Annotated in this window: 40 protein-coding genes (1 of these 40 running past the window's edge); 13 read left to right on the top strand and 27 right to left on the bottom strand. The window is 67.3% G+C overall.

Features of this window, described 5'->3' with window-relative positions:
* Positions 1–344: DUF4148 domain-containing protein (locus GRX31_RS12020; protein WP_237426664.1), on the top strand; the 344-nt coding region annotated here is incomplete at its 5' end.
* Positions 345–414: 70 nt separating this feature from the next.
* On the opposite strand, the gene GRX31_RS12015 is transcribed toward GRX31_RS12020, so the two are convergent.
* Positions 415–882 (bottom strand): nuclear transport factor 2 family protein, encoded by a 468-nt coding sequence (locus tag GRX31_RS12015; protein WP_160852868.1) that lies wholly within the window; start codon positions 880–882, stop codon positions 415–417.
* An 84-nt stretch (positions 883–966) separates the two neighbouring features.
* On the opposite strand from GRX31_RS12015, the gene GRX31_RS12010 reads away from it, so the two are divergent.
* On the top strand, positions 967–1,545 hold the full coding sequence (locus tag GRX31_RS12010; protein WP_160852866.1) for a TetR/AcrR family transcriptional regulator: 579 nt from the start codon (positions 967–969) through the stop codon (positions 1,543–1,545).
* 101 nt (positions 1,546–1,646) lie between these two features.
* Here the strand turns inward: GRX31_RS12010 and arsC are convergent, their stop codons facing one another.
* From arsC to GRX31_RS11970, 8 genes are all read right to left on the bottom strand, one after another.
* Positions 1,647–2,078 carry an arsenate reductase (glutaredoxin) gene (arsC, locus tag GRX31_RS12005; protein WP_016450895.1) on the bottom strand — a complete coding sequence of 144 codons (432 nt, stop codon included), beginning with the start codon at positions 2,076–2,078 and terminating at the stop codon, positions 1,647–1,649.
* A gap of 24 nt (positions 2,079–2,102) precedes the next feature.
* Complete coding sequence (locus GRX31_RS12000) at positions 2,103–3,392, bottom strand: arsenic transporter (protein WP_016445463.1); 1,290 nt, start codon at positions 3,390–3,392, stop codon at positions 2,103–2,105.
* A 54-nt stretch (positions 3,393–3,446) separates the two neighbouring features.
* Positions 3,447–3,953, bottom strand: a complete 507-nt coding sequence (locus tag GRX31_RS11995) for an arsenate reductase ArsC (protein WP_016445462.1) — start codon at positions 3,951–3,953, stop codon at positions 3,447–3,449.
* Positions 3,954–3,959: 6 nt separating this feature from the next.
* Positions 3,960–4,460, bottom strand: a complete 501-nt coding sequence (locus GRX31_RS11990) for an ArsI/CadI family heavy metal resistance metalloenzyme (protein ID WP_160852864.1) — start codon at positions 4,458–4,460, stop codon at positions 3,960–3,962.
* 12 nt (positions 4,461–4,472) lie between these two features.
* On the bottom strand, positions 4,473–4,796 hold the full coding sequence (locus tag GRX31_RS11985) for an ArsR/SmtB family transcription factor (RefSeq protein WP_016445460.1): 324 nt from the start codon (positions 4,794–4,796) through the stop codon (positions 4,473–4,475).
* Positions 4,797–5,477: 681 nt separating this feature from the next.
* The gene (locus GRX31_RS11980; RefSeq protein ID WP_237426663.1) at positions 5,478–7,913 is read right to left on the bottom strand and encodes a TonB-dependent siderophore receptor; all 2,436 of its coding nucleotides are present in this window, start codon (positions 7,911–7,913) and stop codon (positions 5,478–5,480) included.
* 181 nt (positions 7,914–8,094) lie between these two features.
* Entirely contained in the window at positions 8,095–9,096 is a 1,002-nt protein-coding gene (locus tag GRX31_RS11975) for a FecR domain-containing protein (RefSeq protein ID WP_046985400.1), read from the bottom strand.
* Positions 9,093–9,614 (bottom strand): sigma-70 family RNA polymerase sigma factor, encoded by a 522-nt coding sequence (locus GRX31_RS11970; RefSeq protein ID WP_016445457.1) that lies wholly within the window; start codon positions 9,612–9,614, stop codon positions 9,093–9,095. The genes GRX31_RS11975 and GRX31_RS11970 overlap by 4 nt, the downstream gene beginning before the upstream one ends.
* A 1,081-nt stretch (positions 9,615–10,695) precedes the next feature.
* Here GRX31_RS11970 and groES point away from each other — a divergent pair.
* Together groES and groL are read left to right on the top strand one after the other, a co-directional pair.
* The gene (gene groES, locus GRX31_RS11965; protein ID WP_016445456.1) at positions 10,696–10,986 is read left to right on the top strand and encodes a co-chaperone GroES; all 291 of its coding nucleotides are present in this window, start codon (positions 10,696–10,698) and stop codon (positions 10,984–10,986) included.
* Between the two features lie 48 nt (positions 10,987–11,034).
* Complete coding sequence (groL, locus tag GRX31_RS11960; RefSeq protein ID WP_016445455.1) at positions 11,035–12,678, top strand: chaperonin GroEL; 1,644 nt, start codon at positions 11,035–11,037, stop codon at positions 12,676–12,678.
* Between the two features lie 108 nt (positions 12,679–12,786).
* Here the strand turns inward: groL and GRX31_RS11955 are convergent, their stop codons facing one another.
* Positions 12,787–14,064 (bottom strand): aminotransferase-like domain-containing protein, encoded by a 1,278-nt coding sequence (locus GRX31_RS11955; protein ID WP_034364479.1) that lies wholly within the window; start codon positions 14,062–14,064, stop codon positions 12,787–12,789.
* A 123-nt stretch (positions 14,065–14,187) separates the two neighbouring features.
* Complete coding sequence (gene hglS, locus GRX31_RS11950; RefSeq protein WP_160852860.1) at positions 14,188–15,603, bottom strand: 2-oxoadipate dioxygenase/decarboxylase HglS; 1,416 nt, start codon at positions 15,601–15,603, stop codon at positions 14,188–14,190.
* A gap of 165 nt (positions 15,604–15,768) precedes the next feature.
* Here hglS and GRX31_RS11945 point away from each other — a divergent pair, with 165 nt between their 5' ends.
* Positions 15,769–16,689, top strand: coding sequence for a LysR family transcriptional regulator (locus GRX31_RS11945; RefSeq protein ID WP_012207461.1), 921 nt, complete (start codon positions 15,769–15,771; stop codon positions 16,687–16,689).
* Here the strand turns inward: GRX31_RS11945 and GRX31_RS11940 are convergent.
* From GRX31_RS11940 to GRX31_RS11910, 7 genes are read right to left on the bottom strand one after another with little or no spacing between them, the layout of a single operon-like run.
* Entirely contained in the window at positions 16,664–17,626 is a 963-nt protein-coding gene (locus GRX31_RS11940; protein ID WP_016450887.1) for a CobW family GTP-binding protein, read from the bottom strand. The genes GRX31_RS11945 and GRX31_RS11940 overlap by 26 nt on opposite strands.
* Position 17,627: 1 nt before the next feature.
* On the bottom strand, positions 17,628–19,292 hold the full coding sequence (locus GRX31_RS11935) for an amidohydrolase (RefSeq protein ID WP_160852858.1): 1,665 nt from the start codon (positions 19,290–19,292) through the stop codon (positions 17,628–17,630).
* A 19-nt stretch (positions 19,293–19,311) separates the two neighbouring features.
* On the bottom strand, positions 19,312–20,334 hold the full coding sequence (locus GRX31_RS11930) for an ABC transporter ATP-binding protein (protein WP_016450885.1): 1,023 nt from the start codon (positions 20,332–20,334) through the stop codon (positions 19,312–19,314).
* Positions 20,331–21,359 carry an ABC transporter ATP-binding protein gene (locus GRX31_RS11925; RefSeq protein ID WP_047471800.1) on the bottom strand — a complete coding sequence of 343 codons (1,029 nt, stop codon included), beginning with the start codon at positions 21,357–21,359 and terminating at the stop codon, positions 20,331–20,333. Before GRX31_RS11925 ends, GRX31_RS11930 begins: the two co-directional genes overlap by 4 nt.
* Positions 21,359–22,267 carry an ABC transporter permease gene (locus GRX31_RS11920; protein ID WP_047218859.1) on the bottom strand — a complete coding sequence of 303 codons (909 nt, stop codon included), beginning with the start codon at positions 22,265–22,267 and terminating at the stop codon, positions 21,359–21,361. Before GRX31_RS11920 ends, GRX31_RS11925 begins: the two co-directional genes overlap by 1 nt.
* A 4-nt stretch (positions 22,268–22,271) precedes the next feature.
* The gene (locus GRX31_RS11915) at positions 22,272–23,249 is read right to left on the bottom strand and encodes an ABC transporter permease (RefSeq protein ID WP_012207467.1); all 978 of its coding nucleotides are present in this window, start codon (positions 23,247–23,249) and stop codon (positions 22,272–22,274) included.
* 17 nt (positions 23,250–23,266) lie between these two features.
* The gene (locus GRX31_RS11910; protein ID WP_160852856.1) at positions 23,267–24,862 is read right to left on the bottom strand and encodes an ABC transporter substrate-binding protein; all 1,596 of its coding nucleotides are present in this window, start codon (positions 24,860–24,862) and stop codon (positions 23,267–23,269) included.
* A 242-nt stretch (positions 24,863–25,104) separates the two neighbouring features.
* On the opposite strand from GRX31_RS11910, the gene pdxR reads away from it, so the two are divergent.
* Positions 25,105–26,616, top strand: coding sequence for a MocR-like pyridoxine biosynthesis transcription factor PdxR (gene pdxR / locus GRX31_RS11905; RefSeq protein WP_160852854.1), 1,512 nt, complete (start codon positions 25,105–25,107; stop codon positions 26,614–26,616).
* Between the two features lie 18 nt (positions 26,617–26,634).
* Here the strand turns inward: pdxR and GRX31_RS11900 are convergent, their stop codons facing one another.
* The 3 genes from GRX31_RS11900 to tal form a co-directional block, all read right to left on the bottom strand.
* Entirely contained in the window at positions 26,635–27,534 is a 900-nt protein-coding gene (locus GRX31_RS11900; RefSeq protein WP_016448714.1) for a transporter substrate-binding domain-containing protein, read from the bottom strand.
* A gap of 231 nt (positions 27,535–27,765) precedes the next feature.
* On the bottom strand, positions 27,766–29,385 hold the full coding sequence (pgi, locus tag GRX31_RS11895) for a glucose-6-phosphate isomerase (RefSeq protein WP_160852852.1): 1,620 nt from the start codon (positions 29,383–29,385) through the stop codon (positions 27,766–27,768).
* A gap of 4 nt (positions 29,386–29,389) precedes the next feature.
* Positions 29,390–30,343, bottom strand: a complete 954-nt coding sequence (gene tal, locus GRX31_RS11890; protein ID WP_046988172.1) for a transaldolase — start codon at positions 30,341–30,343, stop codon at positions 29,390–29,392.
* Between the two features lie 208 nt (positions 30,344–30,551).
* Here tal and GRX31_RS11885 point away from each other — a divergent pair, with 208 nt between their 5' ends.
* Positions 30,552–31,397, top strand: a complete 846-nt coding sequence (locus tag GRX31_RS11885; RefSeq protein ID WP_016448717.1) for a MurR/RpiR family transcriptional regulator — start codon at positions 30,552–30,554, stop codon at positions 31,395–31,397.
* 28 nt (positions 31,398–31,425) lie between these two features.
* Here the strand turns inward: GRX31_RS11885 and fabF are convergent, their stop codons facing one another.
* Positions 31,426–32,712 carry a beta-ketoacyl-ACP synthase II gene (gene fabF / locus GRX31_RS11880; RefSeq protein ID WP_160852850.1) on the bottom strand — a complete coding sequence of 429 codons (1,287 nt, stop codon included), beginning with the start codon at positions 32,710–32,712 and terminating at the stop codon, positions 31,426–31,428.
* Between the two features lie 205 nt (positions 32,713–32,917).
* Here fabF and GRX31_RS11875 point away from each other — a divergent pair, with 205 nt between their 5' ends.
* Positions 32,918–33,520, top strand: a complete 603-nt coding sequence (locus GRX31_RS11875) for a TetR/AcrR family transcriptional regulator (RefSeq protein WP_046240742.1) — start codon at positions 32,918–32,920, stop codon at positions 33,518–33,520.
* Between the two features lie 15 nt (positions 33,521–33,535).
* On the opposite strand, the gene GRX31_RS11870 is transcribed toward GRX31_RS11875, so the two are convergent.
* The 3 genes from GRX31_RS11870 to GRX31_RS11860 all read right to left on the bottom strand — a co-directional run bounded on the left by GRX31_RS11870 (position 33,536) and on the right by GRX31_RS11860 (position 37,283).
* On the bottom strand, positions 33,536–34,762 hold the full coding sequence (locus GRX31_RS11870; RefSeq protein ID WP_016448720.1) for a M20 aminoacylase family protein: 1,227 nt from the start codon (positions 34,760–34,762) through the stop codon (positions 33,536–33,538).
* A 134-nt stretch (positions 34,763–34,896) separates the two neighbouring features.
* Positions 34,897–36,045 (bottom strand): porin, encoded by a 1,149-nt coding sequence (locus GRX31_RS11865; RefSeq protein WP_016448721.1) that lies wholly within the window; start codon positions 36,043–36,045, stop codon positions 34,897–34,899.
* 182 nt (positions 36,046–36,227) lie between these two features.
* Entirely contained in the window at positions 36,228–37,283 is a 1,056-nt protein-coding gene (locus GRX31_RS11860; protein ID WP_160852848.1) for a porin, read from the bottom strand.
* 331 nt (positions 37,284–37,614) lie between these two features.
* On the opposite strand from GRX31_RS11860, the gene coq7 reads away from it, so the two are divergent.
* On the top strand, positions 37,615–38,232 hold the full coding sequence (gene coq7, locus GRX31_RS11855) for a 2-polyprenyl-3-methyl-6-methoxy-1,4-benzoquinone monooxygenase (protein ID WP_016448723.1): 618 nt from the start codon (positions 37,615–37,617) through the stop codon (positions 38,230–38,232).
* A 117-nt stretch (positions 38,233–38,349) separates the two neighbouring features.
* Here coq7 and GRX31_RS11850 read toward each other — a convergent pair whose 3' ends face one another.
* A complete protein-coding gene (locus GRX31_RS11850; RefSeq protein WP_016448724.1) occupies positions 38,350–38,802 on the bottom strand; it encodes an OsmC family protein in 453 nt (150 codons plus the stop codon).
* 367 nt (positions 38,803–39,169) lie between these two features.
* Between GRX31_RS11850 and ilvA the strand changes: the two genes are divergently transcribed.
* The 3 genes from ilvA to GRX31_RS11835 are packed head-to-tail and all read left to right on the top strand — an operon-like array spanning position 39,170 to position 42,160.
* Complete coding sequence (gene ilvA / locus GRX31_RS11845; protein ID WP_160852846.1) at positions 39,170–40,723, top strand: threonine ammonia-lyase, biosynthetic; 1,554 nt, start codon at positions 39,170–39,172, stop codon at positions 40,721–40,723.
* Between the two features lie 22 nt (positions 40,724–40,745).
* Complete coding sequence (locus GRX31_RS11840; protein WP_160852844.1) at positions 40,746–41,558, top strand: adenosylcobinamide-GDP ribazoletransferase; 813 nt, start codon at positions 40,746–40,748, stop codon at positions 41,556–41,558.
* Positions 41,555–42,160: a histidine phosphatase family protein gene (locus tag GRX31_RS11835; RefSeq protein ID WP_160852842.1), complete on the top strand. Its 606-nt coding sequence runs from the start codon at positions 41,555–41,557 to the stop codon at positions 42,158–42,160. The genes GRX31_RS11840 and GRX31_RS11835 overlap by 4 nt, the downstream gene beginning before the upstream one ends.
* A gap of 6 nt (positions 42,161–42,166) precedes the next feature.
* Here GRX31_RS11835 and GRX31_RS11830 read toward each other — a convergent pair whose 3' ends face one another.
* Positions 42,167–42,640, bottom strand: coding sequence for a type II secretion system protein N (locus GRX31_RS11830; protein WP_016448728.1), 474 nt, complete (start codon positions 42,638–42,640; stop codon positions 42,167–42,169).
* A 22-nt stretch (positions 42,641–42,662) separates the two neighbouring features.
* Between GRX31_RS11830 and gspG the strand changes: the two genes are divergently transcribed.
* Positions 42,663–43,123, top strand: partial view of a type II secretion system major pseudopilin GspG gene (gspG, locus tag GRX31_RS11825; protein ID WP_160852840.1) — the 5' portion only. 16 nt of this gene lie beyond the right edge of the window; the window shows 461 of its 477 coding nt (coding positions 1–461); it begins with the start codon at positions 42,663–42,665; the stop codon falls past the right edge of the window.

Here is a 43,123-nt window from a genome sequence, read left to right as displayed (position 1 = left end):
CCCCCATCCGTCAAACCATGCCAAACACAACCCCCTCCCCCACCGTTGCTGCAGCCGCACGCATCCTGAAGCCGGCGCTTGCGGCCATCGCCTTCTCGAGCTGCTTCGCAGCCCATTCGCAGCCGCAAGACGCCTCGGCAGCCACATCGGACGCAGCGCTTTCCCGCGCCGAAGTCATCGCCGATCTCGCACTCTGGCGCCGCGCCGGATTGGACCGCCATGCGGAGATATCGATCTCCTACGGAGTCGAAACGCAGGAATATCGGGCCGCATACCAGGAGTACCTGCGCCTTCGCAACAGCGAGGCGTTCCAGGCAGAGGTCCGCAAGGCGCTGAGTCGGTAAGGCGGAGCGCCTTCCCGCCCAGGCCATCGCGGCAGCGGCTGGCTGCCTGGGGACGTGCCCGGGGCTTTGCCTACAGGCCCAGGTCGGACAGACCGGGGTGGTCATCGGGGCGACGCCCCAGCGGCCAGTGGAACTTGCGCTCCGATTCCTGGATGGGCATGTCGTTGATGCATGCGAAGCGCCGGCGCATGAGACCGTCGGCCTCGAATTCCCAGTTCTCGTTGCCGTACGACCGGAACCAGTTCCCGGCATCGTCGTGCCACTCATAGGCGTAGCGGACTGCGATCCGGTTTTCCGCGTACAGCCAAAGCTCCTTGATCAGCCGGTAGTCCAGCTCCTTCTTCCACTTCCTCTCAAGAAGGGCCTGGGCCTCGGCGCGGCTGTTGGCGAACTCCGCCCGGTTGCGCCATTTCGTGTCGGGGGTATAGGCCATCGCGACCTTGGCCGCATCGCGTGTGTTCCATCCATCCTCGGCCAAACGGCCCTTTTGGACGGCGCTTGCGAGAGAGAACGGGGGCAGGGGTGGGCGAGTTTCCATGATGTGACCTTTGAAAAGATGTAGAACGATCTGTCTACATGTACCACTCTAACGGAGGTGGAACGATCTGTCTACAATGTCTTCATGAAAACTTCCCAGCCATCTCTCGAGTCACTGCCGCCCCGCGAGCGCATCCTGGTGGCAGCCCATGGCCTTTTCTACGCAGAGGGCATCCGGGCCACGGGCGTGGACCGGATCATCGAGCGGTCGTCGGTCAGCAAAGTCACCTTCTACCGCCAGTACGCCAGCAAGGACGACCTGATCCGGGCGTACCTCGACTACCGCCATGAACGGTGGATTTCCTGGTTCCAGGCCAGCCTGGCGCAGGAGGCCGCCGGGGGCTCGTCAGCGTTGGATGCCCTGTCCACCACCCTCAGGAGCTGGTTCGGCCAGCCCGACTTTCGGGGCTGCGCCTTTCTCAATGCCGCTGCCGAACTGGGCTCGTCCGACCCTGAGATCCTGGCGACGGTCCGGCGGCACAAGCAGGAAATGTCGTCCGTGCTGGATCGCCTGTTCGGTGGCCGTTCCGTGTCCGTGGGCGCTGCGCTCACCCTGGTGGCGGACGGCGCCATCGTCCATGCGCAGATGGGTCAGCCGATCGATGAAGTCATGGCGAACTTCAAGGCAGCGGCCGAAGGGATCGTGAGCCGCCCCGGGTGGTGAGCCGGCTCAGGAGCGGGGCGCCGCTGAGGCTTCGGCGCGCCACAGCGGCAGGTCGTTGCTGCCTCGCCACCTTTGGCCACGCAGGGGCCGGATCTGGCAAGTCAGTGCTTTGCCACACGCTGCCCTGCCGCGTCGATGACGGCTTCGCCGTCCTCCTTGGAGAATGCCCCTTGCTGGGGACGCGGCAGTATGTCCAGCACCACCTCGGATGGCCGGCACAGGCGCGTGCCCAGTGGCGTCACCACAATGGGGCGATTGATGAGGATAGGGTGCCGGAGCATGGCGTCGATCAGCTGGGCATCGGTCCATTCCGGGTCGCCCAGGCCCATCTCGTCATACGGCGTACCTTTTTGCCGCAGAACCTCCCGCACAGGCAGGGCCAGGTCCGCCAGCAGCCGCTCCAGCGTGGCCCGGTCGGGCGGTGTCTTGAGGTATTCGATGACGGCGGGCTCCTCGCCGCTGTTGCGGATCAGGGCCAGCACGTTGCGCGATGTGCCGCAGGCGGGGTTGTGATAGATCGTGATGGTGCTCATGGCAGATGGGTTCTGTGAGGGAATTCAGGCAGCCACGCTCAGGCGCAGCGCAAGGGCGGCAAGCGTGATGAGCAGCACGGGGGCCGTCAAAACCGTACCGACCCTGAAGTAGTAGCCCCATCCGATGGTCATGCCTTTGCTGGCCAGTACATGCAGCCACAGCAGCGTGGCCAGGCTACCGATGGGCGTAATCTTCGGGCCCAGGTCGCAGCCGATCACGTTGGCGTAGACCATGGCATCCCTGACCACGCCGGTGGCACTGGAGGCATCGATCGACAGCGCACCCACCAGCACGGTGGGCATGTTGTTCATCACAGACGACAGCAGGGCCGAGAGCACTCCCGTGCCGATGGCTGCGCCCCAGACGCCGCCTTGGGCAAAGCGGTCCAGAACGGATGCGATAGAGGTGATCAGCCCGGCATTGCGCAATCCGTAGACCACCAGATACATGCCCAGCGAGAACACGACGATCTGCCACGGCGCGCCATGCAGTACCTTGCGGGTGCTGATGACGCAGCCGCGTGCCGCCACGGCCAGCAGCAGGGCGGCACCTGCGGCCGCGACCGCGCTGACAGGCACGCCCAGCGGCTCCAGCCCGAAGAAGCCGACCAACAGCAGGACCAGAACCACCCAGCCCGCGCGAAAGGTCGCCGGATCGCGGATCGCATCGGCCGGGCGCCTGAGCTGGGCCAGGTCATAGGTTGCGGGAATGCCGCGCCGAAAGAACAGCATCAGCATGGCGAGGCTGGCCAGCACCGAGGCGAGATTGACCGGCACCATTACCGAGGCGTATTCGTTGAAGCCGATGTTGAAAAAGTCGGCCGAGACGATGTTGACCAGGTTGGAGACGATCAGCGGCAGGCTGGCCGTGTCGGCGATGAAGCCTGCCGCCATGACGAATGCCAGCGTGGCGGAGGGCGAAAAGCCCAGCGCCACGAGCATGGCCATCACGATGGGCGTGAGAATCAGGGCGGCGCCGTCGTTGGCGAACAAGGCGGACACAGCCGCACCCAGCAGCACGATGAACGCGAACAGCTTGCTGCCCCGGCCTCCGCCCCAGCGTGCGAAGTGCAGCGCGGCCCATTCGAAGAAGCCGGCCTCGTCAAGCAGCAGGCTGATGATGATGACGGCTACAAAGGTGGCGGTCGCATTCCACACGATGCCCCAGACCACTGGAATGTCGGAAAGATGCACCACGCCGGCCAGCAGGGCAACGACCGCGCCCAGCGAGGCGCTCCAGCCAATGCCCAGGCCGCGCGGCTGCCAGATAACCAGCACAAGGGTGGAGATGAAGATCAGGACTGCCATGAGCATGGTGCTGGGAGATTCGGGTTTCAGAAGGCGCGCATTCGTGGACGAAGGGGGGCGTCAGTGGGAGGCCAGTTCGCGGGCGGTGCCCTGTAGCCTTGCCTTTTCCAGCTTGTCGTCGGGCAGGTTGACCAGCAGCTCCAGACGACGACGCATCATGTGCAGAGTCTGTCGGAATGCTTCCAGCTTGACCTCTTCAGATGCGTCTCCCTGCGAGGGATCGGCGTATCCCCAGTGGGCGGTGGCGGGGTGGCCGGGCCAGATCGGGCAGACCTCGCCAGCTGCGTTGTCGCAGACGGTGATGATCAGGTCCATCTGCGGCGCCTGCGGGGCCGCGAACTCATCCCAGCTCTTGCTGCGCAGCCCCTGCACAGATACGCCGGCACGTTGCAGCACCTGCAAGCTCAAGGGATTGGGCTGCTGATTCGCGCGGGGGCTGCTGCCGGCCGAATACGCTTTGAAGCGCCCATTGCCCATGTCGTTGAGCAAAGCTTCGGCCAGGATGCTGCGCGCCGAGTTGTGAGTGCACAGGAACAGGACATTCAGGGGGGTGATGGAATCAGACATGGTGGCTTAGCAGCAGGACTTGGAGGAAGAGGCAGCTACGGTGCCTGGGGCGCAGCAGGCAGATGCGGCCGCCTGGCGCGGGGCCGTCGGCGCGCAGCACGCGCCGCTGGCTCCGACAGCTGCATCAGGGGCCTCGTGAAACACGGGAATGTTCTCCAGCGAATGAAAGTGCTCCCAGGCAATCCCCTGGGGATCGGTGATCCAGTGCTTGTCGCTGCGTGCATAGCAGCAGGTGGTGGCGCCTTCGTCGAGCATCGCCAGGTCGGCGGCCCTGGCGCGTGCCTTGAGCGCATCCAGCTCCTCGGCCTCATCCACTTGGAAGCCCAGGTGGTCCAGGCCGACTTTCTCGCCTCGCGTCGAAATGGCGAAGTTCACCCGGGGCTCATCCAGCATCCACTTCGCGTAGTCGCTTTCCACGCGGGCGGGCTCGGCACCAAACAGCTGGGAATAGAACGCGATGTTCTTGGCCAGATCGTCGACGTGCATATGGACATGGAAGCGTTTCATCGTGGACTCCGTTCAGCAGTTGCAGGGCAAGGCATCCACCGTGGCGCATGCGGCGCCCTGGCAGCAGTTTTCGGTGAGGTAGGCGAGCAGGTCGTTCATCGCCGCAAAGGACGCCCGGTACAGCACATTGCGGCCCAGGCGCTCCTGGCTGACCAGCTCGGCATGGGACAGCTCCTTGAGGTGGAACGACAGCGCGTTGGGTGCGATACCCAACTGTTCGGCCAAGGCGCTGGGCGTAAGCCCCGCAGGGCCGGCGACTACCAGGGCGCGGAAAACGCGCAGGCGCGCTTCATGGGCCAGGGCCGAAAGCGATCGGATGACTTGGGTTTCTTGCATGCATCAATAATACAACTATTGTTGAATTGTTGTTGAAAAAAATGAGGGCGGCCGTGCGGCTCCATTGCGCAAGCTCCGTGCGGAACGCCACTGAACACGCCGCGCGTCACGCAGATAACTCGTTGATTTCTCACGTCCTCGCAAGCCATGCACCATCGATCCTTAGAGAGATGCGCCACTGAACTTTCGTCTGTACGGAAAACGCGCCACTGCACTTTAGTTTTTTGGCCAGCAAGGCTGAGGAGCGAGCTATCGGCCGAGGCGCAAGGGCTCAGGGCCGATGTGCGGCGGCGTCGCGCGTTGCCATGGGCTCTTGTGTGGCAGCTACCGACCCGTTGCAGTCGTTTGTCGCTGGCCTGTCGGTGTCGGCTTTGCCTCGGCAGCTGCCGCCCCCCGCCGCCGGGCGAACTCACGCTGCATGGCGCCAAGCAGTCCTTAGCCCCTGCGACAAGCGCTGGCCCAAATGGTGGGGCTACTCGAAGGCTAGGACATTCTCCGGGCGCTCGCCCCGTGCCAGTGATCGTCTCACCCCCACTCAAACTTGCAGTCCCGAAACACGGATGGACGGCCAGGCTCGCCATGACACCCTGACAGCTCTACCCTCGCAAACATCGCCATCAACGGCGGACAGCACATCCACTGATGCTGACGACGTTCACACGGGGCGCAGCTGAAAACATTTCAGAACTTCATAGACACCGCCACGCGCATATTCCGCGCCTCCCCGTAGTACGACGAGGTCGAAACCCCTTGGTACTTGCGGTCGAAGACGTTGTAGAGGTTGGCCGAGACCGTGAGCTTCGGATTGATGGCGTATTGCACCATCAGGTCGGCCACAGCATAGCTTTTCTGCTCGACACGGCTGACGTTGGGCAGGCCCAGGAAGGAGAGGTCGCTCCAGGTGCCGCTTTGCCAGCGCGCGCCGCCGCCCACGGTCAGGCCGTGGCCTATGTGAGGCAGGCGGTAGGTGGTGAACAGCTTGAGGGTGTTGCGCGGGATTTCGGGGTTCAGGCGGTTGCGCTCGGCGTCGCGCGCGATGTTGCGGGCAAAGCCGACGGAGGCGTTCCAGTGGCGGCGGATTTCGCCGGTCATCTCCACCTCGAAGCCACGCGTTTCGGCGCCCTTGACGGCACGGTAGGCCTGCTCGCCATTGGGCGCGTAGCTGCCCGTGATGGCCTGGGCCACGTTGTCCTGCAGCAGGCGGTAGACGGCGGCGCCCACCTGCAGGCGCTTGTCCAGCAGCTCGCCCTTGAGGCCCAGCTCGTAGCTGCGGCCCAGGAGGGGATCGAGCTTTTTGCCGTGGATGTCCAGGCTGCTCTGCGCCTGGAAAATATCGGTATAGCTGGCATAGGCCGACCAATCGCGGCCCACGTCCAGCACCAGGCCGGCGAAGGGCGTGAGCTTGCCGTTTTCGGCCATGGCGCTGCCGCTGGTCTCGCCGCTGGCGAAATCGGTGTAGCTGTCGCGACGCTTCCAGTTCGTGATGCGTGCGCCCGCGATGACGGACAGCCGGTCCGTGGGGCGCAGCTGCAGCGATCCGTAAGCACTGCTGCTGCGTTCCACGGCCGCGCTGCGGCCTAGTACCGGGTTGTCGGGCTGCACCGGCGTGCGGCCATCCCAGGTGAAGAGGTTGTCTATGGTGTTGTCCCAGCCGGGGAAGGCCCAGCGGCCATGCGAGCCGCTGTCGTTGCGCGTGCGCGCCACACTGGCGCCGAAGGCGGCCTGGTGCTGGCGTCCCAGCAGCTGGAAGGGACCGGAAGCCGTGAGGTCCAGCGTGTCCTGCCGAGGCCGCCCCGTCCACCAGGCGGCCCACAGGCCGGCACCTGCGCCGGTGGTGCGGTCCACAGGCTGTTCATTGGTCCAGCCCGGAATCTCGTCATAGCTGCTGCGGTCGAGCGTGTAGATGGCCTTCAGGCGCCAGTCGCTGGCCATGCGGTGCTCGAGCGAGGCGAAGACGCTGCGGTAGTCCCGCCGTGCCGAGGCCCAGCGCGCGCCCGAGGACGCGGAGCGGCTCCAATCGATGCGCGTGCCATCCGTGTAGAAGAAAGGCCGGCCCCCACGGCCTACGCCAGAAGCGTCGTAGTCCTGCGCGGAAAAGCCCACGGTGGCCAGCGTGGACAGCGACAGGTCAGCCTCCACCACGCCGTACAGCGAGCGGCTGCGGTCCTGCTCGTAGTCGACCTTGGAATGGCGGTTCTGCGACACGGCCACGATGCGCCCGCGCACCGATCCGGAGGCGTTGAGCGGAGATGACAGATCCACCTCGGCACGTGCGAAATCCCAGGAGCCTGCCGTGAGCCTGGCGCTGCCCTGGAACTCGGCCGTGGGCAGCTTGCGCACCAGGTTGATGGTGGCGCCGGGCGTGCCCGCGCCGCTCATCAGCCCCGAGGCGCCGCGCACGACTTCGACACGGTCGAACATGCCCATGTCGCTGGTCTGGAAGATGGCCGGGTAGTCGCTGAACAGGCGGTTGACGCCATCGACCTGGAAGTTCTTGATCTGAAAGCCCCGCGCGAAGAACTGGTTGGTGTCGCCGCCCGTGGGACCGTACTGCGCATAGCTCAGGCCCGTGGTCTGGCGGGCGATGTCTTCCTGCAGCACGATGCCCTGGTCGTCCATGCGCTGGCGCGTGATCACGCTGACCGACTGCGGCGTCTCGCGCAGCGACAGGGACAGGCCCGTGGCGGCCCGCGATTCGCTGGCGGCGTAGGACTGCGTGCCCTCGGTGACGGCGCTGCGCTCGGCCTGGGCGGTGACGCGCACCTCGGCCAGCGTGGCCGCGCCGGTGGGCGTTCCCACGGCCAGGGACGGTCGCACCACAAAGCCGCCGCCCTCGCGCGGCAGGGCCTGCAGGCCCGTGCCGGCCAGCAGCGCGGACAGGGCCTGGTCCACGGTTCGATCACCCTGCACGCCGGGGCTGGTCCTGTCTGCGGTCTGGGCGGTGGAGAAGGACAGCAGGATGCCCGCCTGGGCGCCAAAGCGATTGAGCGTGGCGGTCAGCGGCCCGGCAGGAATGTCGTAGCGCTGCACTGCCTGGGCGTGGGGCTGTGCCTGTGCGTGAGCCTGCGCCGGGGCAAGCACCGCCACCAGCGGCAGTGCCAGAACGGCGGGGCGCAAGGCCTGCCGCAGTTGAAATGCCAGTCGTGTGGCGCGAAAAGTCGGGTGATGGCCCATGGTGTGCGTGTCCCTCGGTCCTGGATGGTTGGCAATGGAATGCGGGCGCAGAAAAAAGCGCTTCATCTCCATTGCCCCGCGAGACGCGAAAAGCGATCAGCCAGGATCGACAAGAGCCAGGAAATCAGGCCGGCTCGACCACCACCCAGTAGCGCGTGGCCGTGCGCAGGCGCACCGGCAGGGTGGCCAGCAGCATGGCCAGCACCTGGTCGGTGTCGGCCAGCGGATAGGTACCGCTGACGGGCAGCTGCGCCACGGCGCCATCGCAGCCCAGGTGGCCGGGCCGGTAGCGCGACAGCTGGTCCAGGAACTCGGCCAGCGGCATGTCCTGGGCCACCAGCATGCCGCGCGTCCAGGCTGCCAGGGCCGGATCGGCGGGCCCGGCCGGCGTGGTGGCCTGAGCGTCGAACTGCGCCTGCTGGCCTGTTTGCAGCAGATGGAGGTGGCCGGGCCGTTCGCGGGGCGCGATCTCCGTGGCGCCTTCAAAGACCGCAACCCGGCTGGGCCCCTGGCCGCGCTGGCGCACGACGAAGCGCGTGCCCAGGGCACGTATGCGGCCATGACGGGTTTCGACGAGCAAGGGCGGCGCACTATCCTTCAGGCCCTGGGCCGTGGCCACCTCGATGTCGCCGCCGCGCAAGCGCACCAGGCGCTGCTGCGGGCTGAAATCCAGGTCGACCGCGCTGTCGGCATTCATCTGCAGCTGGGTGCCGTCCGGCAGGCGCAGGCTGCGCCGCTGGGCCGTGCCCGTGCGCAGGTCCGCCCCCAGGCCGGCCAGCCAGTCGCCCGAGGATGCCGGACCTCTCCATGCCACGGCACCGGCACCCGCGCCCGTGAACAGCAGCACGGCCAGGCTGCGCACCGCCAAGCGCCGCCCGCGCCCGCGTGCCGTGCGCGCGGCCTGGGCCAGGGCCACGCTGGCCGGCGTACCGGACAGCGGCTGCAGGCGTGCGCCCATGGCCTCTATGCGCAGCCAGGCGCGCTCATGGTCGGGATGGGATTCGCGCCAGTGCTGCAGGCGCTGCACCAGCATCTCGCGCGTGCCGGCGCTGTGATCATCGGACTGCAGCTCCACCAGCCATTCGGCGGCCTGCTCGCGCACCGCAAGAGGAATGGGCAGGCTCATGCGCCGTCGTCGTCCAGAAAGCAGACTTGCACCACGGCCCGCGCGATATGGCGGCGCACGGTGGGCACGGAAAGGCCCAGTTCAGCCGCGATGTCGGCCTGCCTCATGCCGTCGATCTGCGACAGCAAAAAGGCCTGGCGCACGGGCAGTGGGAGCAGGGCCAGCAGGCGGTCCACCTCGACCAGGGTCTGCAGCACGATGGCGCGGTGCTCGGGGGACTGGGCCACGGCCTCGGGCATGAGGGCCAGGGCGTCCAGATAGGCCTGCTCCACGCAGCGCTTGCGGTAGAGGTTGGCGGCCAGACCCTGGGCAATGGTCATCAGCAGGGCACGCGGTTCGCGAATGGCCTGGATCTCGGCGCCGCTACGGCCCAGCAGGCGCACATAGGTGTCCTGGGTCAGATCGGCCGCATCAAAGGCATTGCCCAGGCGCTTGCGCAGCCAGCCCAGCAGCCAGCCGTGGTGGTCGGAGTAGAGAGTGGCGACATCGGGAACAAGGGCGCGGTCGGCGGCGGGCATGGGAAAGCGGCACGAGTGAAGCAGGAGGAAAGGCACCGGGGCAATATGCAGCGGCAAACAAGAATGCTTCTTATTTTCATTGTATCCAAATCCTACATCGTCATTGCACCAACCTGCGCACCAACGCCTGAGTGCGGACGCTCGGCGCGAGCACCATCGTGGGCTGATTCCAACTTCGTTGAAACCAGTCGGAGCGACGGCATGGAGTCGACAGGAATCAGCGGTGCAGCGCGAAATGGGGCCTTCGAGGCGAAGCACGGCGCACCGAAGAATCGACTGGCCACTTCCAAACGGTGAAGCGGTCGTCCAACAATGGAAGCCTTCAACGGCCGGTGTTGGTCGTCCCTGTCACTCTCGCTTTGCACAGTGAAGGGCGTAGATCAGCCTGAGGCCATCGTTAGAAAGTCTGCAGTTGCCAACTGCTCCGCAGCGATTGCTGCTGCTCACGGCCACCTCGTGACCTATCAGTTGCAGCCACATGGTGGTCATCCAAGCTTCAGGGCTGGCGGCATCGCCAGATGCTTCGCGCCTCATCCGCACCCGACCTGGTGAAGCTCCCCTTTAGGACTGGGCCGTCATCGTGCCACGAAGGCGGAGCTTTTCTCCCTCTGACCTCAGAGGTCACCAGACGAGGCTTCGGTCTCGTTCGCGCCTGATCAAGGACAGTCACTCTGCACGGCTGGCTGATCTTGGGTGCGCTCAGCACCACGGCCAGGGCGCCTTCGATGCGACGTCAGGTCACAGCCCGCAAGGCTGCATGGTGATTCAGCGACAGCCTTTCGCCGGAAGTTCTGTGTGCTCCTGCAGGCTGCGCTTCGCCGCTGGCCAGCGCGGGCGCGCCCCGAAAAAACTAAAGATCAGTGGCGGAAAAGCTAATGGGTAGTGGCGTTCCGCACTCCGCGCCGGATGTGCCGTCTTGCGGCACATCCGGCCCTACCCCTTGAAACCTGGCCGAATTGCCTTATTATTAGCACTCGTTGGGTATGAGTGCTAACAATCCTCTGTCCCACATTGCTTCGAATGCCGGCCCGCCGGGCCGGCAAGTCTTTGTTTCAACTTTGTTGATGATTTAGGAGTTGGTATGAACCTGCGTCCCCTGCACGATCGCGTGATCGTCAAGCGCCTCGAAAACGAAACCAAGACGGCTTCGGGCATCGTGATCCCCGACAACGCCGCCGAGAAGCCCGACCAGGGCGAAGTGCTGGCAGTGGGTCCCGGCAAGAAGAACGACAAGGGTGAAGTGATCGCCCTGAACGTGAAGGTCGGCGACCGCGTTCTGTTCGGCAAGTACAGCGGCCAGACCGTCAAGGTCCATGGCGACGAACTGCTGGTGATGAAGGAAGACGACCTGTTCGCGGTCGTCGAAAAGTAATCCACGCGCTTCGAAACCGCACTTTCCAACTGAATCCGGAGAATTGAAATGGCAGCAAAAGACGTAGTTTTCGGCGGCGAAGCACGCGCCCGCATGGTTGAAGGCGTGAACATCCTGGCCAACGCGGTCAAGGTCACGCTGGGCCCCAAGGGCCGCAACGTGGTGCTGGAGCGCTCCTTCGGCGCCCCCACCGTGACCAAGGACGGCGTGTCGGTCGCCAAGGAAGTGGAACTCAAGGACAAGCTGCAGAACATGGGCGCCCAGCTCGTGAAGGAAGTGGCCTCCAAGACCAACGACATCGCCGGTGACGGCACGACCACCGCCACCGTGCTGGCACAGGCCATCGTCCGCGAAGGCATCAAGTACGTGGCCGCCGGCCTGAACCCCATGGACCTCAAGCGCGGCATCGACAAGGCTGTCGCCGCCCTGGTGGAAGAGCTGAAGAAGCAATCCAAGGCCACCACCACCTCCAAGGAAATCGCCCAGGTCGGCTCGATCTCCGCCAACTCCGACGAATCCGTGGGCAGCATCATTGCCGAAGCCATGGACAAGGTCGGCAAGGAAGGCGTGATCACCGTTGAAGAAGGCAAGTCGCTGGCCAACGAACTCGACGTCGTCGAGGGCATGCAGTTCGACCGCGGCTACCTGTCGCCCTACTTCATCAACAACCCCGAAAAGCAGGTTGCCCTGCTGGACAACCCCTTCGTGCTGCTGTTCGACAAGAAGATCAGCAACATCCGCGACCTGCTGCCCACGCTGGAAGCCGTGGCAAAGGCCGGCCGTCCCCTGCTGATCATTGCAGAAGACGTCGAAGGCGAAGCCCTGGCAACGCTGGTGGTCAACACCATCCGCGGCATCCTGAAGGTTGTGGCTGTCAAGGCTCCTGGCTTCGGCGACCGCCGCAAGGCCATGCTGGAAGACATCGCCATCCTGACGGGCGGCAAGGTCATCGCTGAAGAAGTGGGCCTGGCGCTGGACAAGGTGACCCTGGAAGACCTGGGCCAGGCAGTGCGCATCGAAATCGGCAAGGAAAACACCACCATCATCGACGGTGCTGGCCAAGCTGCTGAAATCGAAGCCCGCGTCAAGCAGATCCGCATCCAGATCGAAGAAGCCACCAGCGACTACGACCGCGAAAAGCTGCAAGAGCGCGTGGCCAAGCTGGCCGGCGGCGTGGCCGTGATCAAGGTCGGCGCTGCCACCGAAGTCGAGATGAAGGAAAAGAAGGCCCGCGTTGAAGACGCCCTGCACGCTACCCGCGCTGCTGTGGAAGAAGGCATCGTGGCCGGCGGCGGCGTGGCTCTGCTGCGTGCCAAGCAAGCCGTGGGCGAACTGAAGACCGGCGACGCCGAGCAGGACGCCGGCATCAAGCTGATCATGAAGGCCATCGAAGCGCCCCTGCGCGAAATCGTGGCCAACGCCGGTGGCGAGCCCTCGGTGGTGGTCAACGCCGTGCTGAACGGCTCGGGCAACTACGGCTTCAACGCCGCCAACGACACCTACGGCGACATGCTGGAAATGGGTATCCTGGACCCGACCAAGGTGACGCGTACGGCCCTGCAGAACGCCGCTTCCGTGGCATCGCTGCTGCTGACGACCGAAGCCATGATCGCCGAGTCCCCCAAGGCTGAAGGCGCCCCCGCCATGCCCGACATGGGCGGCATGGGTGGCATGGGCGGCATGGGCATGTAATTGCCCGCCGCAACCGGGCAGGCCTTGCGCCATGCCCGGTTTGCCCCGCAAGAAAAAGGCCGCCCTCGGGCGGCCTTTTTCATTGCATGAACGCTGTTGCCGATGTCCTCAGGACACGGCCTGGCCCCAGGCCCGGCCCAGGCGCGCCACGGCCTCGGTGATCTGGGGCACGGTGGGCGCCGCATACGACAGGCGCATGCACAGGCCGGCCTGCTGCGCCGCCTCGGCCGGGAAGAAGGCCTTGCCTGGCACATAGAGCACGCCCTGCTCCACAGCGGCCGTGAACAGCGCCCGGGCCAGGGCCTCGGGCTCGCCCGCATGCCGTTGTGGCGGCAGCAGCTGCGCCCAGACGAACATGCCGCCCGCAGGCCGCACGAAGCGGATCTGCTCGCCCAGGGCCGACTGCATGCCCGAGCACAGCGCATCCATGCGCGCCGCGTACTCGGCGCAGGCCTGGGCCAGCTGGGGTGCATAGCGGCCCGAGCGCAGATAGTGCGCGGCGATCATCTGCGCCAGCGGCGAGGTGCACAGGTCGGCCGTCTGCTTGGCGATGGTGCAGCGGCGCAGCAATTGGGCGTCGGCCAGCATCCAGCCGATGCGCAGCGCCGGTGCCACGGTCTTGGACAGGCTGGACAGGTAGACCACGGGGTTGGACTGGGCGCCGCACTGCGCCAGGCCTGTTTCGTAGATCGACGGCTCGCGCTGGCCGGTAAAGCGCAGCTCGCCATAGGGATCGTCCTCGACGATGGCAAAGCCGTGCTGGCGCGCCAGCGCCACCAGGGCCTCGCGCCGCGCCGCGGGCAGCAGCGTGCCGCCCGGGTTGGAGAAGTTGGGCACGGTGTAGAGCAGCTTGGGGCGGCGCGCATGGGGCCACTGCGCCAGCAGGCTGGCCAGGGCACCGGTGTCCAGGCCGTGTTCATCCGTGGGCACGGCCACGACCTGTGCCTGGGCCAGCTTGAGCGTCTGCAGCGTGGCCGGGTAGGCGGGCACCTCGACCAGCACCGGATCGCCAGGCTCCACCAGCACCTTGACCAGCAGGTCGAAGGCCTGTTGCGAGCCCGTGGTCACGATCATGTCGGCCGGCGTGCAGGCAATGCCGCGCGTGGCGCACAGTGCGGCCAGGGCTTCGCGCAGCGGCAGCTGGCCTTCGCTGGCGCCGTACTGCAGGCTGGCGGCAGCGTCCTGCTGCAAAGCGGCCATCGCGGCCTGTTGCAGGCCTTCGGCATCGAACAGGCTGGGCGAGGGATAGCCGCCCGCCAGCGAGAGCATGCCGGGGCGGCTCAGATAGGGAAACAGCTCGCGTATGGGCGAGCCTTCGGGATGTGCGAACAGCGGGTTGAACAGATGGGCGGTGGGCGACTGAATGCCCAGGTCTGCAGTGCTCATGAAGGCCTCTTGCGGCTTTGCAAAAAACAAAGGGGCGCGTGCACAGGCCTGGCGCCTGCGCATGCGCCCCGGGAAAGGGGATACAGGGTGGATGCCGGCCAAAGCCGGCATCCAGGCAGCCGGTCAGGCCACAGCCTGGGCGGCCTGGGTGCGCAGCGCGCTGCGCAGCTGGTCAATGGAGCGCTGCTGCGCCTGCTCGTACAGCGCGATCTCGTCATGCACGCGCGCACCCAGGTCGGCCTCGAAGGCCTGCTGGGCCGCATGGGCCGCGTACTGCTTTTGCTCTTCGCCGCCCAGGTTGGACTGGAAGATGCCGGCCGCGCTCACGGGCAGGAAGTCCTCATAGACGATGGGCTCGGCCTGGGCCAGGCCACGGGCGATCAGGGCGTCCAGGTCCGAGGCGGCGGCCGCGGCGGCCTCGCCTGCGGCCAGGGCGGCTCCCTCATCGCTCAGCGTGAAGCGGTAGAAGGCCAGGTCCTGGCGGCGCAGCTGCTCATGCGTGTCGGGGAAAGCCTCGAAGACCTGGGCCAGGCGGCTGCCGTAGTCGGGTGCGGCACTGCCCGCGCTGCCCATGTCGCGCACCTGGGCCAGCAGCTGGTCGTAGAGCGCGCGGCCCTTGCGCGTGAGCGCCACGCCGCGCTGCTCGATCTCGCCGAAGCGCGCCGTGTGCGAGCCTGCGCCCGTGGCATCGCCGGCAAAACGCACGGTCTCCTTGAGCGCCTTGAAGCTGGTCTGGCGCAGCAGGATGGGGCAGGCGCGGCGCGGCGGGCCTTCGACCACGTCCTTGGCGTCCATGCCGCGTGCGGGCATGGCGGCCTGGGCTGCATCGATGTCCAGGGTGCGCGGCGTCAGGTGGTTGATGTGCGGGCCCTTGAAGCAGACCACGTCGGCGATCAGGCGGTGGGCCTTGTGCAGCGCGTCGTAGGTGGTGCCGTCCACGGTGGACTCGCTGTGCCAGCGGAAGGTCTCCAGCGCCTCGCCGACGAATTCATCGGCCTCGGCATCGGTGAGGCCGCCGTTGGCCTCGGACTGGGCGATCAGCGCCAGCGCGCGCTCGGTGAAGATGTTGCGGCGCGCCAGGATGGCGGCGGCCTGGGCGCGCAGCGCCTCGTCGGCGATCAGGTCCAGGCGCAGCAGCGAGGTGAAGACGCGGAAGGGATTGGCCAGCAGCGCGGCATCGCTGACGGGACGGAAGGCCGTGGAGTGCACGGGCACGCCGGCCACCGACAGGTCGTAGTAGCCCACGGGCTCCATGCCCATGATGGCGAACAGGCGGCGCAGCATGGACAGCTCGGCGGCCGTGCCCACGCGGATGGCGCCGTGGCGCTCCACGCCCAGGCGGGCCAGCTCGCCGCTGCGCTGCATCCGGGCCAGCAGCTCAGGCTCGGCCTGCAGGGTGCGCTGGTTGATGTCAGCCACGAGCTCGATCAGCGTGCCGTACTGGGGCACTTCATCGCGGTACATCTCGGACATGGCGCTGGAAAAGCGCGCGCGGATCTCGTCGGAAGGCACGAAGGCGTTGGCGGACGTAGAGGACATGGTGCTCGTGGGGACTGATGGTTGGGCCGCAGATCAGCCTGCGGCATGGTGAATTCCTGGCACGCATGCTAGGTCTGCGCCTTGAGCCTGGTCAAACGATAATCAGGCCCATAGGTCATTCCCAAACAGAATGCCCCTCCCACGATTGCCCCACCGCTCCCTGCCATGCTGCTGTCCCGCCGTTTCCTGCCCCCCATGTCCCTGCTGTGCGCCTTCGAGGCAGCGGCCCGGCACCAGAGCTTCACGGCAGCTGCGGCCGAGCTGCACCTGACGCAAAGCGCCGTCAGCCGCCAGATCCGAGCGCTGGAGGAGCGGCTGGAGGCGGAGCTCTTTGTGCGCGAGCGCCAGACCGTGCGCCTGAGCCCGGCCGGCCAGGCCTATGCGCAGGAAATCCGGGGCGCGCTGATGCGCATCTCCACGGCCACGCTGGGTTTTCGGGCCAACCCGCGCGGCGGCAGCCTGAACCTGGCCATCCTGCCCACCTTCGGCACGCGCTGGCTGGCGCCGCGCCTGCCGCAGTTCTTCAGCGCCCACCCGGGCATCACCATCAACCTGACGACGCGGCTGTCCCAATTCGACTTCCAGCTCGAAGCCGTGGACGCCGCCATCCATTTCGGCCTGCCGCACTGGCCGGGCGCCGAGCTGGCCTTTCTGATGAGCGAGACCGTGGTGCCTGCCTGCAGCCCCGCCCTGCTGGCCCAGCATGGCTTTGCCCAGCCCCAGGACCTGCTGCAGGCGCCGCTGCTGCACCTGGCATCGCGCCCCGATGCCTGGCAGCGCTGGCTGTCCGTGCACCACGCGCCCATGGCCGAGGGCCAGGGCATGCTGTTCGACCAGTTCGCCACCGCCGCCCAGGCCGCCATCGCCGGCGTGGGCGTGGCCTTGCTGCCACGTTTTCTGATCGAGCGCGAACTCGCACAGGGCGATCTGGTGCGTGCCCTGCCCCATCTGCCCGAGATGGAAAGCGCCGAGCGCTACTACCTGGCCTGGCCCACGAGCCGCGGCAACTACCCGCCGCTGCAAAGCCTGCGCGAGTGGCTGCAGCAGGCAGCCCAGGATTTCATGCGGGACGGCCCGCAGCCCTGACGCCTGCAGCGCCTGCCACCAGCGCCTGCAGCGCCGCCACCGGCAACTGCCCGGCCAGGCCGATGGCCACGATGGCGGGCACCTGCTGCTGCGCGGGCGCGGGCGCTGATGCGGCACGCAGCCGGCCGCTGCGCCCGGCAAACTGAAGCTCGCTCCACTGGCCCGCCCCGGTCTGCACCACGCCCTTGAGCCGCAGCACGCCAGCCGGCATGGCCTGCAGCCACGCCTGCAGGGCCGTCTCGCACAGCCCCCCGGGCGGCTGGCAGGACCAGGTCTCGAACTGCCGGCCATGCATGGGGCGCGCAGTGCCAGTACCCCATGAGACCTCCCGCGCACCACGCAGGAGGGCTGCGCCGCTGAGCAGTTGCACGGGCACCCGGGCTTCGCGCACATCGCAGCGTTGCGCGGCTGGCGCGTGGCTGGCTATCCAGCCGTGCACGCGCTCCAGGGTCCGGGCATCGGCCAGATCGGTCTTGTTGACGATGATCAGGTCGGCCCGGGCCACCTGACGCTGCAGCGTGTCGGCCAGCAGCGGATCGGCCGCCTGCCCGGGCAGGGCCGCGGCATCGACGACCACGATGACGCCGTCCAGCGCCAGACCCGGGTCGGCCAGGCCCAATTGGGCGATGCGCCAGGGATCGGAGACGCCGCTGGCCTCGACCACCACGGCGTCGAAGCGCTCGCGTTGCTGCAGCACGCCGATCAGGGCCATGGACAGGTCATCGCCGATCTGGCAGCACACGCAGCCATTGGTCAGCGCGATGGTGTCGCCGCTGTGGTCCTTGATCAGGCCTGCATCGATGTTGAGCGCGCCGAAGTCGTTGACCAGCACGGCCAGCCGCTGGCCATCCGCATGGCGCAGCCAGTGGTTGAGCAGCGTGGTCTTGCCGGCGCCCAGGAAGCCGCCGATGACCGTGAACGGCAACCGCTGTCCCATGTCATGCCGCCTTGAAGACGCGCCCCGACAGCACCGTGCCCCAGACCCGGAGGTCCTTGAGCACCATGGGGTCCAGGGACAGCGGATCGTCCTCCAGCACGCAGAAGTCGGCGCGCTTGCCGCATTCGATGCTGCCGATCTCGTGGTCCAGCTTCAGCGTCCAGGCCGCGCCCAGCGTGACCGCATGCAGGGCCTGGGCCACGGTCAGGCGCTCGGCCGCGCCCAGCACGCGGCCCTTGGGCGTGATCCGGTGGACCGCGCACCAGGCGGTGAACAGCGGCCCCAGCGGCGTGACGGGCGCATCCGAATGGATGGCCAGCGGCACGCCGGCGGCCAGCGCGCTGGCGCAGGCATCGAGCCGCATGGCCCGGTCCGGCCCCATGGTCATCTCGTAGTGCTGGTCGCCCCAGTACCAGAGGTGGTTGGCGAACAGGTTGGCGCACAGGCCCAGCGCCGCCATGCGGCGAAACAGCGGCGCATCGATCATCTGGCCATGCTGCAGCGTGTGGCGGTGGTCGGGCCGGGGGGCGCGGGCCAGCACGCGGCCTATGGCGTCGATGGCGGCCTCGCTGGCCTCGTCGCCATTGGTGTGCGTATGGATGAGCAGGCCTGCGCGGTGGTAGGTCTCGAAATCGGCCTCGTACTGCGCGGGCGCGGTGACCCAGATGCCGTTGGGCGCGCCGTTGTAGTGACCGGGCCAGCGCAGGCGCGCCGAAAAGCCCTGGATGGAGCCGTCCAGCATCATCTTGACCAGGCCGTAGCGCAGCCGGTCGGTGTTGCGCGCCATGAGCGTGCGCACATGCTCGGCACCGGCCTCGGCGCCATGCGTGCCGTGAAACGCCTGGAAGGCGGGCAGGATGCGGATGGGCACCTGGTCGTCGGCCAGCGCGGCCTCCAGCACGCGGCAGTCCTGCTCACCCAGTTTGTTGACCAGGTCGGTGGCCGTGGTCACGCCCTGGCGGCAGGCCAAGCGGGCGAAGGAGCGCACACCGGCCTCGGTCATGGGCGCCAGCAGCCCGGCGTTGCCGATCTTGCGCAGCACCAGGAACATGGCGGCCGGCTCCTGCAGTTCGCCCGTGGGCTCGCCGGCCAGGGCGTGGCCGGGTGCAAAGCGCACCACGCCCTCGACCTCGTTGTCACGCGTGATCTCGGCCAGGCGCAGCATGGCGCTGTTGACGTTCATCAAATGGCCGTTGGCGTGCGAGATCACGACGGGACGGCCTCCTGCGGCCCGGTCCAGGTGCTCCACCGTCATGCGCTCGCCGCCGAAGTAGATGGGATCGAACCCCCAGGCGATCAGCGGCTGCCCGGGCGGCAGGCCCTGCGCATCCATGCGCGACGCCACCTCGGCCAGGCGGTCCACCACGGCATCCATGGAGCGCAGGCCGGGCCAGGTCTTGCCATCGGGGTCTCGCCGGTCGAACCAGCCCGTGTATGTCCAGTCCCACATGCTGCCCTCCTTGAGGTGGCAGTGGCCCTCCACCAGCCCGGGCAGCAGCACCTGGTCGGCAAAGCGCTCGTCGATGCGGCATTCGCCCCAGGCCGTGCAGCGGGCCAGGTCCCCGACCGCGAGGATGCGCCCGTCGCGCACGGCCACGTGCGTGGCCTCGGGCTGCATGGGGTTCATGGTGATGATCTTGCGGGCGGCGTAGACGGTGATGCTCATGGTGGCGGGTGCTCCGGGTTCACAGGGCCAGCGGCGCGCGCGGCACGCCATCGATGTGGTCCACGCGGATGCAGCGCACCCAGTGGCCGGGGGCGGCTTCGCGCAGCGGTGGCGCCTCGGCCGAGCACGCAGGCACGGCCACGGGACAGCGCCCGGCGAAGCGGCAGCCCGCAGGCGGGTCGATGGGACTGGGCGGATCGCCGGCCAGCCGGATGCGCCGCGCCGCGCGCTCGCGCCCGCCGCGCACCGTGGGCACGGCCGACATCAGGGCCACGCTGTAGGGATGCAGCGGCCGCGCGAAGAAAGCCTGGCGCGGTGCGCGCTCCACGATCTGGCCCAGGTACATGACGGCGATGTCGTCGCAGATGTGCTCGACCACGGCCATGTCGTGCGAGATGAACAGGTAGCTCAGGCCCAGCTCGCGCTGCAGCCGCGCCAGCAGGTTGAGGATCTGGGCGCGGATGGCGATGTCCAGCGCCGACACGGGTTCGTCGCAGACCACGAGTTCGGGCCGCGTGGCCAGGGCGCGCGCGATGTTGATGCGCTGGCGCTGGCCGCCCGAGAACTGGTGCGGGAACAGCTGGCGCTGTTCGGGCCGCAGGCCGACCTGGGTGAACAGCTCGGCCACGCGCGCCTCGCGCTCGGCCGGCGTGCCCACGTCCATCAGGTCCAGCGGAGCGCGCACCGCATCGCCCGCGCGCTGTCGCGGATTCAGCGAGGAAAACGGGTCCTGGAACACGATCTGCATGCGCCGCCTCGCCTGGCGCAGGGCCTCGCCCGACAGGCCACCCAGGTCGGTATCGCCCAGCTGCATGCGGCCTGCCGTCACGGGCGCCAGGCGCATCACGGCCAGCGCCGTGGTGGTCTTGCCCGAGCCCGACTCGCCCACCACGGCCAGCGTGCTGCCGCGCCGCAGGCTGAAGGACACGCCGTCCACGGCCTTGACCACCTCGGGCCTGCCGAACAGGCCCTTGCCCGGGCGCGGAAAGTGGACCTGGAGATCGTCCACCTGCAAGAGGGTATCGTCCATGCGTGCGTTCATGCCAGGGCCTCCGTGTGGGCGCGGATGCGGGAAGCGGGAGCGTGCAGCCAGCAGGCCACGCCGTGGGATGGATCATCCAGCGCGACCAGCGGCGGCGCCTCGCTGGCGCAGCGCGGCTGGGCCTCGCGGCAGCGCGCACGAAAGGCGCAGCCGCTGCCCAACTCCCAGATCGAGGGCACGACGCCGGGGATCTCGGGCAGCTCGGTGCGCCCGCCTGCCTGGCTGCTGCCCAGCTCGGGCAGGCAGGCGATCAGGCCGCGCGTGTACGGATGGGCGGGCGCCGACAGCACCTGCTCGCAGCGGCCCTGCTCGATCACGCGGCCCGCATACATGACCATGACGCGGTCGGCCATCTCGGCCACGGCCCCCATGTCATGCGTGATCAGCACGATGGCCGTGCCCTTGTCGCGCTGCAGCTCGCGCAGCAGGTCGAAGATCTGGGCCTGCACAGTCACGTCCAGCGCCGTGGTGGGCTCGTCGGCGATCAGGATGTCGGGCCGGCAGGCCAGGGCCATGGCGATCATCACGCGCTGGCGCATGCCGCCCGACAGCTGGTGCGGGTACTCGTGCACGCGCCGCTCGGGCGCGGGGATGCCGACCTGCCGGAGCATCTCCACCGCGCGCTGGCGCGCGGCGGCCGCGTCCAGGCCGGCGTGCAGGCGCAGCGGCTCGGCGATCTGCTCGCCCACGGTGAGCACCGGGTTCAGCGAGGTCATCGGCTCCTGGAAGATCATGGAGATGCGGTTGCCGCGCACCTGGCGCATATGGGCCTCGCCGGCGGCCACCAGGTCCTCGCCCTGGAAGCGCACCTGCCCGCCCGTGATGCGGCCCGGAGGCGAGGGAATGAGGCGCAGCAGCGCCAGCGCCGTCATGCTCTTGCCGCAGCCGGATTCGCCGACCACGCACAGGGTCTCGCCCGCGCGCAGATCGAAATCCACGCCGTTGAGCACCGTGGCCTGGCCGCGCCGGCCCTGGAAGGCCACGCGCAGGCCGCTGACTTGCAACAGGGGGGTATCGGTGTCCATCAGCGCTCCCTCAGCTTGGGGTTGAGTGCATCGTTGAGGCCGTCGCCGATCAGGCTGACGGCCAGCACGGTGACGAAGATGGCAGCACCAGGAAAGGCCACGGCCCACCAGCACGACAGCAGGTATTGGCGGGCCGACCCGATCATCAGGCCCCAGCTCATCTGGTTGGGGTCCCCCAGGCCCAGGAAGGACAGGCCTGCCTCGAACAGGATGGCGGCGCCCACGGCCAGCGTGGCCGACACCACCAGCGGCGGCAGCGCGTTGGGCAGGATCACCTTCCAGATGATGCGGCCGTGGCGCGCGCCGATGGCGCTCTCCGCGCGCACGAATTCAAGCTGGCGGATGCGCATGAACTCGGCCCGCGTCAACCGCGCCGTGGCCGGCCAGCTGACGCTGCCGATGGCCAGCGTGACCGTCACCAGCGAGGGCGAGAACAGCGTCACCACCACCATGGCGAACAGCAGCGCAGGCAGCACCTGGAAGAACTCGGTCACGCGCATCAGCAGGGCATCGACGCGGCCGCCGTAGTAGCCGGCCATCGCCCCCAGCGTCACGCCGATGCACACCGACAGCAAAGCCGCGAAGGCGCCCACCATCAGCGTGGCGCGGCCGCCGTGGATGATGCCCGTGAGCACGTCGCGCCCCAGCTGGTCGCTGCCCAGCCAGGCCTCCTCGCTGAACGGCGGGCTCAGCGGCATGGTGCGGATCTCGAACGGGTCCGCAGGCCAGATCCAGGGGCCGGCGATGGCCACCAGCAGCACAATGAGCAGCATGGCCATGCCGGCAATGGCCGAGGGGTTGCGCAGGAACATGCGCAGCGCTTCGCGCGCCGGGTGCTCGGCATGGGCTGCGGCCTGAGGCGCCGCGACGCTCGCCACGGACACGGAAGGTGGTGTGATGGCATTCATGGTCTCAGGCCGCCTTGATGCGGGGATCGATCAGCCGGTAGCACAGGTCGGTGACGAGGTTCATCACGACCACGACGATGGAGGAGAACAGCAGCACGCCCAGGATGGTCGGGTAGTCGCGCCGCAGCACCGAGTCGAAGGCCAGCCGGCCCAGGCCCGGCCAGTTGAAGACCGTCTCCACGATGATGGCGCCGGCCATGACGTTGCCGAACTGCAGGCCCAGCATGGTCACCACGGGCAGCAGCGCGTTGCGCAGCGCATGGCGGTAGAGCACCACATGCTCGGCCAGCCCCTTGGCGCGCGCCGTGCGGATGTAGTCGGCGCCCAGCACGTCCAGCATGGACGAGCGTGACAGCCGGCTGTACTGCGCCAGGTAGACCAGGGCCAGTGTCAGCGCAGGCAGCACCAGGTGCCGGGCCACGTCCAGCAGGTCGGCAAGGCCCGCGCCGCCTGCGGCATCGGCCGAGCGCATGCCCGACACCGGCAGCACGGGCCACCAGGAGGCAAACGCCAGCACCAGCAGCATGCCGGTCCAGAACACGGGCGCCGCAAAGCCCACCAGGGACAGCACGGTGATGCACTGCGACAGCAGGCCGTTGGGCCGGCGCGAGGACAGCACGCCCAGCAGCGTGCCCACCACGAAGGCCGTGAGCACGGCGGCCAGCACCAGCAGCAAGGTGGCGGGCACGCGCTCGGCAATCATCTGCGCCACCGGCAGGTTGAAGAAGTAGGAGTAGCCCAGATCACCACTGGCCACGCGCGCCAGGTAGATGCCCAGCTGCACGGGCAGCGGCCGGTCCAGCCCGTAGCGTGTGCGCAGCTCGGCCATGAGCTCGGGCTCCATGCCGCCGCTGGCGCCGGCAATGGTCTCCACGGGATCGCCGGGCGCCGCATGCACCAGCATGAAGTTCAGCACCACCACGGCCAGCACCAGCGCCAGGCCCTGCAGCAGCCGCTTGAGGAGTGTGCGGAGAAATGCCATGGCCGGGTCCTCCTGGATTACTTCAAGAAAATCTCGTCATAGGGCGAGGCCGGCCCCCAGACCGTGGTCGGCAGGTTGCCCACGTTCTTGCGCGCAGCCGTGTGGTAGGGCGAGTTGTTGATGAAGATCACCGGCAGCTCGTCCGTCACGGTCTTCTGGAAGGCCGCATAGAGCTTCTTGCGCTCGGCCGTGTCCAGCGTGCCGCTGGCCGTGTTCAGCAGCTCGTCAACCTTGGGATTGCGGTAGGACTGGGTGTTGGTCCAGACCACGGGCTTGATGTTGGTGGACAGGTAGCTGCGGTGCACGCCGATGACCGGGTCGCCCCAGTTGAAGACGATGTCCATGGACAGGTCGAAGTCATGCGTGGCCAGCCGCCGGGACCAGGCCGGGAAATCGGCCGAGGCCCGTACATCGACGGCGATGCCCACCTTCTTGAGCTGGGCGCGCACGTACTCGGCCACGTTCTTTTGCTGCTCGTCCGTGCCCGGCAGGTAGTCGATGGTGATCTTGAAGCGCTCGCCATTGGCCCCGGGCTTGAGGCCGGCCTCGTCCAGCAGGGCCGCCGACTTCTTGAGGTCCAGCGGATAGCGCACCAGGTCGGCCGAGGCAAAGGGGCTGGCCGCCACGATGGGGCCGTCGGCCACGGTGGCAAAGCCGCCCATCAGCGCCTTGGTAATGAAGTTCTTGTCGATGGCATGCGCAATGGCCTTGCGCACGCGCACATCGTCCAGCGGCTTCCTGTCGGTGTTGATGGCCAGCCAGTTGATCGAGCCTATGCCCTCGAAGCCCTTGCCGGTCAGCGTGATCTGGGGATTGGTGGACAGGCGCTTCAGGTCGATGGAGGCCTGCAGGTAGGGCACCATCTGCACGTCGCCGCGCTCCAGGCTCAGCAGCAGGCTGGAGGAGTCGGGCACGATGTTGAAGACCAGCTTGTCCAGGTAGGGGAGGCCGGGCAGGAAGAACTTGTCGAAGCGCTCCATCACGATGCGCTGGCCCGCGCGGAACTCGGTCAGCTTGAACGGCCCCGAGCCCACCACGTCGGCGCTGTTGCGCGCATGGGTCTTGAGGTCGGCACCGTCGCCATAGATGTGCTTGGGCAGTATGGGCGCCAGCGCCGGGCTCATGGCCAGCAGGATGGCCGGATGCGGCGCGCTCATGCGGATGATGGCCGTGTAGGGGTCGGGCGTGTCCACCTTCTCCACGGGCCCCAGCATGGTCTGGAACGGGTGGTTGGCCTTGATGGCCATGATGGAGAAGGCCACGTCGGCCGAGGTGATGGGCTTGCCGTCGTGGAACACGGCATTCCTGCGCAGGTTCAGGGTCAGCGACTTGCCGTCCTCGGCCAGCTTCCAGGACTCGGCCAGGTAGGGCTGGGGCTTCCACTGGTCATCGAAGCGCAGCGGGCTGGCGAACAGCTGGGTGGAAGGCATGGCCGTGGCAATGCCCGATTGCACGGCGCCGTTCAGGTGCCGTGGCACCTGGGTGCTGCCCACGATCAGGGTGCCGCCGCGCTGCGGCTCCTGGGCCTGCAGCGGCGTGGCCGCCAGGCCCGCCAGCGCGCCGGCCAGGGCCAGGGCCGCCAGGGCGCGGCGTCGGAAAGTGATGGTGTGCATGGACTGTCTCCCTCGTTGGATCGCCAGGCCGCGCGGCTCGCTGCCTTCAATCCAGAATACGCAACAAGGGCGCGGGCCGCGGGGGCCACAGCCGTCCAAACGTAGGAGCCAGAGGCCCGGTGTTTACCCGCGTCAGCCGGCCCAAACCTTTACTTGCCCGCACCCGCACCGCAACATGGCGCCGACCGCGCGCCCTCTGCCCGGCCGCGCCAAGAACGCCCCCCGATTGCCTCCGTTGCGCCATGAGCACCCCTTCCGCCACAGACCCACGCCACCAGTGGGCCCGCCTGTTCGCGCTGCCCGAGCAGCCCGGCCTTCCCCTGAAGGACCGCCTGCGCCTGGCCCTGGTCCAGCCCATCCTCGAAGGCCGCCTGCCGCCCGGCGCGGCCATGCCGCCCTCGCGCGAGCTGTCGCGCCTGCTGGAGGTGTCGCGCAATACCGTGACCACGGTCTACGAGCAGCTCGTGGATGAAGGCTTTCTGGAAGCCCGCCCGCGCAGCGGCGTGTTCGTGGCCCGGGATTCGCGCCTGGCTGGTGTGGACGGCGCCGTGGCCCTGCCTGCGACAAGTCCCGGGGAGCCCGCACCGGACTGGTCTGCACGCGTGCTGCGCTCGCTGACGGACAGGCACACGCTGTCCAAGCCGCTGCAGTGGCGCGAGTACCCCTACCCCTTCGTCTACGGCATGCACGATCCCGCGCTGTTTCCCACCGAAGGCTTCCGGGAATGCTGCACGCGCAGCCTGGCGCGCGCCCAGCTGCCGCAGTGGACGCCGGACTTCGAGACAGACGACGTGCCCGACCTGATCGAGCAGATCCGCCTGCGCCTGCTGCCCCGGCGCGGCGTGTTCGCGCTCAAGGAAGAGATCCTGGTCACCGTGGGCGCGCAGCAGGCCTTCTACCTGCTGGCCGACGCGCTGCTGGACCCCTCGCAGCGCCTGGGCTTCGAGGAGCCAGGCCACCCGCATGCGCGCAACACCTTTTCGCTGCGCCGCCCGCACTGGGTGCCCGTGGCCGTGGACGAGGAAGGCGTGGTGGTCGATGGCCTGCCGCCGCTGGACTACCTGTTCGTCACGCCCTCGCACCAGAGCCCCACCACCGTGACGCTGAGCCTGCAGCGGCGCGAGCAACTGCTGCGCCGCGCCGAGCAGGGCGATTTCGTGATCATCGAGGACGACTACGAGGCCGAGAACCTCTACCAGGGCAGGCCCATGCCCGCGCTCAAGAGCCTGGACAAGGGCGGGCGCGTGATCTATGTGGGGTCGCTGTCCAAGAGCCTGTCGCCCGCGCTGCGGCTGGGCTACATCGTCGCGCCGCGCGCGCTGATCGACGAGTTGCGCGTGCTGCGCCATGCCATGGTGCGCCACCCCAGCGCCTTTCTGCAGCACGCCTATGCGCTGTTCCTGTCGCTGGGCCACCATGAAGCCCATGCGCGCCGCGTGAACCAGGCCATGCTGGAACGCGTGGCGCAGGTGGACCGCTCGCTGCGCGCACACCTGCCGGATTTCATCTTCCGCCAGCCCCAGGGCGGCGCATCGCTGTGGGTGCAGGCGCCGGCGTGGCTGGATGCCGATGCGCTGGCCGCCGTGGCGCGCCGCCACGGCGTGCTGATCGAGGCAGGCAGCGCGTTCTTTGCGACGCCGCGCCAGCCCTGCCCCTTTTTCCGGCTGCGCCTGTCCTCCATTGCCACCGATCAGATCGATGCAGGCATTGCGGCACTGGCACAGGCGGTGGCCGAACTGGCCCGGTCGCGATGACCGGGTCCGGGCCCGTGGTCACTGCTGCGCGTAGGACTCCAGCGGCTTGTCGTTGGGCTTTTGCAGCAGCTGTTTGAGCATGTCGCTCATGGGCAGGTTCAGCGGGGCATTCTTGGGCGGAATGGGCTGCACGAACCACTTGTCGTAGATCTTCGCCACTTCGCCCGAGGCCATCATGCCGACCAGCACGTCGTCCACGGCCTTCTTGAAGGCGGGATCGTCGCGGCGAAACAGGATGGCGATGGGTTCGGAGCCCAGCACCTCGCCCACGATCTTGAAGCCTGCAGGGTTCTTGGAGTTGGCGATGACGCCGGCCAGCAGGTTGTCGTCCAGCACGAAGGCATCGGCACGGCCCGATTCGAGCATCAGAAAGCTCTCGAAATGGTCCTTGCCCAGCGAGGTGGGCAGGTTCACGCCATTGTCGCGCCCGTACTTGCGCAGCAGCTGCACGGCAGTCGTGCCGGCCGAGGCCGCCACGGGCTTGCCGTCGAGCTGCTTGAAGGAGGTGATGCCCGAGTCGGCACGCACGGCCATGCGCACCTGGCTCACGTAGGTGGTCACGGCAAAGGCCACCTGCTTTTGGCGCGCGAGGTTGTTCGTGGTCGGGCCGCAGCCGATGTCCACGGTGCCGTTCTGCACCAGGGGCATGGTGTTCTGCGAGGTCAGGGCCATGTACTCGATCTTGGCCTTGGGCACGATCTGGGCCAGCACCTTCTCGCACAGCTCCACGTGGTAGCCCACGTACTTCTGCGTGGTGCCGAAGGCATAGGCCATGGGCGCCGAGCTTTCGCGCACGCCCATCACCACCTTGCCTGTGCTCTGGATCTTGTCCAGCGTGCCGGCCGCTTCCTGTGCATGGGCAGCGCCAGTTGCCGCCACCACACATGCCATCGCCACATGGGCCAGTACGAATCGCATCGAGGGTCTCCTTGGATAGTTGTTGCAGGTCCGAAGGCGCGCTGCGCCTCCACCCTGCCGAGCCGCCGTCATTGGCTGCATGCAAGCAGGGCCGCCGTCAAGGCGATTGCATCAACTATCGAGCAATCAGGCGCCCGTGCATAACGATGAAATGGAAGAAGGTCATGCTCCACCCACATGACCCGGCACCCTGCTGGTGCGCCGCGGGGGCCACAGGCCCGCAGCGCCCGGTCAGCCGGCCGACCCTGCCGCAAGCCGGTGCATGAGGCCCTGCGTCGAGGCATCGACGCCCTGCCAGTCGCCGCTGTCCTGGCGCGCATGCAGCTGGCGCGCCAGGTGCTTGCCCAGCTCCACGCCCCATTGGTCGAAGCTGTTGATGCCCCAGACTGCACCGGCCGAGAAGACACGGTGCTCGTACAGCGCGATCAGGGCGCCCAGCGATGCCGGATCGAGCTGCTGCAGCAGCAGGAAGCTGCTGGGCCGGTTGCCCGCGCAATGGCGCTCCGCACCCTCGCCGTGGCGCCCCTCCATCAGGGCCTGGGCCTGGGCAATGGCGTTGACGACCAGGCTCTGGTGATGGGCGCCCAGGTATTTGCCGCCGTCGCGCAGCGCGATGAATTCCACGGGAATCACGTCCTGGCCCTGGTGCAGCATCTGGAAGAAGGCATGCTGGCCATTGGTGCCGGGCTCGCCCCATATCACGGGCGCCGTGCGCACAGGCAGTGTCTGCCCGTCGCGCGTCACGCCCTTGCCGTTGCTCTCCATCTCCAGCTGCTGCAGATAGGCGGTCAGCCGCCGCAGGCCATGGCTGTAGGGGGCAATGCAGCGGCTGGAGAAGCCGCAGAAATCGCGGTACCAGACATCCAGCAGGCCCAGGCGCAGCGGCAGGTTGCCCTCCACGCCGGAGGAAAAGAAATGCGCGTCCATGGCATGGGCGCCGTCCAGCAGCGCACGGAACTGCGCCGCCCCGATGGCGATGGCCACCGGCAGGCCGATGGCCGACCACAGCGAAAAACGCCCGCCCACCCAGTCCCAGAATCCCAGCGTGCGGCGGATGCCGAAGTCGGCTGCGGCCTGCACATTGGTGGTGAGCGCCACGAAGTGCCGGTCGATGGAGCACGCGGCCTGCGGGTCCTCGCTGCCGCCTTGCTCCAGGAACCACCGGCGCGCCGAGTGCGCGTTGAGCATGGTCTCGGCCGTGGTGAAGGATTTGGAGGCGATCAGGAACAGCGTGCTGTGCGGGCGCACGCGGCGCAGCACATGGCCGAGCTCATGGCCATCGACGTTGGAGACGAAATGGAAATTCTTGCCCGCATCGACCCAGTCCTCCAGCGCATTGACCACCACTTCGGGGCCCAGGTGCGAGCCGCCGATGCCGATGTTCACGATGTCGGTGATGCCCTCGTCGCCACGCACCTGCTCGGCCAGGGCCAGCATGGCGTCCAGCGTCTCGTGCACCTGGGCCAGCGCCTCGTGCATGGCCGGCTGCCACTGCTGCACGGTGGCGCAGTGACGCAGCTGGCCGCCGTCGCGCGGCATGCGCAGCAGCCAGTGCATGACGGCGCGGCCCTCGGTGCAGTTGACGGGCTCGCCGGCCAGCATGGCGTTGCGCTGGGCCAGCACGCCGGCCTGCTGCGCCAGCTCGCGCAGCAGCGTCTCGGTGGCTTCGGTCCAGAGGTTCTTGGACAGGTCGGCGAAGACATGCGGGGCCTGCTGGCTCAGCGCGTCCAGCCGGCCCGCGTCCGCGGCAAAGGCCTGGCGCAGATCCAGGGACCGGATGTCTTCGTTGAAATGGCGTTCAAGTGCCGGCCAGGCCGGCAAGGTGTTGCACAAAACGGGCAAGATCTTCATCCAATCAGTCTGCGGCCTGCTGCATCAATGCTTCGAGCTTGCGGGTGTCGGCAGCGAAGGCGCGTATGCCTTCGGCCAGCTTCTCGGTGGCCATGGCGTCCTCGTTGAGGGCCAGGCGGAAACCGGCTTCGTCGTAGTGCACGGGATCGAGGGCCAGGGTCCGCGCGGCCTCGGGGTCCAGGGCGCGCGCCAGGGGCGCATCGCTGGCGCCCAGCTGGGCCAGCAGTTCGGGGGCGATGGTCAGCAGGTCGCAGCCCGCCAGCGCCACGATCTGGCCCGTGTTGCGAAAGCTCGCGCCCATGACCTCGGTGGCGATGCCGAAGTGCTTGTAGTGCTCGTAGATGGCGCGCACGGAGCGCACGCCGGGATCGTTGGCGCCGGCCATGGCGGCCTCGTCCCACTGGGCGCCGGCCTGCTTCTTGTACCAGTCGTAGATGCGGCCCACGAAGGGCGAGATCAGCTGCACCTTGGCCTGGCCGCAGGCCACGGCCTGGGAGAACGAGAACAGCAGGGTGAGGTTGGTGTGGATGCCGCGCAGCTCCAGCTGGCGCGCCGCCTCGATGCCTTCCCAGGTGGAGGCGATCTTGATGAGCACGCGGTCGATGTGCACGCCTTCGGCCTGGTACAGCTCGATCAGGCGCTCGGCACGTGCCACGGTGGCCGAGGTATTGAAGGACAGGCGCGCATCGACTTCGGTGGAGACGCGGCCCGGAATGGTGTTCAGGATCTCGCAGCCGAAGCGCACCAGCATGCGGTCCATGACCTCGTCGAGGCGGCGGCCCTTGTACTGGGCCACGGTGGCGCGCATCAGCGGCGCGTACTCGGGCTTTTGCACCGCCTTGAGGATGAGCGAGGGATTGGTGGTCGCATCCCGCGGCTGGAACTGGGCCAGTTGGTGGAAGTCGCCGGTATCGGCCACCACGGTCGTGTACTGTCGAAGCGCATCAAGCTGGTTCATCGGTCATCCTTTGGGCGGGAGCCTGGGGGAAAGGCGGCGTCGCACCACAGCGGTGCGCTTGTACCGGCAAATCCTCAGAGTGTATGCGCCTGCATGGTTTGCATCGGCGTCGCGAAAGTAAGCAGAGGCTGCAGCTCATGCAAAATGCGCGCTGGACCTGCCTTGCGGCAACCGACCCATTCACCCACAGAACACCGCCCACCGTCTAATGCTGGACCGCATCACCGCCTCGCTGCCCTCGCTTGCTCCCGCCGAACAACGCGTGGCCCGCCTGGTGCTGGCCGATCCACGGGCCTTCGCACGGCAGCCGGTGCGCGAACTGGCCGAGCGAGCCCATGTCAGCAAGCCGACGGTGGTGCGCTTTTGCCGCAGCATGGGCTACGACGGCCTGGCCGACTTCAAGCTCAAGCTGGCCGGCAGCGTCAGCGAGGGCGTGCCCTTCATCCACCGCAGCGTGGACACCGACGACAAGACCAGCGACGTGATGGTCAAGGTGGTGGACAACGCCGTGGCCGCCTTCCTGCAATACCGCAATGCCGCCAGCACCACGGCCATAGAGCAGGCGGCGCAGGCCATCGCCTCGACCTGGCAGACAGGCCGGCGCATCGAGTTCTACGGCGCGGGCAACTCGGGCATCGTGGCGCAGGACGCGCAGCACAAGTTCTTTCGCCTGGGCGTGACCAGCCTGGCCACCAGCGACGGCCACATGCAGGTGATGAGCGCCACCCTGCTGGGACCCGGCGACTGCGCGGTGATCATTTCCAACTCGGGCCGCACGCGCGACCTGATGGACGCCGCCGACATCGCGCGCAAGAACGGCGCCACCACGATTGCCATCACCGCCAGCGGCTCGCCCCTGGCCTCGGCCTGCCACATCCATCTGGCCGCCGACCATCCCGAGGGCTACGACCGCTACAGCCCCATGGTGTCGCGCCTGCTGCACCTGCTGGTCATCGACGTGCTGGCCACCTGCGTGGCGCTGCGCATCGGCCCGGCCCTGCAGCCTGCGCTGGAGCAGATGAAGAACAACCTGCGGGCCAAGCGCTACACGTAGCACCGGCCCCCAGGCGCACCCGCCTCGTTCAGCCCTGCCAGCGCCTGAGCACCAGCGAGGCGTTGACGCCACCAAAGCCGAAACCGTTGACCAGGGCATGCTCCATGGCCCAGGGCCTTGCCGCGCCGGCGATCAGGTCCAGCCCCTGGGCCAGGGGATCGGGCTCCACGAGATTGCGCGTGGCCGGCGCCATCTGGTCGCGCAGCGCCAGCACCGTGAAGATGGCAGCCACCGCGCCCGCCGCGCCCAGCAGATGGCCCGTGGCCGACTTGGTGGAGCTGATCGCCACGCCGCTGCCCTCGCCAAACAGGGAGCGCATGGCCGCCAGCTCGCCCCGGTCCCCCACGGGCGTGGAGGTGGCGTGGGCATTGAGGTACTGCAACTGATCCGGCGACAGCCCGGCCATGGCCAGCGCCTGTGCCATGCTGCGGCGCGCGCCGTCGCCATCTTCCGGGCCCGAGGTGATGTGATAGGCATCGGCACTGGTGCCGTAGCCCACCACTTCGGCCAGCGGCACGGCGCCACGCGCCAGGGCGTGGTCCAGTCCCTCCAGCACCAGGGCGCCCGCGCCCTCGCCCATGACAAAGCCGTCGCGGCCCGCGTCGAAGGGGCGTGAGGCCTCTTCGGGCCGGTCGTTGTATCCCGTGGAAAGGGCCTTGGCCGCCGCGAACGCACCCAGGCTCACGCGGTCGATGGCTGCCTCGGCGCCGCCGCACAGCGCCACATCGGCCTCGCCCGAACGGATCATGCGCAGGCCGTCGCCCAGGGCCTGAACGCTGGCTGCGCAGGCGGTGACCGGTGCACCCAGCGGGCCCTTGAGTCCATGGCGTATCGACACATGCCCGGCCGCGAGATTGACCAGGAAAGACGGTACGGTGAAGGGCGACAGGCGCGACACCCCCCGGCTGTCCGTGGTGCGCACGGCCTGGGCAATGGCGCCAAAGCCGCCGATGCCCGAGCCAATGATGCAGGCCGTGCGCGTGCGCTCGTCCTCGCTGGCCGGCTGCCAGCCGGCCTGGGCCAGCGCCTGGTCCGAAGCGTCCAGCGCCAGCGGGATGAAGCGGTCCATCTTGCGCTGGTCCTTGGGCGAGACCACGGCATCGATGTCCCAGCCGCCTTCCGGGTCGCGGGCCAGGTCGGGCACCTGGCCTGCCACCTGGCCCAGCACATCGGGCGCCAGATCCTCGGGCAACCGGCTCAGGCCCGATGCGCCGGACAGCAGCCGGCGCCAGGCCAGTTCAGTGCCCCGACCCAGCGGCGAGACCATGCCCATGCCCGTGATGACCACGCGGCGTGCGAGAGGACCCGTGCTCATGAACGCTCCCTGATGGACCATGCAGAGACTGCAGCGCGCACGGGGCACAGGCTGCTCGGGATTGAAGAGGCGTTCATCGGTTCTTCCCTGTAGAGTGCACAGCCCCTGCCGCAGATGGTGAACATTGCCTGCAGGCACGGACTTATGATGATGGCCGTCATCATAAACGCATTTTGATGACAACCATAATCATTGGACAGTGCACATGAAAGTCACGAAAGCCCAGGCCGCGCAGAACCGGCAGGACATCCTCGAAGCCGCTGCGCGGCTGTACCGCGAGCACGGGCTGGACGGCGTCGGCGTGGCCGAGGTGACGCGCGGCGCGGGACTCACCCACGGCGGGCTCTATCGCCACTTCGAATCCAAGGACGCGCTGGTGCGCGAAGCCTGCGCACGCGCCTTCGACTGGTCCATCGCGCCGCTGGACGGCCTGCAGGGTGAACAGGCCGGCAGCCTTGCTGCGCGCGTGCAGTCCTATCTGTCGCCGCAGCACCGCGACAGCCCCGGCGAGGGCTGCCCCGCTGCGGCGCTGGCCGTGGACGTGGCTCGGGCAGGCGGTGATCTTTCAGCGGTGTTCGCCGAAGGGGTGGAACGCAACATCGGCAGGTTTGCGCGCGTGATCGGCACACTTGGCGACGATCAGGCACCCGATGCCGCACAGCGCGCCCAGGCCATGGCCATGCTCAGCAGCATGGTAGGCGCCCTGGTCCTGGCACGTGCCACGGTCGCCGCCAATCCAGCCTTGTCCGACGAGATCCTGGAAACGGTAAAGGCCCACCTTCTTGCGACCGAGGGACAGCCCCGCTGACCGGCTCCGCCTGCGCTATACGTCCTGCGAAGGCAGCGGCATGGCCTGCTCGATCAGGCTGGCGTGCAGGGCAGCGCCCAGCGGCAGCACCTCGTCGTTGAAGTCATACCGGCTGCTGTGCAGCGGCACCCCGGGCTGGGCGCCCGTGGATTGCCCCAGACGCAGGTAGGCGCCGGGTTTGTGCTGCAGCATGAAGGAAAAATCCTCCGCGCCCATGCTGGGCTCCAGCTGCCGGTCCAGGTTCTCCACGCCCACCAGCGCCTGGGCCACGTCGGCCGCAAAGGCGGCCTCCGTGGGGGAATTGATGGTGGCGGGATAGATGCGCTCGTAGTTGACCTTGGCCGTGGCACCCAGCCCCAGCGCCACCGCGCTGCACAACTCCTGCAGTCGCTGCTCGACACGGTCCTGCACGGCGGGATCGAAGGTCCGCACGGTTCCCACCAGCGTTGCCGTGCCCGGCATCACGCTGAAGGCGCCCAGGTCCCCGGCCTGCACGGCGCACAGGCTGATGACGGCACTGTCGATGGCGCGCACATTGCGCGAGACGATGCTCTGCACGGCCGTGGTGATGTGCGCGGCCGCCAGCACCACGTCCACCGTCTGGTAGGGATGGGCGCCGTGGCCGCCGCGCCCCGTGATCTCGATGGTGATGCGGTCGGCAGCCGCCATCATCGCGCCCATGTTGATGCCCACCGTGCCCGCACGCATGGCAGGCCAGTTGTGCATGGCGTACACGGCCTGCATCGGAAAGCGGTCGAAAAGACCATCGGCAATCATGGCCCGCGCGCCGCCCCGTCCTTCCTCGGCAGGCTGAAAGACCAGCACGGCCGAGCCGTCGAAACGCCGTGTCGCAGCCAGGTAGCGGGCGGCGCCCACCAGCATGGCCGTATGGCCGTCATGCCCGCAGCCGTGCATCAGCCCCTGCTTGCCCGATTTCCAGGGAAATTCGTTGTGCTCGACCATGGGCAGTGCATCCATGTCGGCACGCAGGCCCACCATCGCTCCCGAGCTGTGCCCCTGGCCACGGATCACGGCCACCAGGCCCGTGGTGCCCAGGCCTTCGTGGATCTCGTCCACGCCGCATTGCCGCAAGGCCTCCTTGACGCGCGCAGCCGTGAAGCGCTCCTCGAACCCCAGCTCAGGATGCGCATGCAGCTCGCGGCGCAGCGCCGTCAGCTCGGGGTGGTACTGAGCGATCTGGGCAAAGACCCGACCGCCTGCCTTGTATCGAGTGGCTTCCATAGCCTTGATTCTTTCGCTTCATTGGCCTGCGCATTACCTTAACGCAGGAAATCGCGCCCGCCCACCGTCAGCCCTTCGACAGGAAACAAAAAGGCCTCCCGAAGGAGGCCATCCGTTGCGCAAACGCCGCGCGCTCAGAAGCGATGGCGCAGGCCGACGGTGAAGCCCGTGCGCTTGGTGGCGCCATTGGCGTCGAGCATCACGCCCGAGCCGCCACTGGTCTTGGTGTGGTCCAGGGCCACATAGGCATCCGTACGCTTGGAGAAGGCGTAGTCGAGCACCGCCACCAGGAAGTCTGCCTTGCCATTGAAATTGCCCGTGCCCGAGCCCGACTGCTTGGCATGGTAGTAATGCGCGCCCACATTGATCTGGGGCGTGATCTGGTAGCCGAAGCCCATCTTGTACATCTGGCGCTTGTTGGCGTCGCCGGCCACGAAGCCGCCGTTGGACGAACCCGTCCAGAAGGAGTTGAGGATGGCTTGGTCGAATCCACCGCCTGCGGTTGCCGCCGGGAATGCGTCCTTGCGCTTGTTCAGGCCGTAGCCCAGGTTGACGTACCAGGGACCCACGCGGTAGGAGCCGCCCAGGGTATAGGCATCGACCTTGGTGCCGGCCGGCAGCGTCGTGCCCAGGTAGCCGGCGCCTGCGGAAATGCCGCTTTGCGAGTAGCGCAGATAGCCGCCGGCCGTCTTGATGGCGCCACCGGGCACCACGCCAGTGCCGACCTTGTCGAAGGTGTTGTTCTCGTCGAACGAATACTGCAATGCGCCGCGCACGGGGCCGAACTCGGCCAGGTACTTGACCATGTTGCTGGCGCGCGCGCCCATGGACATGCCGATTTCAGGCTTGTAGGCCTCCATGTACGGCGAATACGGGAAGGAGGCATAGGTGGACGTCACCAGATCGAACAGCATGTTGTACTGGCGACCCAGGGTGATCTGGCCGAAGCTCTTGCTGCGCAGGCCCACCCAGGATTGCTGGAAGTAGCTTGCCGCAGCCTGCTCGCCGGTGTCGGTGAGGAAACGGGCTTCCAGGTTGGCAATGGCTGCCAGACCGCCGCCCAGGTCCTCGGTGATGTTGATGCCCCAGCGGCTTTGCGACATGCCGCCGCCGATCATCTGGGTCTTGCCGCTCTTGGTCGGGCCTTCATTGGTGGTGTGGCGCACGCCGGCATCGACGATGCCGTACAGCTGCACGCTGCTTTGCTGGGCGAATGCTGCCAAGGGTGCCGTTGCTGCCAACACCGCCAGTGCCACGCTCTTTTTCACGAATGAAGAATTCATTGTGTTGTCTCTCTCTTGTTAACGATTGGTTGGTGGAAATTTCATTCTAGAAACGCTTTTCCCGCCTCGTCACCGTTGGCACAAGCACAACACAGGTCTTTCCCTAGCACAAAACAAAAGAGCCAGTCCGAAGACTGGCTCTTTTTTGCTTCAAATGGCAACTGGCTTACGCCAGCCGTTCATTAGAAAGCGTGGCGGATACCGACTTGCACGCCAGTCTGGCTTTCGCCAGCTTGCACGCCACCAGCGTACACGCCCTTGGCTTGCAGGCCCAGGGTCGAAGCATCCTTGTTCTTCAGGAATGCCAGGTTGCCGTACAGAGAGGTGCGCTTGGACAGGTTGTGCACGTAGCCCAGAGTGATCTGGTGAGCCTTGGAGTCGATGGCCTTCTGGTCGTACAGAGCGTACTGCAGCTTGACTTCGCCCACGCCGCCCACGGGAGCCGAAGCGCCCAGCATGTAGGAGTTGGTCTTGACGTCGCCGCCGATGTCGCGCTTGAACTTGGTCTGTTGCAGCAGGCCAGTCAGCTTGGCAACGCCGAAGTTGTACGAAGCACCCAGGGTGATTTCGTCACGGTCGGTAGCCAGACCACCAATGGCAGTCTTTTGCTGGGCCAGGCCCAGGCTGGCGCTCAGGGGGCCGTTGTCGTATGCAACGTAACCGCCGATGTAACGGCCGACGCTGTCAGCAGTACCGATGGTTTGCTTTTCGTCGAAAGCGTAGCCAAAGCCGGCGTTGAAACCGCCGAAGTTGGGGGTGTAGTACGCGATCAGGTTGTTAGCGCGGATGCCGTTGTCGTCGGCGCCTTGGCCAGCAGCCCAGTTACGGAAGCCCATGAACTGGCCGATACCGGTGGCGCTGAACAGGTCGTAGGAGGTCAGCTTGGAGAACGAAGGCAGTTGGTCACGGCCCAGGCGCACTTCACCGAAGTTGCCCGACAGGCTCACGGTGGAACGACGCTTGAAGTTGAAGCCGCTGGCGTTGCCATCGTCACCGAAGATTTCGCCTTCCAGCCAGAAGCCAGCCTTCAGACCACCACCCAGGTCTTCCGTGCCGCGCAGGCCCAGACGGCTCGTGGAAGCGCCGCTGGTGCCCAGACCATAACGGCTGTCGCCAGCTGCGTCCTTGTTCACGTAGGCAACGTTGGTGTCCACGATACCGAACAGGGTCACGGAGGATTGAGCCATTGCGGCGCCGGAAGCAGCCAGCACTGCCAGGGCAATCAGAGATTTTTTCATTACGAGTTACTCCAAGGTTTAGAAGGGCGCCGGTCGTGAGGAAGAGAGGCTTGGCCTGAGGCTCCACCGGTTTCCCGCGCCAACCTCCTGGTGGGGAAGTTAGGGCCTATTGCACCAGACCGCCGCTGCCCATGCAAAGAAATTCACCCACAAACGGGCTTGAACCCCCGTTTTTCGTTGCACTGCCGCAACAAACCTGCAGACCAACACAATCAGGCCCAACCCGAACATCGCGCCGGCCTTGTTGCGCTTGCACAAAGAGAGGGCATGTCGTCCTGGTGTACCGTTCAGACCCTGAATTTGCCAAGATTTTCCGCTCTAGGGACCGCCCATGGACAAGATACTGACTGCCGCCGATGCGGCGCTTCGCACCCTGTTTGCACAGCCTTCCGCGGCCGAGCGCTCTCCCGCCACCGGCATCGCGGAGGGTGAGCTGACCGAGGCACAGCGCCGCCTGTCGGGCGCCTTGATGCGCGTCAATCATGTCGGAGAGGTCTGCGCCCAGGCGCTGTACAACGCCCAGGCCATGGTGACGCGCGACATGGTGCTGCGCGAGCATCTGCTGGAGGCGGCCCGCGAGGAAACCGATCACCTGGCATGGACCCGCGACCGGCTCAACGCCCTGGGCGACCGACCCAGCCTGCTGAACCCGCTGTGGTTCGCCGGGGCATTCGCCATCGGCGTGGTGGCCGCCAAGATCAGTGACGCCGCCAGCCTGGGCTTCGTGGTGGAGACCGAGGAGCAGGTTTCCGCCCACCTGGAATCCCATCTGGGCCGTCTGCCTGAGGAGGACCGCCCTTCGCTGGCCGTGGTGGCCCGCATGAAGGACGATGAGGAGCGCCATGCCGCCGCTGCGCGTGAAGCCGGCGCGCTGGAGCTGCCGCCGCCCGCCCGCGCCTTGATGCGCCTGGCCGCCAAGGTCATGACGACGACCGCTCACCGCATCTGAGATCCGAAGCTTCTGAAACGACGGGAGCTGCATCCAGCCAAAAAAGAAGCGGGCCCGGCCCGCTTTCTTCATTCTTGCCGAGTCCCTGTCGAGGCACGGACCCAAGCACCAGATACCTCAGGCCTCGACGATGTCGAACCCCGTGGTGATCTCGGCCGTCTTGCCCAGCATGATGGTGGCCGAGCAGTATTTGTCGTGGCTCATGGCAATGGCCCGCTCCACCGCGCCCGCTGGTAGGCCGGTGCCGCTGACGGTGAACTGCATGTGGATCTTGGTGAACACCTTGGGATCGGTGTCCGCGCGCTCCGAAGTGAGCTTGACGCTGCAGCCTTTGACCGCGTGCCTGCCGCGCTTGAGGATCAGCACCACGTCGTAGGCCGTGCAGCCGCCTGCGCCTGCCAGCAGCATTTCCATGGGGCGGGGTGCCTGGTTCTGGCCTCCATTGGCAGGATTGGCCGCATCCGGCGCCCCGTCCATATTGACCACATGGCCGCTGCCCGTTTCCGCCACGAAGCCCATGCCCGAGCGCATGCCGGTCGTGCCGCCTGTCCAACTCACTGTGCATTCCATTGTTGCGTCCTCAAAAAACTGTTGCTATTTTGCATCAACTACACAAAAACCCTGATTTTGTTGCAACGCAGCACCTGCCGTGCATACAATGCACCCAAGCGTTATTTGAAGGGTTAACCCGGACAACCCTCCAGATGGACTGCAGATTGTGAACCAACTTCACTCTGCATCGCACCAGTTGTCTCCTCCACCTCCTCTATTGGTGGATTCAGCCCCCGGCTTTACAGCCTGGGGCTTTTTTTTTGCCTTCGTCGTCCCTGGCCCAGCCTGGACGCTGCACTGCAGCATGAGTCACAAGCGCCTATGATGGCCGCCTGACACCGACGGGCCGCCTCCCGGCCTGCTGCTCTCCAGCCTTTCGCCGACGATGAACCACCCCCTGACCCCTGCCGACTACCTGACCAAGATCCTTACCGCGCGCGTGTACGACGTGGCCGTGGAGTCGGACCTGGAGCCCGCCAAGGCGCTGAGCCGCCGCCTGCACAACAAGGTGCTGCTCAAGCGCGAGGACCAGCAGCCGGTGTTCAGTTTCAAGCTGCGAGGCGCCTACAACAAGATGGCACACCTGTCCGCCGAGCAGCTGGAAAAGGGCGTGATCTGCGCCTCGGCCGGCAACCATGCGCAAGGCGTGGCGCTGGGCGCACGCAAGCTCGGTTGCCGCGCCGTGATCGTGATGCCCACCACCACGCCGCAGGTCAAGATCGATGCGGTACAGGCGCTGGGCGGCGAGGTGGAACTGGCCGGGGAAAGCTATTCCGACGCCTACAAGCACGCCGTCAAGCTGCAAAAGGAAAAGGGCCTGACCTTTGTGCACCCCTTCGACGATCCCTATGTGATCGCCGGCCAGGGCACGATTGCCATGGAAATGCTGAGCCAGCTGCAAAAGCTGGGCAGCCCGCGCCTGGATGCCGTATTTGTCGCCATCGGCGGCGGCGGCCTGATCTCGGGCGTGGCCAACTACGTCAAGGCCGTGCGCCCCGACGTGAAGGTGATCGGCGTGCACACCAAGGATTCGGACGCCATGCTGCAGTCCGTGCGCGCCGGCCACCGCGTGGAGCTGGCCGACGTGGGCCTGTTCGCCGACGGCACGGCCGTCAAGCTGGTGGGCGAGGAGACCTTCCGCATCGCCCAGGGCCTGGTGGACGACTACGTGGTGGTCGATACCGATGCCGTCTGCGCCGCGATCAAGGACATCTTCGTGGACACGCGCTCCATCGTCGAGCCGTCCGGCGCCCTGGCCGTGGCGGCGATCAAGCAGTACGTCGCGAAGAACAAGACCAGGGGCGAGACCTATGCCGCCATCCTGTGCGGCGCCAACATGAACTTCGACCGGCTGCGCTTCGTGGCCGAGCGTGCCGAGGTGGGCGAGGAGCGCGAGGCGCTTTTTGCCGTGACCATCCCCGAGGAACGCGGCAGCTTCAAGCGCTTTTGCGAAGTCGTGGGCAAGCTGCCTGGCGGCCCGCGCAACGTGACCGAGTTCAACTACCGCATCAGCCACGAGAACAAGGCCCATGTCTTCGTGGGCCTGACCACGGCAGCGCGCGGCGAGTCCGAGAAGATCGCCAGGAACTTCGAGAAGCAGGGCTTCGAGGCGCTGGACCTGACCTTCGACGACATGGCCAAGGAGCATCTGCGCCACATGGTCGGCGGCCATTCGCCGCTGGCCCAGGAAGAGCGCCTGCTGCGCTTCGTCTTCCCCGAGCGCCCCGGCGCACTGTTCAAGTTCCTCAGCCTGATGGCGCCGACCTGGAACATCTCGCTGTTCCATTACCGCAACCAGGGCGCGGACTACGGCCGCATCCTGGTCGGCATGCAGGTGCCCGCCAAGGATGGCCGTAAATTCGACGCCTTCCTGAGCAATCTGGGCTACCCCTGGGTCGAGGAAACCGGCAACCCTGCCTACCAGCTCTTCCTGAAGTAGGCCCCGCCTCGGCTGTCCAGACATGCAGCCCATACGCCATTTCCTGCTGGCCCTGCAGTTCTTCAGCCGCATTCCGGTCACCGGGCGGCTTGCGGCCTGGGCCGGCTGGAGTCCGGCAATGCAGCACGCCAGCGTGGCCCATCTGCCGGGCGTGGGCTGGCTGGTCGGCGCCTGGGGCGCGGCGTGGCTGCTGGCCGCAGGCTGGCTGCTGGCACCCAGCCCCTGGATGCCTCTGGTGGCTGCCGTGCTGTCCACCATTGCCACGCTATGGATGACAGGCGGCTTGCACGAGGATGGATTGGCCGACGTGGCCGACGGCCTGGGCGGCTTTGTCCCGCCCCAGCGCGCGCTGGAAATCATGAAGGATTCGCGCCTGGGAGCCTACGGCGCCATGGCGCTGGTGATGGCGCTGATGACCAGGATCTCCCTGGTCGCGCTGCTGATCGACATTCGCGCGGAATGGGCGGCCTTGCTGCTGTGCAGCAGCCATGTGCTGTCGCGCATGGCGCCGCTGGCTCTCATGCAATGCCTGCCCTATCTGGGCCAGGCAGCCCACTCCAAGGCCTTGCATGCGGCTGGCAGGCCGTTGAGCGCCAAAGGCCTGGTCACGGCAATGCTCTGGAGTCTCCCCGCCCTGGCGCTGCCGGCGTGGCTGGCGGGCCTGCCGCTCGTCATCGGCCTGGTCCTGCCCGGCGCCCTGGTCACGGCCGCCATGGTGCGTTGGCTGCGCCGTCGCCTGGGCGGCATGACGGGCGATTGCCTGGGCGCCGCCCAGCAGGTCTGTGAACTGGCCATGCTGCTGGGCGCCGCCGCTGTGCTGATGCGCATGCAATGAACGCTCTCCCAACGCCGCGCCTTTGGCTGGTACGCCATGCCCGCCCCCTGGTGGAGCCCGGCATCTGCTATGGCCGGCTCGACATGGAGGCCGACGCCCAGGCCACGGCCGATGCGGCGCAGGCCCTGCATATCGCGCTGCCTGCGGATTGCCGGATGCTGCATTCGCCGCTGCGCCGATGCAGCCAATTGGCCCGGGCTCTGCAGGCCCTACGGCCCGCCCTGGCATCGCAGGCGGATGGCCGGCTGCTGGAGATGGATTTCGGCCACTGGGAAGGCCAGCCCTGGGAGGCGCTGGACCGCAGCGCCATCGATGCCTGGGCGGCAGACCTTGCCGGGCACGCGCCGGGCCGGGGAGAGTCCCTGGCCGCCATGCTGCGCAGGGTGGACGAGGCCTTGCAGCAGGCAAGGATGTACTCGAAGGACGACGGCGCCGGGCGCGACATCGTCTGGATCACCCATGCCGGCGTGGTGCGCTGCGTGCAATGGCTGATGCGTGAAGGCAACGCCCTGCCTCAGGCGGCCCAGTGGACGCTGCCGGCGCCTGACTTTGGCGGCTGGCTGGTATTGGAGCTGCAGCCGCAACTGCAGCCGCCGCACTGACCGGACTCAGCGCTTGTCGGGCAGGGACAGCTGCAGCGTGATGGAGGCGGGGCCATCGACGCTGGGACCCAGGCGCGCCTCGCGGCCCGAGACCGACTGCAGCACCACGCCCTCTTCCACGGCACGCCCCACGCGAAACGGCTTGGCCGGCTGGTTGCCCACGGCGATGACCGCCGCGCCGCCGCCGCTGTCGCGACCGGCCAGCACACCCACCAGCGCATAGCGCGAGACCACAGGCGCCGCGACCGGCACAGCAACACCCTGAGCAGCGGCCACGCCCCCCAGGGCCTGCGCCAGCGCGGGCGCATCGACCTGCAGTGCCTCGGGGGGAGCCGGTGGCACGGGCGCCCCCGCGCCGCCATTGCCCAGGCGCATGGCCCAGAAAGCCACGATGCCGGCCGCCAGCAGCCAGAGCACGAATGTGGCCGCCTTGACGTGCCAGGTCCGGGCCTGGCCCCGGTTCAATGAAAGTGTCACCATCGCGCGATTATGATGGAGCGATATGTCCAATTTGCTGCACCGTTCCATGACCAGCCTTCCCCGCCGTCCGATGCCTGCCCTGCGCACCGCCGTCCAGCGCGGCTTCACGCTGATCGAGCTGATGGTGGTCCTGGTCATCATCGGCGTGCTGGCGGCCCTGATCGTGCCCAACGTGCTGGACCGCGCCGACGATGCCCGCGTCACGGCTGCACGCACCGACATCACCAACATCTCCCAGGCGCTCAAGCTCTACCGCCTCGACAACCAGCGCTATCCCACGGCCGAGCAGGGCCTGCAGGCGCTGATCATCCGTCCCACGAGCGGACCGCTGCCCAACAACTGGAAGCCCTATCTGGAAAAGCTGCCCAATGATCCCTGGGGCCGTCCGTACCAGTACCTGAATCCGGGCATCAAGGGCCCCATCGACATCATGTCCTTCGGTGCCGACGGCCAGGCCGGCGGAGAGGGCAAGGATGCCGACAT

Origin of the sequence: Delftia sp. CH05 (assembly GCF_009827015.1) — a bacterium.
In the GTDB taxonomy this organism is placed as follows: Bacteria; Pseudomonadota; Gammaproteobacteria; order Burkholderiales; family Burkholderiaceae_C; genus Comamonas; species Comamonas tsuruhatensis.
The sequence above is the reverse complement of the archived record's forward strand: the minus strand, read 5'-3'. Positions and strand labels throughout refer to the sequence as shown.

What these genes read in the sequence shown, in the direction of transcription:
- GRX31_RS12015 (WP_160852868.1), bottom strand. Translation starts at nt 882, where the DNA reads ATGGAAACTCGCCCACCCCTGCCCCCGTTCTCTCTCGCAAGCGCCGTC.
- GRX31_RS12010 (WP_160852866.1), top strand. Translation starts at nt 967, where the DNA reads ATGAAAACTTCCCAGCCATCTCTCGAGTCACTGCCGCCCCGCGAGCGC.
- arsC (WP_016450895.1), bottom strand. Translation starts at nt 2,078, where the DNA reads ATGAGCACCATCACGATCTATCACAACCCCGCCTGCGGCACATCGCGC.
- GRX31_RS12000 (WP_016445463.1), bottom strand. Translation starts at nt 3,392, where the DNA reads ATGCTCATGGCAGTCCTGATCTTCATCTCCACCCTTGTGCTGGTTATC.
- GRX31_RS11995 (WP_016445462.1), bottom strand. Translation starts at nt 3,953, where the DNA reads ATGTCTGATTCCATCACCCCCCTGAATGTCCTGTTCCTGTGCACTCAC.
- GRX31_RS11990 (WP_160852864.1), bottom strand. Translation starts at nt 4,460, where the DNA reads ATGAAACGCTTCCATGTCCATATGCACGTCGACGATCTGGCCAAGAAC.
- GRX31_RS11985 (WP_016445460.1), bottom strand. Translation starts at nt 4,796, where the DNA reads ATGCAAGAAACCCAAGTCATCCGATCGCTTTCGGCCCTGGCCCATGAA.
- GRX31_RS11975 (WP_046985400.1), bottom strand. Translation starts at nt 9,096, where the DNA reads ATGAGCCTGCCCATTCCTCTTGCGGTGCGCGAGCAGGCCGCCGAATGG.
- GRX31_RS11970 (WP_016445457.1), bottom strand. Translation starts at nt 9,614, where the DNA reads ATGCCCGCCGCCGACCGCGCCCTTGTTCCCGATGTCGCCACTCTCTAC.
- groES (WP_016445456.1), top strand. Translation starts at nt 10,696, where the DNA reads ATGAACCTGCGTCCCCTGCACGATCGCGTGATCGTCAAGCGCCTCGAA.
- groL (WP_016445455.1), top strand. Translation starts at nt 11,035, where the DNA reads ATGGCAGCAAAAGACGTAGTTTTCGGCGGCGAAGCACGCGCCCGCATG.
- GRX31_RS11955 (WP_034364479.1), bottom strand. Translation starts at nt 14,064, where the DNA reads ATGAGCACTGCAGACCTGGGCATTCAGTCGCCCACCGCCCATCTGTTC.
- hglS (WP_160852860.1), bottom strand. Translation starts at nt 15,603, where the DNA reads ATGTCCTCTACGTCCGCCAACGCCTTCGTGCCTTCCGACGAGATCCGC.
- GRX31_RS11945 (WP_012207461.1), top strand. Translation starts at nt 15,769, where the DNA reads ATGCTGCTGTCCCGCCGTTTCCTGCCCCCCATGTCCCTGCTGTGCGCC.
- GRX31_RS11940 (WP_016450887.1), bottom strand. Translation starts at nt 17,626, where the DNA reads ATGGGACAGCGGTTGCCGTTCACGGTCATCGGCGGCTTCCTGGGCGCC.
- GRX31_RS11935 (WP_160852858.1), bottom strand. Translation starts at nt 19,292, where the DNA reads ATGAGCATCACCGTCTACGCCGCCCGCAAGATCATCACCATGAACCCC.
- GRX31_RS11930 (WP_016450885.1), bottom strand. Translation starts at nt 20,334, where the DNA reads ATGAACGCACGCATGGACGATACCCTCTTGCAGGTGGACGATCTCCAG.
- GRX31_RS11925 (WP_047471800.1), bottom strand. Translation starts at nt 21,359, where the DNA reads ATGGACACCGATACCCCCCTGTTGCAAGTCAGCGGCCTGCGCGTGGCC.
- GRX31_RS11920 (WP_047218859.1), bottom strand. Translation starts at nt 22,267, where the DNA reads ATGAATGCCATCACACCACCTTCCGTGTCCGTGGCGAGCGTCGCGGCG.
- GRX31_RS11915 (WP_012207467.1), bottom strand. Translation starts at nt 23,249, where the DNA reads ATGGCATTTCTCCGCACACTCCTCAAGCGGCTGCTGCAGGGCCTGGCG.
- GRX31_RS11910 (WP_160852856.1), bottom strand. Translation starts at nt 24,862, where the DNA reads ATGCACACCATCACTTTCCGACGCCGCGCCCTGGCGGCCCTGGCCCTG.
- pdxR (WP_160852854.1), top strand. Translation starts at nt 25,105, where the DNA reads ATGAGCACCCCTTCCGCCACAGACCCACGCCACCAGTGGGCCCGCCTG.
- GRX31_RS11900 (WP_016448714.1), bottom strand. Translation starts at nt 27,534, where the DNA reads ATGCGATTCGTACTGGCCCATGTGGCGATGGCATGTGTGGTGGCGGCA.
- pgi (WP_160852852.1), bottom strand. Translation starts at nt 29,385, where the DNA reads ATGAAGATCTTGCCCGTTTTGTGCAACACCTTGCCGGCCTGGCCGGCA.
- tal (WP_046988172.1), bottom strand. Translation starts at nt 30,343, where the DNA reads ATGAACCAGCTTGATGCGCTTCGACAGTACACGACCGTGGTGGCCGAT.
- GRX31_RS11885 (WP_016448717.1), top strand. Translation starts at nt 30,552, where the DNA reads ATGCTGGACCGCATCACCGCCTCGCTGCCCTCGCTTGCTCCCGCCGAA.
- fabF (WP_160852850.1), bottom strand. Translation starts at nt 32,712, where the DNA reads ATGAGCACGGGTCCTCTCGCACGCCGCGTGGTCATCACGGGCATGGGC.
- GRX31_RS11875 (WP_046240742.1), top strand. Translation starts at nt 32,918, where the DNA reads ATGAAAGTCACGAAAGCCCAGGCCGCGCAGAACCGGCAGGACATCCTC.
- GRX31_RS11870 (WP_016448720.1), bottom strand. Translation starts at nt 34,762, where the DNA reads ATGGAAGCCACTCGATACAAGGCAGGCGGTCGGGTCTTTGCCCAGATC.
- GRX31_RS11865 (WP_016448721.1), bottom strand. Translation starts at nt 36,045, where the DNA reads ATGAATTCTTCATTCGTGAAAAAGAGCGTGGCACTGGCGGTGTTGGCA.
- GRX31_RS11860 (WP_160852848.1), bottom strand. Translation starts at nt 37,283, where the DNA reads ATGAAAAAATCTCTGATTGCCCTGGCAGTGCTGGCTGCTTCCGGCGCC.
- coq7 (WP_016448723.1), top strand. Translation starts at nt 37,615, where the DNA reads ATGGACAAGATACTGACTGCCGCCGATGCGGCGCTTCGCACCCTGTTT.
- GRX31_RS11850 (WP_016448724.1), bottom strand. Translation starts at nt 38,802, where the DNA reads ATGGAATGCACAGTGAGTTGGACAGGCGGCACGACCGGCATGCGCTCG.
- ilvA (WP_160852846.1), top strand. Translation starts at nt 39,170, where the DNA reads ATGAACCACCCCCTGACCCCTGCCGACTACCTGACCAAGATCCTTACC.
- GRX31_RS11840 (WP_160852844.1), top strand. Translation starts at nt 40,746, where the DNA reads ATGCAGCCCATACGCCATTTCCTGCTGGCCCTGCAGTTCTTCAGCCGC.
- GRX31_RS11835 (WP_160852842.1), top strand. Translation starts at nt 41,555, where the DNA reads ATGAACGCTCTCCCAACGCCGCGCCTTTGGCTGGTACGCCATGCCCGC.
- GRX31_RS11830 (WP_016448728.1), bottom strand. Translation starts at nt 42,640, where the DNA reads ATGGTGACACTTTCATTGAACCGGGGCCAGGCCCGGACCTGGCACGTC.